This is a genomic window from Clostridium sp. 1001283B150225_161107_B6, assembly GCF_015556325.1.
Lineage (GTDB): Bacteria > Bacillota > Clostridia > Lachnospirales > Lachnospiraceae > Enterocloster.
The window spans coordinates 518,653-576,323 of the sequence record NZ_JADNMD010000003.1 but is presented as its reverse complement, the minus strand read 5'-3'; the positions used below and the strand labels follow the sequence as shown (position 1 = coordinate 576,323).

At 49.9% G+C, this 57,671-nt stretch carries 59 protein-coding genes and 2 tRNA genes (1 of these 61 running past the window's edge); 50 read left to right on the top strand and 11 right to left on the bottom strand.

The features are described from left to right. The 19 genes from I2H39_RS11170 to I2H39_RS11080 all read left to right on the top strand — a co-directional run. A protein-coding gene (locus I2H39_RS11170) for a V-type ATPase subunit (protein WP_195626465.1) crosses the window boundary here: on the top strand, positions 1-32 show its 3' portion. 988 nt of this gene lie to the left of the window's left edge; 32 of the gene's 1,020 nt are visible here — the last part of the coding sequence; its start codon lies off the left edge, out of view; it ends in the stop codon at positions 30-32. Positions 33-49: 17 nt separating this feature from the next. After that, a complete protein-coding gene (locus tag I2H39_RS11165; RefSeq protein ID WP_195626464.1) occupies positions 50-1,990 on the top strand; it encodes a V-type ATPase 116kDa subunit family protein in 1,941 nt (646 codons plus the stop codon). Positions 1,991-2,021: 31 nt separating this feature from the next. Beyond that, on the top strand, positions 2,022-2,456 hold the full coding sequence (locus I2H39_RS11160) for an ATP synthase subunit C (RefSeq protein WP_138311339.1): 435 nt from the start codon (positions 2,022-2,024) through the stop codon (positions 2,454-2,456). A 4-nt stretch (positions 2,457-2,460) separates the two neighbouring features. Then, on the top strand, positions 2,461-2,769 hold the full coding sequence (locus I2H39_RS11155; RefSeq protein WP_138311338.1) for a V-type ATP synthase subunit F: 309 nt from the start codon (positions 2,461-2,463) through the stop codon (positions 2,767-2,769). Positions 2,770-2,795: 26 nt separating this feature from the next. Then, on the top strand, positions 2,796-3,389 hold the full coding sequence (locus I2H39_RS11150; RefSeq protein WP_195626463.1) for a V-type ATP synthase subunit E: 594 nt from the start codon (positions 2,796-2,798) through the stop codon (positions 3,387-3,389). Beyond that, complete coding sequence (locus tag I2H39_RS11145; RefSeq protein WP_138311336.1) at positions 3,382-5,148, top strand: V-type ATP synthase subunit A; 1,767 nt, start codon at positions 3,382-3,384, stop codon at positions 5,146-5,148. The genes I2H39_RS11150 and I2H39_RS11145 overlap by 8 nt, the downstream gene beginning before the upstream one ends. 11 nt (positions 5,149-5,159) lie before the next feature. Beyond that, positions 5,160-6,551, top strand: coding sequence for a V-type ATP synthase subunit B (locus I2H39_RS11140; protein ID WP_138311335.1), 1,392 nt, complete (start codon positions 5,160-5,162; stop codon positions 6,549-6,551). Positions 6,552-6,556: 5 nt separating this feature from the next. Next, positions 6,557-7,177 carry a V-type ATP synthase subunit D gene (locus I2H39_RS11135; protein ID WP_138311334.1) on the top strand — a complete coding sequence of 207 codons (621 nt, stop codon included), beginning with the start codon at positions 6,557-6,559 and terminating at the stop codon, positions 7,175-7,177. A 9-nt stretch (positions 7,178-7,186) separates the two neighbouring features. Beyond that, a complete protein-coding gene (locus I2H39_RS11130; protein ID WP_138311333.1) occupies positions 7,187-7,567 on the top strand; it encodes a MazG family protein in 381 nt (126 codons plus the stop codon). Positions 7,568-7,667: 100 nt separating this feature from the next. Next, a complete protein-coding gene (locus I2H39_RS11125; RefSeq protein ID WP_002566401.1) occupies positions 7,668-7,943 on the top strand; it encodes an HU family DNA-binding protein in 276 nt (91 codons plus the stop codon). 3 nt (positions 7,944-7,946) lie between these two features. Continuing rightward, on the top strand, positions 7,947-8,186 hold the full coding sequence (locus tag I2H39_RS11120) for an RNA-binding S4 domain-containing protein (protein ID WP_002566400.1): 240 nt from the start codon (positions 7,947-7,949) through the stop codon (positions 8,184-8,186). Positions 8,187-8,297: 111 nt separating this feature from the next. After that, complete coding sequence (yabP, locus tag I2H39_RS11115; RefSeq protein ID WP_002566399.1) at positions 8,298-8,585, top strand: sporulation protein YabP; 288 nt, start codon at positions 8,298-8,300, stop codon at positions 8,583-8,585. 10 nt (positions 8,586-8,595) lie between these two features. Further along, complete coding sequence (yabQ, locus tag I2H39_RS11110; protein ID WP_138311332.1) at positions 8,596-8,976, top strand: spore cortex biosynthesis protein YabQ; 381 nt, start codon at positions 8,596-8,598, stop codon at positions 8,974-8,976. Between the two features lie 4 nt (positions 8,977-8,980). Further along, a complete protein-coding gene (locus I2H39_RS11105) occupies positions 8,981-9,298 on the top strand; it encodes a septum formation initiator family protein (RefSeq protein WP_138311370.1) in 318 nt (105 codons plus the stop codon). 144 nt (positions 9,299-9,442) lie between these two features. Continuing rightward, positions 9,443-10,861, top strand: coding sequence for a SpoIIE family protein phosphatase (locus tag I2H39_RS11100; protein ID WP_138311331.1), 1,419 nt, complete (start codon positions 9,443-9,445; stop codon positions 10,859-10,861). Between the two features lie 90 nt (positions 10,862-10,951). After that, the gene (gene tilS, locus I2H39_RS11095; RefSeq protein WP_195626462.1) at positions 10,952-12,376 is read left to right on the top strand and encodes a tRNA lysidine(34) synthetase TilS; all 1,425 of its coding nucleotides are present in this window, start codon (positions 10,952-10,954) and stop codon (positions 12,374-12,376) included. 20 nt (positions 12,377-12,396) lie between these two features. Beyond that, on the top strand, positions 12,397-12,930 hold the full coding sequence (gene hpt, locus I2H39_RS11090) for a hypoxanthine phosphoribosyltransferase (protein ID WP_002566394.1): 534 nt from the start codon (positions 12,397-12,399) through the stop codon (positions 12,928-12,930). Positions 12,931-12,952: 22 nt separating this feature from the next. Further along, positions 12,953-14,767, top strand: a complete 1,815-nt coding sequence (gene ftsH / locus I2H39_RS11085) for an ATP-dependent zinc metalloprotease FtsH (protein WP_195626461.1) — start codon at positions 12,953-12,955, stop codon at positions 14,765-14,767. 472 nt (positions 14,768-15,239) lie between these two features. After that, positions 15,240-17,297, top strand: a complete 2,058-nt coding sequence (locus I2H39_RS11080) for a glycoside hydrolase family 13 protein (protein ID WP_207746796.1) — start codon at positions 15,240-15,242, stop codon at positions 17,295-17,297. Between the two features lie 211 nt (positions 17,298-17,508). On the opposite strand, the gene I2H39_RS11075 is transcribed toward I2H39_RS11080, so the two are convergent. Continuing rightward, positions 17,509-17,592: transfer RNA gene (locus I2H39_RS11075), tRNA-Leu, on the bottom strand. 103 nt (positions 17,593-17,695) lie between these two features. Continuing rightward, positions 17,696-17,777, bottom strand: a tRNA-Tyr gene (locus I2H39_RS11070). A 400-nt stretch (positions 17,778-18,177) separates the two neighbouring features. On the opposite strand from I2H39_RS11070, the gene I2H39_RS11065 reads away from it, so the two are divergent. From I2H39_RS11065 to I2H39_RS11045, 5 genes are read left to right on the top strand one after another with little or no spacing between them, the layout of a single operon-like run. After that, the gene (locus tag I2H39_RS11065) at positions 18,178-19,230 is read left to right on the top strand and encodes a LacI family DNA-binding transcriptional regulator (RefSeq protein WP_195626459.1); all 1,053 of its coding nucleotides are present in this window, start codon (positions 18,178-18,180) and stop codon (positions 19,228-19,230) included. A 6-nt stretch (positions 19,231-19,236) separates the two neighbouring features. After that, the gene (locus I2H39_RS11060; RefSeq protein ID WP_195626458.1) at positions 19,237-19,968 is read left to right on the top strand and encodes a 6-phosphogluconolactonase; all 732 of its coding nucleotides are present in this window, start codon (positions 19,237-19,239) and stop codon (positions 19,966-19,968) included. 21 nt (positions 19,969-19,989) lie between these two features. Further along, positions 19,990-21,312 carry an extracellular solute-binding protein gene (locus tag I2H39_RS11055; protein WP_195626457.1) on the top strand — a complete coding sequence of 441 codons (1,323 nt, stop codon included), beginning with the start codon at positions 19,990-19,992 and terminating at the stop codon, positions 21,310-21,312. Positions 21,313-21,369: 57 nt separating this feature from the next. Beyond that, positions 21,370-22,263 carry a sugar ABC transporter permease gene (locus I2H39_RS11050; protein ID WP_195626456.1) on the top strand — a complete coding sequence of 298 codons (894 nt, stop codon included), beginning with the start codon at positions 21,370-21,372 and terminating at the stop codon, positions 22,261-22,263. After that, positions 22,260-23,093 (top strand): carbohydrate ABC transporter permease, encoded by an 834-nt coding sequence (locus tag I2H39_RS11045; RefSeq protein WP_195626455.1) that lies wholly within the window; start codon positions 22,260-22,262, stop codon positions 23,091-23,093. Before I2H39_RS11050 ends, I2H39_RS11045 begins: the two co-directional genes overlap by 4 nt. Positions 23,094-23,108: 15 nt before the next feature. On the opposite strand, the gene I2H39_RS11040 is transcribed toward I2H39_RS11045, so the two are convergent. Further along, positions 23,109-23,504 (bottom strand): DUF2752 domain-containing protein, encoded by a 396-nt coding sequence (locus tag I2H39_RS11040; protein ID WP_195626454.1) that lies wholly within the window; start codon positions 23,502-23,504, stop codon positions 23,109-23,111. Further along, the gene (locus I2H39_RS11035) at positions 23,497-23,841 is read right to left on the bottom strand and encodes a DUF4234 domain-containing protein (protein ID WP_138311697.1); all 345 of its coding nucleotides are present in this window, start codon (positions 23,839-23,841) and stop codon (positions 23,497-23,499) included. Before I2H39_RS11035 ends, I2H39_RS11040 begins: the two co-directional genes overlap by 8 nt. Positions 23,842-24,096: 255 nt before the next feature. Here I2H39_RS11035 and I2H39_RS11030 point away from each other — a divergent pair, with 255 nt between their 5' ends. The 7 genes from I2H39_RS11030 (at position 24,097) to I2H39_RS11000 (ending at position 33,789) form a co-directional block, all read left to right on the top strand. Continuing rightward, positions 24,097-26,145 (top strand): DHH family phosphoesterase, encoded by a 2,049-nt coding sequence (locus I2H39_RS11030; protein WP_138311698.1) that lies wholly within the window; start codon positions 24,097-24,099, stop codon positions 26,143-26,145. A gap of 44 nt (positions 26,146-26,189) precedes the next feature. Next, positions 26,190-26,636, top strand: coding sequence for a 50S ribosomal protein L9 (gene rplI / locus I2H39_RS11025; RefSeq protein ID WP_138311699.1), 447 nt, complete (start codon positions 26,190-26,192; stop codon positions 26,634-26,636). Positions 26,637-26,706: 70 nt separating this feature from the next. Next, positions 26,707-28,062 carry a replicative DNA helicase gene (gene dnaB / locus I2H39_RS11020; protein ID WP_138311700.1) on the top strand — a complete coding sequence of 452 codons (1,356 nt, stop codon included), beginning with the start codon at positions 26,707-26,709 and terminating at the stop codon, positions 28,060-28,062. Positions 28,063-28,171: 109 nt separating this feature from the next. After that, entirely contained in the window at positions 28,172-28,840 is a 669-nt protein-coding gene (locus I2H39_RS11015; RefSeq protein WP_138311701.1) for a MerR family transcriptional regulator, read from the top strand. Between the two features lie 227 nt (positions 28,841-29,067). Further along, a complete protein-coding gene (locus tag I2H39_RS11010; RefSeq protein ID WP_138311702.1) occupies positions 29,068-30,669 on the top strand; it encodes a peptidoglycan-binding protein in 1,602 nt (533 codons plus the stop codon). Positions 30,670-30,712: 43 nt separating this feature from the next. Next, entirely contained in the window at positions 30,713-31,408 is a 696-nt protein-coding gene (locus I2H39_RS11005) for a response regulator transcription factor (RefSeq protein ID WP_138311712.1), read from the top strand. A gap of 8 nt (positions 31,409-31,416) precedes the next feature. Then, positions 31,417-33,789 carry a HAMP domain-containing sensor histidine kinase gene (locus I2H39_RS11000; protein WP_138311703.1) on the top strand — a complete coding sequence of 791 codons (2,373 nt, stop codon included), beginning with the start codon at positions 31,417-31,419 and terminating at the stop codon, positions 33,787-33,789. Between the two features lie 165 nt (positions 33,790-33,954). Here the strand turns inward: I2H39_RS11000 and I2H39_RS10995 are convergent, their stop codons facing one another. The 5 genes from I2H39_RS10995 to I2H39_RS10975 all read right to left on the bottom strand — a co-directional run bounded on the left by I2H39_RS10995 (position 33,955) and on the right by I2H39_RS10975 (position 38,895). Then, positions 33,955-34,704, bottom strand: a complete 750-nt coding sequence (locus tag I2H39_RS10995; RefSeq protein ID WP_195626453.1) for a phosphotransferase — start codon at positions 34,702-34,704, stop codon at positions 33,955-33,957. Positions 34,705-34,852: 148 nt separating this feature from the next. After that, complete coding sequence (glgB, locus tag I2H39_RS10990) at positions 34,853-36,781, bottom strand: 1,4-alpha-glucan branching protein GlgB (protein ID WP_195626452.1); 1,929 nt, start codon at positions 36,779-36,781, stop codon at positions 34,853-34,855. Between the two features lies 1 nt (position 36,782). Continuing rightward, on the bottom strand, positions 36,783-38,123 hold the full coding sequence (locus tag I2H39_RS10985; protein WP_195626451.1) for an alpha-amylase family glycosyl hydrolase: 1,341 nt from the start codon (positions 38,121-38,123) through the stop codon (positions 36,783-36,785). A 68-nt stretch (positions 38,124-38,191) separates the two neighbouring features. Further along, a complete protein-coding gene (locus I2H39_RS10980; RefSeq protein WP_227147096.1) occupies positions 38,192-38,446 on the bottom strand; it encodes a YaaL family protein in 255 nt (84 codons plus the stop codon). A 95-nt stretch (positions 38,447-38,541) separates the two neighbouring features. Further along, complete coding sequence (locus I2H39_RS10975) at positions 38,542-38,895, bottom strand: metalloregulator ArsR/SmtB family transcription factor (protein WP_138311708.1); 354 nt, start codon at positions 38,893-38,895, stop codon at positions 38,542-38,544. Positions 38,896-39,197: 302 nt separating this feature from the next. Here I2H39_RS10975 and I2H39_RS10970 point away from each other — a divergent pair, with 302 nt between their 5' ends. The 14 genes from I2H39_RS10970 to I2H39_RS10905 all read left to right on the top strand — a co-directional run bounded on the left by I2H39_RS10970 (position 39,198) and on the right by I2H39_RS10905 (position 51,816). After that, entirely contained in the window at positions 39,198-39,779 is a 582-nt protein-coding gene (locus I2H39_RS10970) for a prepilin peptidase (protein ID WP_195626450.1), read from the top strand. A 41-nt stretch (positions 39,780-39,820) separates the two neighbouring features. Continuing rightward, complete coding sequence (locus I2H39_RS10965; RefSeq protein WP_330640696.1) at positions 39,821-40,840, top strand: hypothetical protein; 1,020 nt, start codon at positions 39,821-39,823, stop codon at positions 40,838-40,840. 106 nt (positions 40,841-40,946) lie between these two features. After that, on the top strand, positions 40,947-42,062 hold the full coding sequence (locus tag I2H39_RS10960; RefSeq protein WP_347563910.1) for a CpaF family protein: 1,116 nt from the start codon (positions 40,947-40,949) through the stop codon (positions 42,060-42,062). Continuing rightward, the gene (locus tag I2H39_RS10955; RefSeq protein ID WP_240305252.1) at positions 42,010-42,876 is read left to right on the top strand and encodes a type II secretion system F family protein; all 867 of its coding nucleotides are present in this window, start codon (positions 42,010-42,012) and stop codon (positions 42,874-42,876) included. Before I2H39_RS10960 ends, I2H39_RS10955 begins: the two co-directional genes overlap by 53 nt. 25 nt (positions 42,877-42,901) lie before the next feature. Further along, on the top strand, positions 42,902-44,164 hold the full coding sequence (locus tag I2H39_RS10950; protein WP_330640698.1) for a hypothetical protein: 1,263 nt from the start codon (positions 42,902-42,904) through the stop codon (positions 44,162-44,164). Positions 44,165-44,182: 18 nt separating this feature from the next. Further along, positions 44,183-44,362 (top strand): Flp1 family type IVb pilin, encoded by a 180-nt coding sequence (locus tag I2H39_RS10945; RefSeq protein ID WP_178332173.1) that lies wholly within the window; start codon positions 44,183-44,185, stop codon positions 44,360-44,362. Next, complete coding sequence (locus tag I2H39_RS10940; protein WP_195626447.1) at positions 44,362-46,362, top strand: DUF5702 domain-containing protein; 2,001 nt, start codon at positions 44,362-44,364, stop codon at positions 46,360-46,362. The genes I2H39_RS10945 and I2H39_RS10940 overlap by 1 nt, the downstream gene beginning before the upstream one ends. Before the next feature lie 239 nt (positions 46,363-46,601). Beyond that, positions 46,602-47,399, top strand: a complete 798-nt coding sequence (locus tag I2H39_RS10935) for a hypothetical protein (RefSeq protein WP_227147099.1) — start codon at positions 46,602-46,604, stop codon at positions 47,397-47,399. Between the two features lie 109 nt (positions 47,400-47,508). Further along, positions 47,509-48,033: a prepilin peptidase gene (locus I2H39_RS10930; RefSeq protein WP_195626446.1), complete on the top strand. Its 525-nt coding sequence runs from the start codon at positions 47,509-47,511 to the stop codon at positions 48,031-48,033. Next, the gene (locus tag I2H39_RS10925) at positions 48,030-48,422 is read left to right on the top strand and encodes a hypothetical protein (protein WP_195626445.1); all 393 of its coding nucleotides are present in this window, start codon (positions 48,030-48,032) and stop codon (positions 48,420-48,422) included. Before I2H39_RS10930 ends, I2H39_RS10925 begins: the two co-directional genes overlap by 4 nt. Next, positions 48,409-49,998 (top strand): DUF6382 domain-containing protein, encoded by a 1,590-nt coding sequence (locus I2H39_RS10920; protein ID WP_227147102.1) that lies wholly within the window; start codon positions 48,409-48,411, stop codon positions 49,996-49,998. The genes I2H39_RS10925 and I2H39_RS10920 overlap by 14 nt, the downstream gene beginning before the upstream one ends. Before the next feature lie 226 nt (positions 49,999-50,224). Further along, a complete protein-coding gene (locus tag I2H39_RS10915) occupies positions 50,225-50,800 on the top strand; it encodes a rhomboid family intramembrane serine protease (protein WP_330640700.1) in 576 nt (191 codons plus the stop codon). A gap of 42 nt (positions 50,801-50,842) precedes the next feature. Further along, positions 50,843-51,259 carry an HIT family protein gene (locus I2H39_RS10910; protein ID WP_138310763.1) on the top strand — a complete coding sequence of 139 codons (417 nt, stop codon included), beginning with the start codon at positions 50,843-50,845 and terminating at the stop codon, positions 51,257-51,259. Positions 51,260-51,264: 5 nt separating this feature from the next. After that, on the top strand, positions 51,265-51,816 hold the full coding sequence (locus I2H39_RS10905; protein WP_138310762.1) for an RNA polymerase sigma factor: 552 nt from the start codon (positions 51,265-51,267) through the stop codon (positions 51,814-51,816). A gap of 2 nt (positions 51,817-51,818) precedes the next feature. Here the strand turns inward: I2H39_RS10905 and I2H39_RS10900 are convergent, their stop codons facing one another. Next, positions 51,819-52,883, bottom strand: a complete 1,065-nt coding sequence (locus tag I2H39_RS10900) for an undecaprenyldiphospho-muramoylpentapeptide beta-N-acetylglucosaminyltransferase (RefSeq protein ID WP_138310761.1) — start codon at positions 52,881-52,883, stop codon at positions 51,819-51,821. Between the two features lie 137 nt (positions 52,884-53,020). Here I2H39_RS10900 and I2H39_RS10895 point away from each other — a divergent pair, with 137 nt between their 5' ends. Both I2H39_RS10895 and I2H39_RS10890 read left to right on the top strand, forming a co-directional pair. Beyond that, positions 53,021-53,827 (top strand): hypothetical protein, encoded by an 807-nt coding sequence (locus I2H39_RS10895; protein WP_330640702.1) that lies wholly within the window; start codon positions 53,021-53,023, stop codon positions 53,825-53,827. Between the two features lie 15 nt (positions 53,828-53,842). Next, a complete protein-coding gene (locus tag I2H39_RS10890; protein ID WP_138310760.1) occupies positions 53,843-54,361 on the top strand; it encodes a hypothetical protein in 519 nt (172 codons plus the stop codon). 76 nt (positions 54,362-54,437) lie between these two features. Here I2H39_RS10890 and I2H39_RS10885 read toward each other — a convergent pair whose 3' ends face one another. Continuing rightward, positions 54,438-54,680 (bottom strand): TIGR03905 family TSCPD domain-containing protein, encoded by a 243-nt coding sequence (locus I2H39_RS10885; protein ID WP_138310759.1) that lies wholly within the window; start codon positions 54,678-54,680, stop codon positions 54,438-54,440. A 144-nt stretch (positions 54,681-54,824) separates the two neighbouring features. On the opposite strand from I2H39_RS10885, the gene I2H39_RS10880 reads away from it, so the two are divergent. The 3 genes from I2H39_RS10880 to I2H39_RS10870 all read left to right on the top strand — a co-directional run bounded on the left by I2H39_RS10880 (position 54,825) and on the right by I2H39_RS10870 (position 57,561). Next, positions 54,825-55,520: a 5'-methylthioadenosine/adenosylhomocysteine nucleosidase gene (locus tag I2H39_RS10880; protein WP_138310758.1), complete on the top strand. Its 696-nt coding sequence runs from the start codon at positions 54,825-54,827 to the stop codon at positions 55,518-55,520. A gap of 121 nt (positions 55,521-55,641) precedes the next feature. Then, positions 55,642-56,574 carry a hypothetical protein gene (locus I2H39_RS10875; protein WP_227147104.1) on the top strand — a complete coding sequence of 311 codons (933 nt, stop codon included), beginning with the start codon at positions 55,642-55,644 and terminating at the stop codon, positions 56,572-56,574. A gap of 237 nt (positions 56,575-56,811) precedes the next feature. Beyond that, on the top strand, positions 56,812-57,561 hold the full coding sequence (locus I2H39_RS10870) for a hypothetical protein (protein WP_138310757.1): 750 nt from the start codon (positions 56,812-56,814) through the stop codon (positions 57,559-57,561). The last annotated feature ends 110 nt before the right edge of the window (positions 57,562-57,671 follow it).

The following is a 57,671-nucleotide window of genomic DNA, read 5'->3' as shown; positions in this document are numbered from 1 at the left end:
AGAAGATACGTTATGGGCTGGGAGCAAGTTGACTAAAGGGGGTTAAGACGTGATTGAGAAGATGAAGTTCTTAAGTATTACCGGCCCTAAGGAGGATATTGACCGGGTGGTGGACACTTATCTGTCCAGATATGAGATACACCTGGAAAATGCCCTGTCGGAGCTTAAGACAGTAAAAGACCTGAGGCCTTATATTGAGACGAATCCGTATAAGAATGTGCTGGAAAAGGCCTCGGAATTGCTGGAAAGCTATCATGAGCTGATACCGGACCAGACGGACCGAAAGATGAAGCTGGAGGAAGCGGTCGAGGTTATTAACAGCCTTGACGCCCAGCTTAAGGAGCTGACGGACCGGAAGAATACCCTGGTGCGCCAGCGGGACGAGCTGCAGGAGTCCAGGGACAGGGTGGTACCCTTTGCAGGGCTTAACTACAATGTGAAGGAGATACTTAAGTTCCGGTTCATGAAGTTCCGGTTCGGACGTATTTCCAAGGAATATTATGAAAAATTCTCATCCTATGTGTATGAGACCATAGACACGGTCATGTTTAAATGCGAGGAGGAGGGGGATTATGTGTGGGTGGTCTACTTTGTGCCGGAGAGTCTGGCCGATAAGATTGACGCCATCTATGCGTCCATGCATTTTGAACGGTGTTTTCTGCCGGACGAGTATGAGGGTACCCCTGTGGAGGCCGGACATGTGCTGGACGACCGTATAGGAAGCCTTCAGAAGGAGATAGACCAGGCGGACCGGGAAATCGTGGAGGCCATGAGCAGCAGGAAGGAGGAGTTTGCCGCTGCCTGCAGGCGCATCCGGGTATTTTCCACTAACTTTGACGTGAGGAAGATGGCTGCCGTCACCAAGCATGACACCCATAACTTCTACATTCTCTGCGGATGGATGACGGAGAAGGATGCAAAGGAGTTCCAGAAAGAAATCGAACGGGACAGCGATACCTTCTGCATCATTGAGGACGACCACAACAATATTATGAGCACGCCTCCCACAAAGATGAAGAATCCGGGACTGTTCAGACCCTTTGAGATGTATGTGGAGATGTACGGGCTGCCATCCTATAATGAGCTGGACCCCACCATACTGATTGGAATCACGTATTCCATACTGTTTGGATTCATGTTCGGGGATGCCGGGCAGGGGCTGTGCCTGCTGGTGGGAGGTTTCCTGCTGTACCGGTTCAGGAAAATACGTCTGGCCGGAATCATTTCCTGCTGCGGCGTGTTCTCCACCATATTCGGACTGCTCTTCGGAAGCATCTTCGGATTTGAGGATATTATGGATGCAGTGTGGCTCAGGCCCCAGGAAGCCATGACAAACCTGCCCTTTATCGGAAGGCTGAACACCGTATTTGTGGTGGCGGTTGCCATTGGAATGGGAATCATTCTTCTGTGCATGATTCTCAATATCATCAACAGCCTGCGTTCCCATGATGTGGAGAAGGCGTATTTTGACACCAACGGCGTGGCCGGGCTGGTATTTTACTTTGCCCTGGCAGCTGTGATTGTACTGTATATGACCGGCAATCCCCTTCCCGCCACCGTGATTTTGGTAATTATGTTCCTGATTCCCCTTCTGGTGATATTCTTTAAGGAGCCTCTGGCTGCCATGGTGGAGAAAAAGGCGCAGCGCATGGAAACCGGCCTGGGAATGTTTATCACCCAGGGGATATTTGAACTCTTTGAAGTGCTTTTGAGCTATTTTTCCAACACCCTTTCCTTTGTCCGTGTGGGCGCTTTTGCGGTGAGCCATGCAGCCATGATGCAGGTGGTCCTGATGCTGGCAGGGGCAGAGGCAGGAGGAAATACAAACTGGGCCGTGGTGGTTGGCGGCAACCTGTTTGTATGCGGTATGGAGGGCCTGATTGTGGGCATCCAGGTACTGCGTCTGGAATATTATGAGCTGTTCAGCCGTTTCTACCGCGGCAGCGGCAGGGCATTTGAACCGTATGGAAAGGCTGCCGGAGAGCAGTAAGCATATATAATACAAAAAGGAGATATGAGATATGAGTTTATTAGTTAAAATTACACTGAGCGCAGCACTTATTTTAAGCATTGCAGTACCTTTTGGAGCTTTTGCAGCAGGGGAGAAAACAAAAGGACGCTATAAGACGGCCTTGGCAGCCAATGTGTTCCTGTTCTTTGGCACCATGGTATTTGCAGCCGTGGTTATGTTCTCCGGCAATGCAGTGGCGGCCGAGGCAGGAGCCCAGGCAGCCGGTTCATCCGCAGCCGGCATGGGTTATCTGTCGGCAGCCCTGGCTACCGGACTTTCCTGCCTGGGCGGCGGCATCGCTGTTTCCGCAGCAGCCAGCGCAGCACTGGGAGCTATCAGCGAGGACAGCTCCATCCTTGGTAAATCATTAATCTTCGTAGGTCTTGCCGAAGGTGTGTGTCTCTATGGATTAATCATATCCTTTATGATTTTAGGAAAGCTGTAATCCTATGAAGATGTACCTTATCAGCGACAACATCGACACCTGGACCGGCATGCGTCTGGCAGGGGTCGAGGGGGCTGTGGTCCATAAGAGGGAAGAACTGAAGGAAGAACTGGATAAGGCCCTGGCCGACAAATCCATTGGAATCATCCTGCTGACAGAGAAATTCGGCAGGGAATTTCCGGAAATCATCGACAATGTAAAGCTGGAGCGCAAGCTTCCGCTTATTGTGGAGATTCCGGACCGCCATGGAACCGGCCGCAAGCCGGACTTTATCACCTCTTATGTGAACGAGGCAATCGGACTGAAACTGTAGTAATGATAGAAAGAGGGTGAATCAGCTTGACAACAGAGGAAAAGCTAAAGCATTTCCAGGATATCTGTATGACGGATGCCAGAGAGCGCAGCGCCAGGATGCTGGATGACTATATGAACGCCCTGGATACTGCCTTTGAGGAACATGCGGCTGACGCCAGAAGGCGGGCCGACATGCAGGTGGAGGCAGAGACAGAGAAGCTGGGACGTGAAATCAATAAACGGCTGTCCATCGGCCAGCTGGATTTAAAGAGGGAAGCCAGCCACAAGCAGGAGGAACTTAAGGATAAGCTGTTCGTGGAACTAAGGGATAAACTGGCCAACTTCATGGAGACACAGGATTACCAGCGGCTTCTGGACCGCCAGGTAAAGGCTGCCAAGGAATTTGCGGGGGACGAGGAACTGGTTATTTATATGGACCCTTCGGACGCGGATAAGCTGCAGCGCATTGCCATGCATCACAACGCCACCATCAAGGTCAGCGAATATTCCTTTAACGGAGGCACCAGGGCTGTGCTTCCGGGCAAGCATATACTTATAGACAACTCATTCCAGACTAAGTTAAACGAGGCCCGCCATGAGTTTAAATTTGACTTGACAGGAGGTAGGCAAAGTGGCTAAGACAGGTGTGATTTACGGTATAAATGGTCCTGTCGTTTCCCTGCTGGGCGACTCAGGGTTCCAGATGAATGAGATGGTGCATGTGGGCCGGGAGAAGCTGGTGGGCGAGGTCATCGGACTTACTTCAGAAAAGACCACCATCCAGGTTTATGAGGAGACCAGCGGCATTAAGCCGGGCGAAATTGTGACAGGCACAGGAGCCCCTGTGTCCGTTACGCTGGCGCCGGGAATCCTGAGCAATATATTTGACGGAATTGAGCGTCCCTTAAGCGAAATTGCCAAGGGAAGCGGATACTATATCAGCCGCGGCATATCCGTGAGCAGTCTGGATACGGATAAAAAGTGGGATACCCACATGGTGGTGAAGGAAGGGGACAGAATCATGCCCGGCACCATCATTGCGGAGGTGCCGGAGACAAGGGCCATCACCCATAAGGTTATGGCTCCGCCGGACGTGGAAGGCTATGTTCTTACAGTGGTGCCGGACGGCCAGTATACAATCGAGGAGCCCCTTCTGACCCTTCAGCTCCTGGACGGCACCGAGAGGTCCCTGACCATGACCCAGAAATGGCCCATCCGCGTGGCCAGACCGTCTGCCCGCCGTTTTCCCGCCGTAAAGCCGCTGATTACAGGACAGCGTATCCTGGATACCATGTTTCCGCTTGCAAAGGGCGGTACGGCTGCCATTCCCGGCGGTTTCGGAACAGGCAAGACCATGACCCAGCATCAGGTGGCCAAGTGGTCGGATGCAGATGTTATTATCTACATCGGCTGCGGCGAGCGGGGCAACGAGATGACCCAGGTCCTGGAAGAATTCTCAGAGCTGATTGACCCTAAGACAGGGAATCCCCTGATGGACAGGACCACCCTGATTGCCAACACGTCCAACATGCCGGTGGCTGCCCGTGAAGCCAGCCTGTATTCCGGCCTTACCCTGGCGGAATATTACAGGGATATGGGCTACCATGTGGCCATTATGGCCGATTCCACTTCCAGATGGGCGGAGGCCCTCAGGGAGTTGTCAGGCCGTCTGGAGGAAATGCCTGCAGAGGAAGGGTTCCCGGCTTACCTGGCGTCCCGTCTGTCCGCTTTCTATGAGAGGGCAGGAATGATGCAGAATCTCAATGGGACCGAGGGCTCCGTGACCATCATCGGCGCCGTGTCCCCCCAGGGAGGCGATTTCTCCGAGCCCGTGACTATGAACACCAAGCGTTTTGTGCGCTGCTTCTGGGGACTGGATAAATCCCTGGCTTACGCCAGACATTTCCCGGCCATCCACTGGCTTACCAGCTATTCGGAGTATATAAACGACCTGTCGTCCTGGTACATGGACAATGTGGATAAGCGGTTTGTGGACGACCGGAACCGCCTGATGGCGCTGCTGGTGCAGGAGAGCAGCCTGATGGAAATTGTAAAGCTGATTGGCGCCGACGTACTGCCGGACGACCAGAAGCTGGTGCTTGAAATCGCAAAGGTCATCCGCCTGGGATTCCTGCAGCAGAATGCATTCCATAAGGATGATACATCCGTGCCTTTAACCAAGCAGTTTAAGATGATGGAAGTCATTCTTTACCTGTATAAAAAATCCCGCTCCCTTGTTTCCATGGGCATGCCTGTGTCCGTGCTGAAGGAGGAGAACATATTCGACAAAATCATATCCATCAAATACGATGTGCCCAATGACCATCTGGAAATGTTCGATGATTACATGAAGATGATTGATGATTTCTATGACAGGGTTGTGGAACGAAACGCATAAGGGAGGTCCATATGGCAATTGAATATTTAGGTTTAAGTGAAATCAATGGCCCTCTGGTGGTCCTGGAGGGCGTTCAGAATGCGGCTTATGATGAAATCGTGGAGATGACCGTGGCCGGGAATCTCCACAAGATAGGCCGAATTATTGAGATATACGGGGATAAGGCCATCATCCAGGTGTTTGAGGGCACGGACGGCATGGCCCTGCGCAACACCCATACAAGGCTTACGGGCCATCCCATGGAGATAGAAGTTTCCGAAGAGATGTTGGGTCGTACCTTTAACGGTATCGGCCAGCCCATTGACGGCCTGGGGGATATCATATCCGATGTAAAGCTGGATATCAACGGCAAGCCCCTTAATCCGGTGACACGCGAATACCCAAGAAACTATATCCGTACGGGAATCTCCGCCATTGACGGGCTTACCACCCTGATTCGCGGACAGAAGCTTCCCATCTTTTCAGGAAACGGTCTTCCCCATGACCAGCTGGCTGCCCAGATTGTGCAGCAGGCGTCCCTGGGAGAGAATTCAGATGAGGAATTTGCCATTGTGTTCGGCGCCATGGGCGTGAAATACGATGTGGCTGATTTCTTCCGCCGCACCTTTGAGGAGAGCGGTGTGTCCGAGCATGTGGCCATGTTTATCAACCTGGCCAATGACCCTGTGGTGGAACGTCTCATCACCCCTAAAATCGCGCTGACCCTGGCCGAGTACCTGGCTTTTGAGAAGGGTATGCACATACTGGTTATATTGACGGACATGACTTCCTACGCAGAGGCCATGCGTGAGGTTTCCTCATCCAAGGGCGAGATTCCGTCCAGAAAGGGTTTCCCGGGCTATCTCTACAGCGACCTGGCCTCCCTCTATGAGAGAGCCGGCATTGTGGCCGGAAGACCTGGCTCCGTGACCCAGATTCCCATTCTCACCATGCCCAACGACGATATCACCCATCCCATCCCTGACCTGACGGGATATATCACCGAGGGCCAGATTGTTCTGGACCGGCAGCTAAACGGACAGAACATCTATCCGCCCATCAATGTGCTGCCGTCCCTGTCCAGGCTTATGAAGGACGGAATCGGCGAGGGCTATACCAGGGCCGACCACCAGGACGTGGCCAACCAGCTTTTCTCCTGTTATGCCAAGGTGGGGGACGCCAGGGCCCTGGCATCGGTTATCGGCGAAGATGAACTTTCACCCATTGACAAGAAATACCTGGAGTTCGGCAAGGCTTTTGAGGAGCATTTCATAGGCCAGGCCCCCCATGAGAACCGAACCATCCTGGACACCCTGGATATTGGCTGGAAGCTTCTGGGAATGCTGCCCAGGGAGGAGCTGGACCGTATCGACACCAAGGTGCTTGACCAGTATTATAAACCTGCGGACACCATGAAGGAGTGATGTAAATGGATCCAAATACATTTCCCACCAAAGGCAACCTCATAGCGGCAAAGAATTCACTGGGCCTGGCCTATATGGGCTACGGGCTTATGGATAAAAAGAGGAACATCCTGATTCGGGAGCTGATGGAGCTGATTGACGAGGCAAAGGGAATCCAGTCCGAAATCGACAGTACCTTCCGGGAAGCCTATGCGGCCCTCCAGAAGGCCAATATTGAGCTGGGCATCAATTATGTCCAGGAGATAGGCGTATCCGTGCCGGTGGACGACCGGGTGAAAATCAAGGCCAGAAGCATTATGGGAACCGAGATCCCCCTGGTCCAGCATGAAGCCCGTCCCCTGGCCCTGACCTATGGTTTCTACAACACCACGGAGTCCCTGGACGAGGCCAGATACCATTTTGAGAAGGTAAAGGAGCTGACCATAAAGCTTTCCATGGTGGAGAACTCCGCCTACCGGCTGGCCAACTCCATCAAAAAGACCCAGAAACGGGCCAATGCCCTTAAGAACATCACCATTCCTCATTATGAGGACCTGAGCAAGTCCATTTCCAATGCGCTGGAGGAAAAGGAGCGGGAGGAATTTACCCGCCTCAAGGTAATCAAGCGCAATAAGGAGAAGGTATAGGAGGTTTTTATGTATACATTTGATGAGCTTGTGGGAATAATAGCAAAGCTGCGGTCGCCTGAGGGCTGTCCCTGGGACAGGGCACAGACCTTTGAGAGCCTGAAGAAATGCCTGGCTGACGAGACAGAGGAAGTATTCCAGGCCATAGACAACCAGGACATGGAAAACCTGTGCGAGGAACTGGGGGACGTGCTGCTCCAGGTTATCCTGAACAGCCGGATTGCAGAGGAGGAGGGCAGGTTTACCATTGACGATGTAATCGACGGTTTATGCCGGAAAATGGTCCGAAGACACCCCCACGTATTTGGCGATGTAAAGGTGAATTCCGTGGAGGAAGGGACCGCCCTCTGGAATCAGATAAAAATGCAGGAAAAAGCCAAAAAACCTTGACAAATCATAGTAAAACAGATATAAATGATTAAGTACACTATGACTTTAAAAAGTAACGATTCCGGGGCCTTTCCCGGACAATATCTAGGAGGAAAAATTGATGAACAAGACAGAATTGATTGCAGCAGTTGCTGAGAAGGCAGAGCTTTCCAAGAAGGACGCAGAGAAGGCAGTTAAGGCTTTCACTGACGCTGTATCTGAAGAGCTGGTTAAAGGCGGAAAAGTACAGTTAGTGGGCTTCGGAACCTTTGAAGTATCTGAGAGAGCTGCAAGAGAGGGAAGAAATCCCAAGACTGGTAAGACGATGACCATCGAGGCTTCCAAGACTCCGAAGTTCAAAGCTGGCAAGGCATTAAAGGATGAGGTTAATAAATAATCCATGAGATTGGACAAGTTTCTGAAAGTTTCCCGCCTTATCAAGCGCAGGACCGTTGCCAATGAGGCATGCGACGCAGGCCGTGTGCTGGTGAATGATAAGCCGGCAAAGGCGTCTGTCAGTGTGAAGACAGGTGATATCATCGAGATTCAGTTCGGAGCCAAGGCCGTTAAGGTGGAGGTTCTGGACGTACAGGAAACTGTGAAGAAGGATGAGGCCAAGGAACTTTACCGTTATATTTAGTAACAGTTACATCGGATGATTTAGCAGTTACAATATTTAAGATAAGTGGCATAGAATGGCCAACCTCCCCATATATTTAACATAGGTTAGATATACGGGGAGGTTTTTTGCATGGAAGAAAAGATTGGAAGCAATCGTCAGCATAAGCTTATATTACAGAACAGAGGCAAGGGAAACATCACAGGCATATGCGATGTGGTTTCCTTTGATGAAAATGCAGTTGTCCTGGACACGGATATGGGGCTGCTGACCATCAAGGGAAAGGAGCTTCACGTAAGCCGCCTTACCCTGGAAAAGGGAGAGGTGGACATAGAGGGAACCATAGACAGCATGGTCTACAGTTCCAACGAAGCCCTCAGAAAGTCCGGGGAATCCCTGTTCACCCGCCTGTTTAAGTAGGGGAGGCATTATGAGCAGCAGGATTCAGTATGAGGCCTGGCTGATGGTGCTCAGCCTGGTCACTGGCGGTTGGCTCATGCTGGCCTATGACACCCTCAGGGTGTTCCGCCTGGTTATCCGGCACGGCCCCTTCTGGACCGGGGTGGAAGATTTTTTGTATTGGCTCTATGCCGGGCTTGTGACCTTCATTCTCCTCTATGAGCAGAATGACGGCGTATTCAGGGCCTATGTCATAGGAGGGGTATTTGCAGGCATGATTCTGTATGACCGATTTATCAGCAGAATTTTCTTTAAGTGCTTGAAAAAGGCAGGCAAATGCCTTAGAATGATTATGAACAGGCACAGACAGAAGGCTGTCTGCAGCCCGGAAAAAGACGGAGCTGGTGATTGAGCAGATGAAATCCTACGGCAAATCAAGGCGTGTAAGGCGCGACAAATGGACGAACCGCATGGCCATCATGGGTATTACCCTGGTAGTCATGTTTTTGGCTGTGGCAATCAATATAAAGGGCGCTGACCTTAAGAAGTCGGACCTGGAGTACAGCATCCGGGAACAGAACCTGGAGCAACAGAAGGCAGAGGAAGAAAAGCGGACCGCTGAACTGCAGGAATACAAGATTTACGTCAAGACCAAGCAGTATGCAGAGGAAGTGGCCAAGGAAAAGCTGGGACTTGTAAATCCGGATGAGATTCTGCTGAAGCCCACGGAGTGACACGCAGGCCTGTGGGGTGATGCGCATTTCCTTTCGTTGATGGCGAAAACAGGCGAACGATTTTTAAAAATCCATGCATGATACGACATATATTTCCCTCCTGGGTGCGTATACTGAAAGTTACGCGGATTAGGAGGGATTTTTGTGTTTATCAGAGAGCGGGAAGTTAAGGGAAGAACGGATGTAAATTATTATACGGCCAGGAGACTGGGGGATATGGCAGAGTCCCTGAACCAGCTGGCCAAGGCATTTGACGACGGTATAGAAAAAAACGGACAGCTGACAAAGGACGATGGTCTGGCTGCCATGCAGGCCAGCGCTGCCCTGGTGTGCGAGAGCTGCAGCAGGTGCAACCTGTATGCGGACAGCGAGAAGGAGGACAGCTATTACCTGTATTATCTTTTGCGGGCGTTTGAGCAGAAGGGCCATATTGATTTTGAGGACATGCCCCAGATGTTCCAGAGCGGCTGCCGGAAAAAGGAGGATTATCTGGCCCAGCTGAACCGGAGCCTGGGGCGGGCCACCATGAATCTGTCCTGGAAGAACCGGTTCCTGGAGAGCAGGGATGCGGTCATATCCCAGTTCAGGGAGCTGTCCGTGATACTGGAGGAGTTTTCCCACCAGATTGACCGTGCCAGGGATATTACGGATGAGTATGAATACATACTGAAAAAATATTTTAAGCGTTATCATGTTGCCCTGGGCAACCTTTTGCTGCTGGAGTATGAGAACGGGCAGAAGGAAGCATTTCTCACGGTCAGGACCACCAACGGCCGCTGCATCACTTCCAAGGATGCAGCCCTGATTATGGGGGAGGTTATGGGTGGGACAAGGTGGAGCCCTGCCAAGGACAGCCGCAGCATTATTACCAAACAGTATGAAACCGTGCGTTTTCTGGAGGAAGGCGGGTACCGCATGCTCTATGGCGCTTCCAGAATTCCAAAGAAGGGGGAGAAGTATTCCGGGGATAATTATACCTTCTGCGAGAGTCCCGGAAACCAGGTGGTTATGAGCCTTTCAGACGGCATGGGAAGCGGGGAGGCAGCGTCCAGGGAGAGCAAGCAGGTGGTGGAATTGACGGAGCAGCTGCTGGAAACCGGATTTTCACCAAGGGCTGCCCTTAAGCTGGTGAATACAGTACTTTTGCTGGCAGGACCGGAACAGCATCCGGCTACCCTGGACCTCAGCTGCATCGACCTGCACACCGGAGTGCTGGAGGCCATGAAACTGGGGGCTGTGCCAACCTTCATCATCGGGGAAGAGGGCGTGGAAATCATGGAGGCAGGGGAAGTCCCCATGGGAATACTCAATGGAGTGGAACCAGTGCTCATGTCCAGGAAGCTGTGGGAGGGCGACCGGATTGTCATGGTCAGCGACGGGGTGCTGGATGCGCTGCCGGGGGACGACAAGGAACAGGCTATGCAGCAGTATCTGGAGAGTGTGGAGGAGATGGGACCCCAGGAACTGGCGGACCAGGTTCTGGATTTTGCAGTGTCTTTTATTCCGGCACCAAGGGACGATATGACGGTCCTGGCAGCCGGAATCTGGAAAAGACGCTCATAATTTACAACCACAGGCTTGCAAGGAGGGACATTTGCGGGTATATTATAAGAAATAGACAGAGACAAACATGATTGGACACAGGAGAGACAGGTGGAAGGACTGGAGCACAGGGTCAGGGAGACCATAGAACAATATCATATGCTGGAGCCGGGGGACCGGGTCATTGCAGCAGTTTCAGGAGGGGCAGATTCCGTCTGCCTCTTAGCGTTGTTATGCGCATTCAGGGAACCGTGGCAAATGGGGCTCAGGGCCCTTCATGTCCATCACGGGCTCAGGGGGGAGGAAGCGGACCGGGATGCGGATTTTGTCATGTCATTGTGTGAAGGGTTTCATGTCCCCTGTCATATCCTAAAGGTAGATGTGCGCGGCTTTGCGGCTGCAAAGGGCATGTCTGAGGAGGAGGCGGGCCGTTATCTGCGCTATGAGGCTCTGGAGAAAGAGGCTGCGGGATGGGAAGGGGAGGACCGGACCGGGCCGGACGGCGGTCCGGCTGACGGCAGTCCGGCTGACAGCAGTTTCCGCCCTGTAAAAATTGCTGTGGCCCACCACAGCGGGGACCAGGTGGAGACTATCCTTCACAATCTTTTCCGGGGGAGCGGTCTTTCCGGACTGCGTGGAATCGTCTACCGGAGGGGAAGGATTATCCGTCCCCTGCTGGACGCGGACCGGGCTTCCATCCTTAAGTGGCTGGAAAGCCGGGACCTGTCCTATGTGCAGGATTCCACCAATGATACCCTTCACTACACCCGGAACAGAATACGCAATCAGCTGCTGCCGGAGATAGAGCAGTATGTGAACCGGGGCGCCGCAGGCAATATCCTGCGTCTGGGACATCTGGCCTCCCAGGCTGATGAGTACCTGGAAAGCCAGGCAGATGCCTGGATTAAGGCCCATGTAAGGAAGGATTCCGGGGCATATATCCCGGCAGGGGCCTTTCTGGGGGAACCGGAGATTCTGCAGTCCTATGTGGTGATGTCCCTTCTCAAGGAATTGAGCGGGGCGTCCAGGGACCTGGGGCTGGTTCATGTGAGCCAGGTCATGGAGCTGGCCGGGCGGGCCGTTGGAAAGCAGGTGGATTTGCCCTACGGACTGGCTGCCATAAGGGAGTACGAGGGAATCTGGATGGGCAGGGGAGACCCTGTGGCAAAAGGTGAATGGGGCGACCTGCCTATCGTGGACATGGAGGTTTTTTCTCTGAAAAAAGGGATGGAATTTCCTAAAAATATGTATACGAAATGGTTTGACTGTGATAAAATAAAGGGTACGCCCGTGGTAAGAACCAGGCGTCCGGGGGACTATATTGTTCTGGCGGACAAAAGCCACAAGGCGCTTAATCGTTTTATGATTGATGAGAAGATACCCAGACAGATGCGGGATAAGATACCCCTTCTGGCAGATGGCAGCCATGTGATGTGGATTATAGGCTACCGCATCAGCGAGTATTACAAGATAGGACCGGATACAATCCGGGTGTTGCAGGCAGAGGCAGGCCAGACTGGAGAGAGAAAAGAATAGGCGAAACGGAGGATAAGGCAATGGCTGACAGGATTCGTGTTTTATTGACGGAAGAGGAAGTCGATAAAAGGATTAACGAAGTAGCGGCAAAAATCAGCGAGGATTATGCAGGAAAGCAGGTCCACATGATTTGCATATTAAAGGGCGGGGTATTCTTTACCTGCGAGCTGGCAAAGAGGATGACGGTTCCGGTGTCCCTGGACTTTATGTCCGTGTCCAGCTACGGCGGCGGCACTGTGTCCAGCGGCGTGGTCAGGATTGTAAAGGACCTGGATGAGTCCCTGGAAGGCAAGGATGTACTGATTGTGGAAGATATTATAGACTCTGGCCGTACATTGGCATATCTGATTGAGGTGTTGAAACAGAGAGGTCCAAAGAGCATCCATCTGTGCACACTTCTTGATAAGCCGGAGCGCAGGGTGAAGAAGCAGGTGAAGGTGGACTATACCTGCTTTACGATACCGGATGAATTTGTAGTGGGATATGGACTGGATTATGACCAGAAATACCGTAACCTGCCTTACATCGGAGTAGTAGAATTGGATGCAGAATAAGAAGGTCTAAGGAGGCAATTCGGTGAGACAGCAGCAGACATTTAGAGGATTTATATTTATACTCCTGATGCTGATTTTAATCGCCACCGCAGTGAGATTCCCTTACGCAAGGCAGGCGGATAAGGTTACAAATCAGGATTTTATCAAGATACTGGAGGATGGCCAGGCAGCAGACGTGAGCATCCACCAGAATCCGCAGACTCCCACGGGAGAAGTGGTGCTGACCCTTATGGACGGTCAGGTAAAGCGGCTTTATGTTTCAGATGTTAAGGACGCCCAAACGTTACTGGAAGCCCATGACATGGCTTATACGACCATGGATGTGCCCCAGGAGAACTATCTGGTGACCATCATTCTTCCCTTTATGCTGTCTATCGTGGTGGTAGTCATCATCATTATGGTCATGAACCGGAGCGCAGGAGGCGGAGGCGCCAACGCCAGGATGATGAATTTCGGCAAGAGCAGGGCCAGGATGAGCCGGGACAGCAAGGTTAATTTTTCCAATGTGGCCGGTCTGGTGGAAGAAAAGGAAGAACTGGAAGAGGTGGTGGATTTCCTTAAGAATCCGCAGAAGTATACCAGCGTGGGGGCCAGGATTCCAAAGGGCCTTCTTCTGGTGGGGCCTCCCGGAACAGGTAAGACATTGCTTGCCAAGGCGGTTGCCGGCGAGGCAGGCGTTCCGTTTTTCTCCATTTCGGGTTCTGATTTCGTGGAGATGTTCGTAGGCGTGGGCGCCTCCCGCGTCCGCGATTTGTTCGAGGAAGCCAAGAAGAATTCTCCCTGTATCGTGTTCATTGATGAGATTGACGCAGTGGCCCGCCGCAGAGGTACGGGCATGGGCGGCGGCCATGATGAAAGGGAGCAGACGCTGAACCAGCTGCTGGTTGAAATGGACGGCTTTGGCGTCAATGAAGGCATCATCGTCATGGCGGCTACCAACCGCGTGGATATCCTGGACCCGGCTATTCTGCGTCCGGGCCGTTTCGACAGAAAGGTGGCGGTGGGCCGGCCCGATGTGAAGGGCCGTGAGGAAATCCTTAAGGTTCATTCCAAGGAAAAGCCCCTCAGCGAGGATGTGGATTTACACCGGGTAGCCCAGACCACGTCAGGCTTCACAGGAGCTGACCTGGAAAACCTGATGAATGAGGCGGCCATTATATCCGCCAGGGATAACCGCAGGTTTATCAAGCAGAGCGATATAGACCGGGCCTTTGTAAAGGTGGGAATCGGCGCGGAGAAGAGAAGCAAGGTAATATCTGAGAAGGATAAGAAGATAACAGCCTACCACGAAGCGGGCCACGCCATCCTGTTCCATGTGCTTCCGGATGTGGGACCGGTGCACACCGTGTCCATCATCCCCACTGGAATCGGCGCAGCCGGCTATACCATGCCCCTGCCTGAAAAGGATGAGATGTTTAACACCAGGGGCCGTATGATGCAGAATATTATGGTGGATTTAGGCGGCCGGATTGCGGAGGAGCTGATATTTGACGATATCACCACCGGTGCATCCCAGGATATCAAGCAGGCCACCCAGATTGCCAGGGCCATGGTGACCCAGTACGGTATGTCTGAGAAGGTGGGCATGATTCAGTACGGCGGGGATGAGAATGAGGTATTCATCGGCCGGGACCTGGCCCACACCAAATCCTACGGCAATGAGGTGGCTGACACCATTGACAGCGAGGTTAAGCGAATCATTGACGAGTGCTATCAGAAGGCAAAGGACATCATCAGAGAGTATGACTACGTCCTCCATGCCTGCGCTGATTTGCTGATTGAGAAAGAGAAAATCAGCCAGACTGAGTTTGAGGCGCTGTTTACACCGGCGCAGTAGTATGGCCGGCCCGGGTTTTTAGGGCTGCAGATGAAGAAAAACAGCATTGGGAGGGGGAGAAAAGTGAAAAATCCCCCTCCCTTGTCTATATTGCTCATAAATGGCCTGGAAAATATTGCATCTTTGTGCACACTTTTTTTCATTCCTATGCTATTATAATAGACGTAACCCCCCCCCCAATACATTATATAGTTTTTGCTACACCCCATAAGAAACGAAATACCTTCTCCTGAAAAGCCTGGCTACCCCGCCAGGCTTTTCACTTTGTGAGAAAACCATGGAAAAGGCGTAATGTTATCAAGATTTTTCTGATATTATTTTTCTTGTATATTTGAGAAAATTCAGATACAATAAAGGAACAGGATTATATAAGTATGAGCAAATTAGGAAAAGGATATAAAACGTGGAAAATAATATAAAGGGACGTATTAACAGGGATGCCCTTTTTTCCTCTGAGACAGAGGATTACCGCATGCCAATGGAACCGGACGCAGATGACGATGTGCTGCTTCGCATGCGGACAGCTAAGGGCAATGTGGAACATGTATATTACGTGGAGGATAAAGCCGAGGTGGAAATGACCAAGGCTATGTCCGATGATTTGTTTGATTATTATGAATATGAAATCACAGTAGGCACCGACCAGGTGCTTTATCACTTTAAAGTGGTATCTGAGCAGGATGTCTGTCTTTATAACCGACTGGGACCCACACAGGACGGTCAGCCATGTTTTGATTTTAAGATTACACCGGGTTTCCATACGCCGGAGTGGGCAAAGGGGGCGGTCATGTACCAGATATTCGTGGACCGTTTCTGCAATGGAGATGAGACAAACGATGTGGAATCATATGAGTATGTCTATATCGGCCGTCCGGTCCAGAAGGTAACGGAATGGGACCGGTACCCAGCCACCATGGATGTGGGTTACTTCTACGGAGGCGACCTTCAGGGAATATGGGATAAGCTGGATTACATCAAAGGACTGGGCGTGGAGGCCATATATCTGAATCCGGTATTTGTATCTCCCTCCAACCATAAGTACGACTGTCAGGATTATGAGCATATTGACCCGCATTTTACAAAAATTGTAAAGGATGGGGGGAATCTGGTCAGGCCGGATGCCGCGGATAACAAGGAGGCTGACCGGTATGTGCTGCGCAGCGCGGGCAAGGAGAATCTGGAGGCCAGCGATGCATTCTTTGCCCTGTTTGTGGAGGAAGTCCATAAACGGGGAATGCGGGTGATTCTGGACGGGGTATTCAATCACTGCGGCTCCTTTAACAAGTGGCTGGACGCCGAGGGAATCTATGAGCATTCCGGGGATTATGAGGCAGGCGCCTATGAGAGCAAGGCAAGCCCGTACCACAGCTTTTTCCAGTTCCATGACGACAGCGACGCTGCCTGGCCTTATAACCGGACATACGACGGATGGTGGGGGCACGATACCCTGCCCAAGTTAAACTATGAGAATTCCGAGAAGCTGGTGGAATATATACTGAATGTGGCCAGAAAGTGGGTTTCGCCGCCCTATTCCATTGACGGCTGGCGCCTGGACGTGGCTGCTGATTTAGGACACACCGCAGAGTATAACCACGAATTCTGGCGCAGGTTCCGTCAGGCTGTGAAGGAGGCGAATCCGGAGGCCCTGATTCTGGCGGAGCACTACGGTGACCCGGCTTCCTGGCTGGAGGGCGACCAGTGGGATTCCATCATGAATTACGATGCCTTTATGGAACCGGTCACATGGTTCCTCACCGGCATGGAGAAGCACAGTGACAGTTATAACGGAGGCATATGGGGAGACGGGGAAGCATTTTTCAACGCCATGGGATACCATATGAGCCGTATGCAGACCAACACGGTGATGACGGCCATGAACCAGCTGTCCAACCATGACCATTCCCGTTTCCTTACCAGGACCAATCAGATGGTAGGCCGTATCCAGACTGCCGGACCGGAGAAGGCGGGGCAGAACATAAAGCCCTGTGTGTTCCGGGAAGCAGTGGTGATTCAGATGACCTGGCCGGGAGCCCCCACCCTTTACTATGGGGATGAGGCGGGCGTCTGCGGGTGGACGGACCCTGACAGCAGGCGCACTTATCCATGGGGAAAAGAGGACCTGGAGCTCATTGAGTTCCACCGCTATATGACCGGCATACACCGCAATATCCCTGTATTCAGAAAGGGTGCGGTTAAGCCGCTTCTGGCCGGATACCAGAAGATTGCATACGGGCGCATGTATGGGAAATATCAGGCTGTGGCGGTGATATCCAACTGTCCGGACAGCCAGACCATGGACATTCCGGTATGGCAGCTGGGCATTACCGACGACATGGTGCTGGGCAGGCCCATACTGACCACCGAGACAGGATATAATGCAGGCGTCATATTCTACCGTGTAAAGGACGGAACTCTGAAGCTGAACATGCCGCCTTACAGTGCAGCCGTGTTCGTATCACAGCCGGATGAGTTTTATCCTGTGGTGGGGTCCCGGTTCGCGGATGACGCGGCAGCGGCTGTGGAGAAGTAGGCGGGAAACGCACAGACAGATGATGTAAGACACATGGATTTTGAATAGGAAAGAGCACCTTCCGGAGGCGGGGATTGTTCCGCGGGCGGAGAGGTGCTCTTTTTAGAGTGAGAAATTATGGTGGATTTGTAAATGTATGGATATGTGAAAAAAGAGAGTGATGTAAAAACAGTGAAGATTCTCAACTGCTTTTACATCACTCTCTTTATAATGCGGGTGGCCGGACTTGAACCGGCACGGTATCGCTACCGAGGGATTTTAAGTCCCTTGTGTCTGCCTATTCCACCACACCCGCATAAAGTACTAGCAGGTACTCTCTGGCACGTGCCATGGCTGAAAACCAGGACCTTTACATGCACTGCACTGATGTCCTTAAGCTATATTAAACGGCACGCTAGTGGGCGAAGGTGGATTCGAACCACCGAAGCTATTAGCAGCAGATTTACAGTCTGTCCCCTTTGGCCACTCGGGAATTCGCCCAGATATTGCTTTGATAAGCAGTGACTATAATACCACAGACTTTCAAAAAAATCAAGTATTTTGTAAACATTTATTACCCTACATTTCCCACATTTTCCTCTTGTATATGTCATGACCTTATTAACTGGATTTATCGTGTGCATGTGCTGCTGGATTTGCAGATAACCATTTTCTTTATAGTAAATAAAAAAAGTTTTTCTGCTGTTGTCGGCTATCATATAGAAAAAATTTCTGTAAAAGTCTGAATAAAACAAGAAAATAAAAATTATGATATAAAAAACCGGAAAAAACATAGAAAAATGTGAAGAATGCCCAAATAGCCCCCCATTGACAGTAAAAACGGCCCATGCTAATATGAACTCATAGATAACGTTTTCTATATTATATTTGAGGGGCCCCAATGAATAAGAAAACAACCATTAAGGACATTGCAAAAAAGGCAAATGTATCAATTGCTACCGTATCCAGGGTACTGAGGCGTACAGATTATCCTGTCAGCCAGGATGTAAAAAAAAGGGTTTTTGATGCTGCGGATGAATTGGAATACAAACCAAATATGTTCAGCAGGATGCTGCGCGGAGATACCAGCATTGAGATAGGCATTATTGTTCCGTCAATCAATAATCCATTTTATGCAGCACAGGTAGCAGCGTCAGAGGAAGAATGTTTATCCCGTAATTTTATTCCCATAATATGCAACTCCAATTCTAATCCGGGACTGGAGAGCTGGTATTTAGAAATGCTGGAAGAAAGGCAGGCGGCAGGTATATTGCTGACAACAATCCAGAATGAAGAGACTTTTGTCAAACGGATTGAACGGCTGAACATGCCTGTACTTCTGGTGGACCAGGGAATTGAGAATTATAGCGGGGACCGTGTGCTGTTTAACTTCTTTAAGGCTGGTTATATGGCGGCAGAGTATTTGATTGAATGCGGACATAAGGACCTGGCTTTGGCGTCAGGACCAATTACAAGACATAACAGAAGAGAGATACTGAGGGGCTTTAAGCAGGCGCTGCTGGACTATGATATTGTTTTTAATAAGCGCCGGATTGTGAATTATGATTCCAAATATGACATTTATAATATTGGAGATGACCAGGGAGCTATCCAGATTATTGATAAAATGTTTGAGGAGGAATATCTTCCGGAGGGAATAGTTGCAATTAATGATTCTCTGGCAATTAAAATGATAAATGAACTGCATAACCGGGGAATCCATGTTCCCAATGACATTTCCATTGTTGGTATGGATGATATTTTTGTCAGTAAGATGGTTACGCCAAGGCTTACGACTATTCATGAACCGGCAGAAGAAATGGGTAAACGGTCTGCCAAATATCTGATTGATAAAATCGAGGGTAAGTCCGGGAATATAGTTAATATCACAATGCAGCCCACTCTGGTTGAAAGGAATTCGGTAAGGAAGGTTCATAGTAAAATCAGGAGGTAAGGAAAGATGGCAGTATATATTCTTGACAATTCCGAGGAATTGGGAGAGAAGGCAGCTGAATTAATTGCCGAAAAGTTAAATGAAGCCATAGAAAGAAAGGGTCAGGCAAGAATTATTTTATCCACAGGTGCATCACAGTTTGAGACACTTAAGTATTTGGTGGAGAAGGACATTGACTGGGAAAGGGTCACCATGTTCCATTTGGATGAGTATCTGGAATTGCCGGAAACACATAAGGCAAGCTTCAGGCGCTATTTGAAAGAGCGTTTTACCAGCAAGGTACCGGTCAAGGTGCATTTTGTGAATACGGAAGGGGAAGTGGATGAGAATCTGAAGGAACTGACCAAAGAGATTCGTAAGGACATCATTGATATAGGCGTTATTGGCATTGGTGAAAATGGCCATATTGCATTTAATGACCCTCCGGCTGATTTTGAGACACAGGAAGCATACAGAATCGTATCCCTGGAGGAACGTTGCAGAAAACAGCAGTTGAATGAAGGATGGTTTCAGACACTTGATGATGTCCCATTCAAAGCAGTATCTATGACTCCTTATCAAATCATGCAGTGTGAGACAATTATATCCAGTGTACCAGGGGCCCGAAAGGCGGAGGCTGTCAGGAATACACTAAAGTCGGAGGAGGTTACCAACATGGTTCCGGCTACTTTGCTCAGGACACACAAGGACTGGCATTTGTTTTTGGATAAAGAATCATCATCGCTTATTGATAGTTAGTGCAGAGGGAGGAGAATTGAAATGAAAAAAATAATATCTGTTCTATTGGCAGGCGTTCTGGCTGTTAATCTGGGTGCGTGTTCTTCTGCGGCTTCCAAGGCATCGAAGGAAGCAGAATCCGCTGCCCCGGCAGGAACCACGGTGCAGGAAAGTGGTGGAAAGCGCACGCTGCGTATAGCAGGTGAGTCCTGGCAGGTCACAAAACTCTTTCTGAATGAAGCAGCTGAGGCATTTATGAAAGACCATCCGGACGTGACCGTTGAGGTACAGACGTATGCAGACCCTACTGTTGTATCCAATTACAGTATTAATTGGCAAAAAGGAGATACTCCATGTGACCTTGTGGTCATAGACGGTGCTTCCTTTGCGGAACAGTTTGTTACTAAGGACCTTATATATGACTTTGACCAGGACCTTAAGTTTTTTGATGCATATTCCAGGGATAAATTCATTCCGGCGGCCCTGGAGATGGCAAAACTCCATGATAAGCAGTATGTAATACCTGTTATACAGGAAGTGACGGCGATTAACATAAATAAGGCGATGTTTAAAGATGCAGGTCTTGTGGATGAAAACGGAGAGGTTCTGGCACCGGAGACATGGGACGATGTATATGAATTTGCAAAGAAGCTGACAAAGATAGAGAATGGTGTTGTCACGCAGCAGGGATGTACTATTCAGTGGAGTAAGGATATACATGGAACTGTACTAGGAATTCTTCAGGCATCCTGCGGGGGTCTGTATCAGGATGACGGCATTACGGTTAACTTCCAGTCCCAGGAATTTAAGGATATACTGGCAATCTGGCAGAAAGGAGTTAAGGAGGGGGTATTCTCCACGGAGACATTTGCTGACTATGATGCGGGTAAGAACAGTTACAAAGCGGGTAAGGTTGCCATGCTTCTGCAGTCAGGTTCCAACTGGGTAGAGGCGATTCCCACGATTGGAGAGGAAAATGCATCGGTTGTTCCTATACCGGGCGGAGAAGAAAATGGTTCGGTTGGCTATGTAAATGGGGTTATTATTCCCAAGTGTTCTCCAAGTGCTGATTTGGCAGTGCAGTTTGTCCAGGAACAGCTGCTGGGCGAATATACACAGACCAGTACAGTGAATCAGTATGGTAAGATTCCTGTTATCACAGAGTATTATAACAAGACGGAATCGCCTAACTGGCAGAATATAAAAGGGTCCATTGAAAAGGCAGTTACCTATCCTCCTTACAAAGATTTGGGAGAATTTGTAATAAAGTGCCAGGAGATTTTCCAGGCCAGCCTTGTGGATGGGACAGATGTGAATACCACTGCTGAGGAGCTTCAAAATATGGTAAATAAGTTGGATAAGTAATTTGCAAAGGTGCTATGCAAATCATGTGTAGCACCTTTCTTGGCAAGGAGGCAGAAAATGAAGAGGACGTGGAACGCAAAGAAACAAAAGGCATTTTGGGGTATATTGTTTGTCCTGCCCAGTTTTTTGATTATAGCTGTATTTGTTGCATATCCCCTGTGCTATACAGCGTATCTCAGCATGTCTGAATATGACTTTATGTATGATTTGACTCCCTCTTTTGTAGGAATTAAGAATTATGTGTCACTGTTTTCTGACCCTGATTTCATTGTATCAATGAAGAACACAGCTGTATTTGCTTCTTTGGATTTTATTCTGCTGATGGTATTGTCGCTGATTATAGCATTGCTAATTTTCTTCTGTAAAAAAGGAACGGGTATTTTCAGGACAGCAGTATTTACGCCTATTGTAGTTCCTGCATCGCTGGCATGTATCATATTTGGCTGGCTGTTCAGTGAAAATTTCGGATATATCAATTACTTTCTGGTGAAAATTGGACTGCCTCAGTTCACCCGAGCCTGGCTGACCTCCAGGGATACAGCCATGGGCACTACTATTGCAGCTAATCTATGGTACAATATAGGATTTATTACTATTTTATTTTTGGCCGGACTTCAGTCCATATCCACAGACATACTGGAGGCGGCAGTGGTTGACGGCGCTACCGGTTTAAAGAAGATTTTTTATATTGTTCTGCCAAATTTGAGGGAAAGCTTTGTCATTACTGGTATATGGGGAATCGTTACCGCATTGAAGGTTTTTGTGGAACCCATGGTTATGACCGGAGGAGGTCCGGGCAATGCCACCAGGACATTGTATATGTATATATATAATACAGCATTTAAGTATTTTGATATGGGTTATGCGTCGGCTATGGCTTTTGTCCTCAGCGGATTGATTCTCCTGTTTTCACTGATTAATATGATGATTTCGAAAGGAGAAAAGGAATGAAGGCAATGAAAAATATACCAAGGCTGATTATGTTTGCAGTGCTGACCCTCATTGCAATAGTTTTCGTGATTCCTATTTTCTATAGTGTTTTTAATTCTTTTAAGAGCCAGAAGGAAATTTTATCTACCACCATGACATTTTTTCCGGGCAGCCCTTCTCTGGAAAATTATTCATATGTTTTCCAGCACGGCTCACAGTATTTGGGATATTACGTAAATAGTTTGAAGATTACATTTGTTGGGGTAATCCTGACTGTTGTCCTGAGCGCTATGAGCGGATATGCCTTTGCAAGACTTCCTTTTAAAGGAAGCGGAGCGGTGATGGCCTTTATACTGTTTGTCATTACCTTTCCTTTGGCAGCCCTTTTAATTCCAATTTATATCATGGAATATAATGTAGGACTCTTAAATACGACCATGGGATTAGTGCTTCCCAATGTAATGAATGTGCTGCCTTTTTCAATTTTTATTATGCGGGGAATCTTTCTGGGACTTCCTGTTGAACTGGAAGAGGCGGCCAGGATGGACGGCTGCAGTGTTTTTCGGATTTGGAAAGACGTTATGGCTCCATTGGCTAAGAACGGAATGGTTATTGTACTGGTATTTTCCTTTTATAATATATGGGGGGAGTATACCATGGGAAAGACGCTGGCTACCCAGGACAGCGCAATGCCAATTGCAGTAGCTTTGACACTGCTTAAGGGTGACAGCTGGAATTTTGGAGTGCTGGGCGCAGTCATAACAATGACTATCATACCGCCTGTAATCATTTTCATCATATTTCAGAAACAACTGGTGGACGGCATTGCCATGGGGGCTGTAAAGGGATGAGCCGCAGCATGATGTTTAAGGCCGCAGCCCCTCAAACCCCGGAAGATTCCGCACCACCCCAAACACAAGCAGCACCCCAACCATCACATAAAACACACAGGTCTGCACCTGCGTGGGGCGGGTGTTTCCGGTCCTTACATACCGCACAGCCATCCGGAGAGCCATGACCAGTCCCGGAGGAAGCAGGAGAAAGACGGCAGCATTTGCCTTAAAAGCAGATGCAAAGTCCAGACTGAGAATGGACAGGCACATACGGCTTACGCCGCAGCCGGGACAGTACAGTCCGGTGACCGTATGGAACAGGCAGGGAACCAGGGGATGTCCGGCCAGAATACAGATAAATGCATAAAACAGGCCGGCTCCCAGGAGCCCGCCTGTTTTTATGCATAATGTCCGAAGACGTTTACGCATTAGGGAGATACTTGTTCAGCTCATTCTGAAGCAGGGCGTAAGCCACGATGCCCAGTCCGAACAGGCTGAGAAGCAGATAGACCACCGGTGCGCTTCCCCTTGGCTCACCATGCTGGTCATGGAGTATCTCAACTGCATTGCCCATCTGGTACATCCAGTAAAGGGCGTAAATCCCACAGGTAATCAGTGAGAACAGGAAAACCAGTCCACCGCTTGTACCCTGCCTGCCGGAAAGCGCATTGGTATCGTCGTTCAATACAATCATCCAATAGATGCCGTAAATCCCGCAGGTAACCAGGCTCAGCAAGATGCATACTACAATGTTGCGCTGTTTCATACGTATATCCTCCTTGGTGTGGTATAGTCAGGTAATACAGCTTAGATTCTATCATAGGCATGGTTCTTTATCAACAAAAAGCGTTACAATGTTCATCTTTTTGCCTTCTTTTTACGCTTGTTATGCCTTGGGCTCCATGGGAAATTGCTGGCACATTGCTGGCAAAATCTCATTTTTATGGACGAATGAGGCCGGATATGTTATACTAACTAAGATAGGCGTATTCCGATTTCTGGATACGAATGGAGGCAGACTATGAAAGATAAAGGAAGGACGCGGGGGATTTTCAAGGTCTACCTGCAGTGGCCGCTCTTTTTGTCGGTCCTTTTAATCGTACTGACTGCTGTGGTGGCAGCGGTATCCATAAAAGCCGGCATTATAGTATCGGTCTTTACCATTGTCTATATAGGGATTGCCCTTTGGCTGTATTTTTCAAGAAAAAGAGGCATACTTGCCGGGCTTATTGCATTTTCTTCCGCTTATGACCAGAGCAGGCAGAACCTGCTGGAAGAGATGCTGATGCCCTATGCGGTGGCAGACGGCGCCGGACATCTGTTGTGGATGAACCGGGAGTTTGCGGCAATCCTGGAAGAAGACAAGAATTCATATAAGAATATTACGGCCATGTTTCCTGAGATTACAAAGGAAATGCTGGCTACCGGCGGGGAGGTTGTGAGTCTTCACAGTTCCCTGGGAGATAGGAAGTTCCGGATTGATTTAAAGCAGGTCATGGTGGACAGCCTGGATGCGGCAGTGACTGCGGGAGGGCTGGAAGGCCAGGGCTCATCCGTCACGGCCATCTATCTGCTGGATGAGACTCAGACGCTTAAGTACATGCAGCAGATTAACGACCAGAAGCTGGTGGCGGGACTGATTTACCTGGATAACTATGACGAGGCTCTGGAAAGCGTGGAGGAAGTCCGGCGCTCCCTTCTGACCGCCCTCATAGACCGTAAGATAAGCAAATATATTTCCGGCATGAACGGCATTGTAAAGAAGATTGAGAAGGATAAGTATTTCTTTGCCATCAAGCAGCAGTACATGGCCAGGATACAGGAGGAACGTTTTTCCATCCTGGAGGATGTAAAGACAGTGAACATAGGCAACGACATGTCCGTGACCTTAAGTATCGGTATCGGCATGAACGGCGACAGCTACAGCCAGAATTATGAATATGCCAGGACTTCCATTGACATGGCCCTGGGACGGGGCGGTGACCAGGCGGTGGTCAAGGACTCGGATAAGATTCAGTATTACGGCGGCAAGGCCCAGCAGATGGAGAAGACCACCAGGGTGAAGGCCAGGGTAAAGGCCCATGCCCTCAGGGAGCTGATGGAGAACAAGGACCGGCTCCTTATTATGGGACACCGTCTGGCGGACATTGATTCCTTTGGTGCAGCGGTGGGTATATACCGCATTGCCATGTCCATGAACAAGAAGGCCAATATTGTGGTCAATGAAGTGACCTCGTCAGTGCGCCCTATGATGGAGCGCTTTATGGGAAATGCAGAATATCCTGAGGACATGCTGCTCACAGGTCCCAGGGCAGCTGAGCTGGTGGACCAGGGAACCATGCTGGTCATCGTGGATGTGAACCGGCCCAGCATTACGGATGAACCGGCCCTTCTGGAGATGGTGAAGACCATTGTGGTCTTAGACCATCACAGGACCAGCAGTGAAATCATAGATAACGCAGTGCTTTCCTATGTAGAGCCATATGCCTCGTCTACCTGCGAAATGGTGGCTGAGGTATTGCAATATATTGCGGACGGTATTAAAATCAAATCTGCTGAGGCAGACGCCATGTATGCCGGTATTGTCATTGACACCCAGAACTTTACCAATCAGACCGGTGTCAGGACATTTGAGGCAGCGGCATTTCTGAGGAGAAGCGGCGCTGACATAACCAGGGTGCGCAAGCTTTTCAGGGAGAATATGAAGGATTATCAGGCAAAGGCGGACGCAGTCAGAAAGGCCGAGGTGTTTATGGATGCTTTCGCCATCAGCGAATGCTCAGCCGAAGGACTGGAGAGTCCCACCATTATCGGGGCCCAGGCAGCCAACGAGCTTCTGGAAATCCGCGGTATGAAGGCTTCGGTAGTGCTTACGGATTATAACGGAACCATATATTTCAGCGCCAGGTCCATTGACGAGGTCAATGTCCAGGTCATGATGGAGAAGCTGGGAGGCGGTGGACACCGCACCATAGCAGGCGCCCAGATGAAGGGCGTGACCGTGGAAGAGGCAAAGGAGCGGCTGAAGGACGTTATCCGCCAGATGCTGGAGGAAGGCGAGGTATCCTGATAAGGGATGCGGACAGACACAGAAACAGAAAGGAAGTATGAGACATGCAGGTAGTATTACTGGAAGACGTAAAGTCATTAGGAAAAAAAGGTCAGATTGTGAATGTGAATGACGGCTATGCCAGGAACTTCATACTGCCCAAGAAGCTTGGGGCGGAAGCTAATTCCAAGAATCTGAATGATTTAAAGCTTAAGAAGGCAAACGATGACAGGATTGCGGCAGAGCAGCTGGCAGCAGCCAGGGAGCTGGGAGCAAAGCTGGACGCTTCCTCCGTGACACTGACCATCAAGGCAGGAGAGGGCGGAAGGGCCTTTGGCTCCGTATCCTCCAAGGAAATCGGCAAAGCCATTGGGGACCAGCTGGGAATTGACATTGACAAGAAAAAGATTGTGCTGAATGACCCCATCAAGTCCATTGGCAGCTTTGAGGTACCGATTAAGCTTCATAAGGATGTGACGGCCAGATTGGCTGTCAAGGTAGTGGAAGCATAAAATCATAGCGCAGACAGAGGACCCGCCTAATCAGGCGGGTCTCATAGATTCAGATACAGGAGACGAGAATATGGAAGAAGCCCTGATTAAGCGGGTGCTGCCCCATAGTCTGGAGGCGGAACAGTCGGTCATTGGTTCCATGCTTATGGACAGGGAGGCAGTGATTGCCGCATCGGAGATTGTTACGGGAAGTGATTTTTACCAGCAGCAGTACGGCATTATGTTCGACGCCATGGTGGAGCTGTTTAATGAAGGCAAGCCCGTGGACCTGGTAACACTCCAGGACCGTCTGAAGGAAAAGGATGTGCCTCCCGAGGTGAGCAGCCTGGATTTTGTCCGGGATATCGTGACCATGGTGCCTACATCTGCCAACGTAAGGTCCTATGCCACCATTGTAAGCGAGAAGGCAGTGCTGCGCAGGCTGATTAAGACCACGGAGGAGATTGCCAATACCTGTTACGCGGGAAAGGAGCCCCTGGAGAACATACTGGCAGACACGGAGAAATCTGTCTTTAACCTGCTGCAGAACCGGGGGGGACAGGATTTTGTGCCCATCAAACAGGTAGCCATCAACGTGCTGGAGAAGATTGAAGACGCCTATAAGAACCAGGGAACCGTTACAGGTATTCCGTCCGGCTTCATTGATTTGGATTATAAGCTTTCCGGTTTCCAGCCTTCGGATTTCATTCTGATAGCAGCCCGCCCTTCCATGGGCAAGACGGCCTTTGTTTTGAACGTGGTGGATTTTGTGGCGGTCCGCAAGAGCCTGCCCTGCATGGTGTTCAGCCTGGAGATGTCCAAGGAGCAGCTGGTGAACCGTATGCTTTCCATGGAGTCCAATGTGGATTCCCAGAAGCTGAGGACCGGCTCCCTGACGGATTCTGACTGGGACGCAGTGGTGGAGGGCATTGGCGTTATAGGAAATTCCAAGCTGATAATCGATGACACCCCGGGTATTTCCATATCAGAACTTCGCTCCAAGTGCAGGAAGATGAAGCTGGAGTACGGGCTCAGCGTTGTAATCATCGACTACCTGCAGCTCATGAGCGGCAGCAAGAAGGGCGGAGGCGACAACCGCCAGCAGGAGATTTCCGATATCTCCCGTTCCCTGAAGGCCCTTGCCAGGGAACTCCATGCCCCGGTCATTGCCCTGTCCCAGCTCTCACGGGCCTGTGAGACCAGGCAGGACCACAGGCCCATGCTTTCCGACCTTCGTGAGTCCGGTGCCATTGAGCAGGATGCCGATGTGGTTATGTTCCTGTACCGTGACGATTATTATAATAAGGATACGGAGCATCCCAACGAGGCGGAAGTAATCATAGCCAAACAGCGTAACGGCCCCATCGGAACCGTTACATTGATATGGAAGCCGGAGTACACCAAGTTCGTCAACGCTGCCAGACCTCAGGGCGGCGGACAGGATTAGAGGGTATTTGAACATAAAATTTTCACCGCCTGTCATAATATCCATTCTCAATGCATACACTAATACTAAGGCAGGAAATGCCTGTTAACTTGTGAAGGAGAGAATGGCTATGGATGAAGTACATTATCTGATATCGGACGCGTCCAAAAAGGTCGATGTGGAGGCCCATGTATTAAGGTACTGGGAAGAGGAGCTGGAACTTGATATTCCCCGTAACGAGATGGGGCACCGGTACTATACGGATTTACATATCCGCCTGTTCAAGCAGGTCAAGAACCTGAAGGAGAAGGGGTATCAGCTGAAGGCAATCAAGCATGCGCTGAACCAGGTCCTGAAAAAGGACGGCAAGGCCCAGGGCGAGCTGTCCGATGAAATCCTGGAGCGCGACATGAATGCGGCTCTTAAGGAATTTAAGGAGGAGGACAGCGGAACCTCCCTCAGTACGGTGAAGGGCGACGGCGTGTCCGTGGTCGCCATGGAAGAAAAGATGGAACAGTTCCAGCAGATTATGAACCTGATTATCGGACGTGCCCTGGAAGTGAACAATGAGAAGCTGAGCCAGGATATCAGCTGTCTGGTCAATGAGAAGATGGGCAAGGAACTGGAATTCCTGTTCCAGGCTTCGGACCAGAAGGAGGAGGAACGCTTCCGCCAGCTGGACGAGACATTGAGAAGCTACCAGAAAGGCGGACAGGCAGAGGCGGCAGCGGCCAAGGTTCCCTTTTTTAAGCGGCGCAGATTCGGGCGGAGCGGAAAAAAGCTCAGGGACGGAAAGTAAATGCAGATACAGCAGGAGAAGGCGTCTGCACCAAGGGGTGGGTACCGTGGTGCAGGCGCCTTTTTCTGCTGTTTTGCCTTTTTTTATAAACTGGGAAGGGTTATTTTATAGTACTTTCAATTTTCTTACGACCTTAATTTTTGTATCGCTATTCCTTAAGAAATGTGTTAGAATGAATTTGATTTGAGCTTTTTGACATAAGAAGAAGCAGGAAGGATATGTTCTTCATGAATTCAAAATACAGAAAATATGTTACATATACAGCAGCCGTGGGTGTGCTGACCCTCAGCGTTATACTGGGGGGCTGCGCCAAGGAATCGTCATCAGAGGTGGGGGATGCCACCCCTTCGGAGGTCAATATTATACAGGCCGTACCTGAGACCATTGCCCAGCTGGGCCTGGACGGACAGGTGCTGCCGGGACTGAATGACATTGACCTGCCGGATGCGGAGCCGGCACCTGAGTACCTGAGGATTGGGGTGCGCCATGAAATCATCAAGAGACTGCAGCAGCGCCTGATGGACCTGGGATTTATGGACAATGATGAGCCTACGGACTATTTCGGTGAGATGACCCAGCAGGCGGTAAAGCATTTCCAGAGACAGAACGAGCTGCCTACGGACGGTATCGTGGGCAATGTGACCTGGGATGCCATCATGTCCCCGGACGCCAAGTACTATGCGGTGTCCAAGGGAACCCAGGGCGATGACATCGAACGTATCCAGCACCGCCTCTATGAGCTGGGATACCTGGCAACGGCTGATTTGGTTACAGGCAACTTCGGCGACTCCACAGAGGCAGCCGTGTTAAAGCTCCAGGAGGTCAACGGACTGGAGCAGGACGGAAAGGTGGGCCAGAGGACCATCAACCTTCTGTACAGTGATGAGATTAAACCTAACTTCCTCTCTTACGGCGAGAAGAGCGATGTGGTCCTGGCCTGCCAGGAGCGCCTTAAGGAGCTGGGGTATCTGACCACCACTCCGGACGGGGCTTACGGTGAGGACACGGTTGTGGCTGTCAAGCAGTTCCAGGCCAGGAACGACCAGGTGGTGGACGGCTATCTGGGACCATCCACCAGGATTGCGTTAAACAGCCCTGACGCCAGGGCCAACGGCCTGATGCTGGGCGAGCGCGGCGATGCGGTCACCAAGGTGCAGCAGCTTCTTAACAAGCATGGATATCTTGTTTCCGGCAATGTGACCGGTTATTACGGCGAGGCCACGGAGAATGCAGTCAGAAACTTCCAGTCCCGCAACGGACTGACATCAGACGGCCTGGTGGGCCTACAGACCATGGCTAAGCTGACCAGCGATAATGTAAGGCGGCCGGCAGCAAATTCCAGCGGTTCCGGCACCACCGCAAGGCCTAATAATTCCGGAAACAGCGGAAACGCCGGAAACAACGGCGGTTCCGGCAATGCGGGCAAGCCTTCCGGCAATACCACGCCGCCTGTGAGCATACCGGCAAGCGGAGGCGCATCCGCCCTTATATCCGTTGCCTCATCGAAACTGGGGTCGCCGTATGTATGGGGAGCTAAGGGACCCAATGCGTTTGACTGTTCCGGCTTTGTATACTGGTGTCTCAACCAGGTGGGCGTGAACCAGAGCTACCTGACTTCTTCCGGCTGGAGGAATGTGGGCCGATACACAAAGATTACAAACTTTAACGACATCCAGGCCGGCGATATTGTGGTGGTAAGGGGCCATGTAGGTATTGCGGCAGGAGGGGGCACTGTCATTGACGCTTCTTCCAGTAACGGACGGGTGGTGCACAGAAGCCTGAGCCAGTGGTGGGCCAACAACTTCATCTGTGCATGGAGGATTTTCTAACAAACATAATGGCAGTGGAATATAAAAAGGAGGGCGTTTGGTGATGCAGACCATACTGGTATGTGATGATGACAAGCAGATTGTGGAGGCCATTGATATCTATCTGACAGGGGAGGGATTTAAGGTAATCAAAGCCTATGACGGCTATGAGGCACTGGAGTATCTGGATAATAATGAAGTGGATTTACTCATTGTGGATGTGATGATGCCGGGACTGGACGGCATCCGCACCACCTTGAAGGTCAGGGAGAACAGCAGTATCCCCATTATCATTCTCTCCGCAAAGTCCGAGGATGCGGATAAGATTCTGGGACTTAATATCGGGGCTGACGATTATATCACAAAGCCCTTTAATCCCCTGGAGCTGGTGGCCAGGGTCAAGTCCCAGCTGCGCCGTTATACCCAGCTTGGGAACCTGAACCAGCAGGCGGACGGACAGATTTATAAGTGCGGCGGACTTCAGATTAATGATGACAATAAAGAGGTAACCGTGGACGGCGATGCCATCAAGCTGACGCCCATTGAGTATAATATCCTGCTGCTGCTGGTGAAGAATGCCGGCAAGGTGTTCTCCATTGATGAGATTTATGAGCAGATATGGAATGAGGAGGCCATTGGGGCGGATAATACCGTGGCAGTACACATCCGCCATATCCGTGAGAAGATAGAGATTAACCCGAGGGAGCCAAAGTACCTGAAGGTGGTATGGGGTGTAGGCTATAAGATCGAAAAGCAGTAGGTGGTTGTATGACAGATGAGAAGAGGAAATTCAGACGGAGAAAACAGATACTGACCCTGTTCCACATTATCTTTGTGGCCATGTCCGTGTTTGGAATCAGCGCCATGTACCTTAATTCCAATTACGGAAAAGGTGTAAAGTGGATATACGAGGATGCATATGAGGATTCTCCCCAGTTTGACAAGCAGCTGACAGAGGATATCGACCGCATATTTACCTATGTGGGTTATAAGGATATGTTCGAGACCAACGGTAAGCTGGATATGCATAAGGTCATCGTAAGGGTCAGCAATGGCCCTGGGGAGCAGGGGACGGAGTGGACCCTGGACCGGATTGTGCGCTATATCAAGACCAGGGGTTATTATCTGGATGAGAATTTCCAATTGGCCGGATCGCCCATTTCCATGGATGATGACGAGGAAGAGATAACCGTTGACTTCCAGAGCTATAACCCGGATTTTGTGGATGCGGATGCGGGCGAGGCGCCCCGGATGACCATGGAGGATTTAGCCCTGGACATACTGGTCCATCTGAGTGAATATTATACCATATATTATAATTACATAGAAAACGACACGAACCTGAACTTCCGTATCGAGTACAAGAGTGATAAGGGTGATATCAAGGTGTCCACCAATGTGCCGGATAAGACCATGGAGGAGATAGTGGGTACGGGAAAGTATCTCTACGTGCCGGGAAATACCATCCGCATGGATACCAATATGGCCACGGTTCCTGCCAATGCAGCCACACTCCTGGAGATATGGAATCCCTATAAGAACGATAAGAACTATATGGTCCTGTCCGTGGATACAAGCTATCCCAACACGGATGCATACTCCATAGAGGCCAAGGCATATAAAGAGGCCAGAAACGAGTTCATCATGGGCATGGGCAGCGTTATACTGGGCAGCCTGGGATGTGTGGTCACACTGGCTATGCTGATGCTTATGTCAGGCCATACCACGGACGGAAGCACGGAGATACGCCTGTTCCCCATTGATGAGATACACACGGAGCTCTGTCTGATTTTGTGGGCCGCTGCAACAGCGGTGTTCATCCATATAGGAAGATATGTGGGAATCCGCCTGTTCAGCCTGTTTGCTCCCAATGAACAATGGAATTACTGGAATAAGATGATTAAACTGGTCATTGTGTACGGGAGCGTTGTATTGTGCGGTTTTGATTTGCTGCGCAGGTATAAGGCCAGGACCTTGTGGAGCAACAGCCTTGCAAAAAGGGCGCTGGAGGCATCCAGGGACTATGTGGGAAGGGTCAGCTATGCAGTGGGGACCGGGTTCTGCTACCTGCTGTTTCTGGGATTTAACGCTGGCATGCTGTGGGGATTGATTTTCCTCTTTTTCTATAAGGGCGATAAACTGAGCTACCAGATTATGTTCTACGTATTTGTGGTTCTGTATCTGGGTTTGGATGGGTGGATATACCACCTGCTGTTTAAGAAGTCAGTGCAGAGGGATGTTCTGGACATGGCGGTCAGCAGCATCTCCCAGGGGGATACCAGCTATCAGATTGATACTGCCCGTCTGTCCGGCAAGGAACGGCAGATGGCAGAGCATCTCAACAATATCAGCAGCGGTTTGGATTCAGCAATCCAGGAGCAGGTTAAGAGCGAGCGGCTGAAGGCGAGCCTGATAACCAATGTGTCCCATGACATTAAGACTCCTCTCACATCCATCATCAATTACGTGGACCTGCTGAAGCGGGAGAAAATACAGGACCCCAAGATTGCGGCCTACCTGGAAGTGCTGGACCAGAAGTCCCAGCGGTTAAAGACCCTGACAGAGGACCTGGTGGAGGCATCCAAGGCCAGCTCAGGCAATATGAAGCTGGATATATCGGATATTGACCTGGTGGAGCTGGTGCAGCAGACCAATGGTGAATTTGAAGAGCGGTTTGCCCTGCGCAGGCTGGAGCTGGTTTCCAACATACCTGATGAGGTGCTTATCATCCAGGCCGACGGACGCCGCCTGTGGCGCGTCCTGGAAAACCTCTATACCAATGCGGTGAAATATGCCATGGAACACAGCCGGGTCTATGTGGATGTGCTGGACGAGGACGGCAAGGCCATATTTACCATTAAGAATGTTTCTGAATCATCGCTGAACATCAGCCCGGATGAGCTGACCGAGCGTTTTGTCAGAGGGGATGTGTCCAGAGCCACGGAGGGAAGCGGCCTGGGATTGTCCATATCCAAGGATTTGACCCAGCTTCAGGGCGGCGAATTCCAGGTCATCATAGACGGGGACCTGTTTAAGGCCGTGGTGTCATTCCCGGTCAAGAGGGCTGAATACAAGTCGGAGAAGCCGTCCGTGGACACAGAGGACATGTCCCAGGAGTTTGATTTTGAAGAGGAAGTATAATTTGAATGAAGAATTCTGATAAATATTTCACGAAGAAATTGTAAAATATTTGAAAATATTGCAGAATAAACCGTGTTTGTTGGTTATTATGACCATGATGATTTTAAGAAAAAGGACGCCGGAAGATATCTTCCGGCGCCTCTTTTTTCCATGTGCAGGCGGATTTTACTGATAATCAAATACGTTAATCCAGCTTTCCAGCAGTTCCTTTTCCTCGGGACGTTTGTAAGCCAGCTGGGAAGCTGCCACGATGGGAAGCCAGCCCTGTACATAACGCTTTTCTGTGCCCGTTTTTTCACAGAACAGGTCCATGTACATATCAGCTATCTTCTTATCCTTCAGGCTCAGGAGCAGATACGTTCTGGCCACATCGGCACTTGCGTTGCCCTGGGAAGCATGTACCCAGTCAACCAGATACCACTTGCCGTCGTCGCCTACAATGATGTTGGATGGGCAGAAATCACCGTGGCACAGCTTGGTGTGCTTTGGCATGCCGTCCAGCCTTGTAAGCAGCTCGTAGCGCAGGTTTTCATCCAGCTGTTCTTCGGATTTAAGGGCGCGGATGGTCTTTTCCTTCAGCTTGTTTAACAGCGGGCAGGCCTGTGCAAAAATCAGCAGGTGTAAATCAACCATCTGCTCCAGGTACTCCCCTGTCTTATCAGGATTTTCTTCCATCAGCTGCTGAAGGGTTTTGCCCTCCACAAATTCCCTGGTAATAGACCATTTGCCATCGATTACAGATACCCCCAGAACCTTAGGAACATTCAGGGCCTCAATGGTTTCCACACGTGCGTTGCACAGGGCTTCATTCAGAACCTCGGCTTTTGGGAAGCCTTCGCAGAATTCCTTGATGGCAGTGCTTCCGTCACGGTAAACGGATTTTGTTTCGCTACTGGAAATTAATTGTTTTGCCATAATTATACTCTCCTTCCACACATTATAAACGGTGCTGCGACAGGTAATCCATCGCACTGCCTTTATTCTACTACAACATGACTGAAAAGTACATACCCAATTTGATAAATTTTTAACGTACTTTTAGGCCCTAAAAAGATAATATTTCTTAAAAACGGAAGATGGCAGTACCGTATGCAGGAAGAGGATAGGAGAAGGAGTAGGGCTGTCCGTCGCATTCGCTTTTTGAGGATGAGAAGCAGGGGGCTTCCGCTGCCTTGTAAGCGCCGTGGTTGTCCAGAAGCAGGGTATACCTGCCGCGCTTGGGAACACCCACCCGGTAATCCGGTCTTTCCACCGGCGTAAAGCTGATAATGAACAGCAGGTTTTTCTTTCCTGTCTCATCCCTGCGGATAAAGCTGAAAATGCTCCTGTCGCCGTCGTTGGCATTAATCCACTGGAAGCCGTTCCAGTCATTGTCCTGGCGGTAAAGGGAGGGATACCTTTTGTACAGATGGAGCAGGTCCTTTACATAGCTCTGAAGCTCCCTGTGGTCATCCTCATCCGTGAGATACCAGTCCAGGGAAACCTTTTCATCCCATTCATGAAGCTGGCCGAAATCCTGTCCCATGAACAGGAGCTTCTTTCCCGGATGGCCCATCATAAAGGTGTAGCCGGCCTTCAGGTTGGAGAACTTGTCCCTGCCAAGGCCGGGCATCTTATTAATCATGGAGCATTTCAGATGCACTACTTCATCATGGGAAAGGACCAGGATATAGTTCTCGCTGGTAAAATAAGTGAGTCCGAAGGTCATGCGGTGGTGGTTATATTTGCGGAAATATGGGTCCAGCTTCATGTATTCCAGGAAATCGTGCATCCATCCCATGTTCCACTTGAAGGTAAAGCCCAGTCCGTCCTGTTCGGGATGCTCCGTCACCTTTGGCCATGCAGTGGATTCCTCGGCAATGACAAGGGCGCCGTGGTTGCGGCCCTGGACCACTGTGTTCAGGTGCTTAAAGAATTCAATGGCTTCCAGGTTCTGGTTGCCTCCGTTTTTGTTGGGAACCCACTGGCCTTCCTGGCGTCCGTAATCCAGGTACAGCATGGATGCAACTGCATCCACCCTGAGTCCGTCCACATGGTACTGTTCCACCCAGTAAAGCGCATTGCTGATGAGGAAATCCTTAACCTCATTCTTACCGTAATCAAACACCTTGGTGCCCCAGTCCGGGTGTTCCCCCTTTCTGGGATCCGCATACTCAAAGAGTGGTTCGCCGTCAAAATCAGCCAGGCCATGGGCATCCTTGGGGAAGTGGGCCGGAACCCAGTCCAGAATGACGCCTATGCCGTTTTTATGCAGGTAGTTTACAAAATACATGAATTCAGCCGGCGTGCCATAGCGGGAAGTGGGGGCAAAGTATCCTGTCACCTGATATCCCCAGGAGCCGTCAAATGGATGCTCTGCAATCCCCATCAGCTCCACATGGGTATACCCCATCTCCTTTACATAGGCTGCCAGCTCATGGGCTGCCTCTGTATATGTATAATATCCGTCCTTTTCCGGCCTGTCCCGTTTGCGCCAGGAACCCAGGTGCACCTCATAGATGCACATGGGCAGCTTCTGCACATCGGCTTTGGTCCGCTTCTCAATCCATGCGCTGTCCGTCCAGGAAAAGCCCTGGATATCAGCTGTGACAGAGGCTGTGCCGGGACGGTATTCCGCACTGAAGGCAAAGGGGTCCGCCTTATAGAGAATCTTGCCGGACTGGGTGGTGATGGCGAATTTGTAAAGCTCTCCCAGCTTCATGCCCGGACTGAAAATCTCCCAGATGCCGGATTCGGAGATTCGCTCCATGGCATTGGCCTCCGGATTCCAGTTGTTGAAGTCACCAACCAGATGGACCTCCTTTGCATGAGGGGCCCAGACAGCGAAGTAGATGCCCTCCTTTCCCTTGTATGTCCTGGGATGTGCTCCTAATTTCTGATAAATATCGTAATGTGTGCCGGCTCCGAACAGATAGCAGTCCAAATCAGATATAAAACCTGTGGAAGAAGCCTTTTTCTTTGAAGATGCTGCAGTGCGTTTTTTAGCTACCATATCAGTTCTCTCCCTTGACTTTCAGGACAGCTCCCCAGTTGCCCTTTAATTTTATGTGGACCTTCCCATCAGAAATGGGGAGGAGGTCTCCGGGTTCCAGAAGATTGACTGCTTCACCGGCCTGAATCGGAACAGGGATAACCAGTTCGGCCGGGTCATCGTCATTGTTTACCGCTGCAATGATGACAGAATCCTCACCATGCCTGGCAAATGCATACTGGCGGTTGGTCAGCAGCAGTTCCTGGTAGCGGCCTGTGTGCAGCGCCTCCTGCTGGTCGTGTATCTGTCCCAGCTGTGCAATCAGGTCCGTAAGCTCACAGTGCAGCTCACCTTCCTGGTCCATGGAGACAGCAGGACGCAGCGCTTCATCGCTGGTGTTGGTGCGTTTTCCTTCAATACCCCATTCGCCACCGTAATAGATGGATGGAATGCCGGGCAGTGTAAAGAGGCACAGGTATATGGGGAACAGGTGCTCCTTCAGTTTTAGTTTAGTGGCAATCCTGTCCTCGTCATGATTGTCCACAAAGGTGTAGAGCTGGCGTCCAATGGCCTCCAGCCTTCTTACGTTGTGGGCAATCTCAAAGAAGTTGTGGTCATTAAAGCCGGAGTAAAGGCTTTTGTGCAGTTCATAATTGGTGACGGAGTGAAGCATCTCACTGCATGCCCACCGGCTGTAATCCCCATGAATCACCTCGCCCATGAGCCAGAAATCTTCTTTCATGGTTTCTGTCTGGCTGCGCATTTCCTTCATGAAGTTAAAGTCCAGCACATTGGCACAGTCCAGGCGTATTCCGTCAATGTCAAATGTATCAATCCAGAACCGGATGACATCAAAGAGATAGGACCTTACATCCGGGTTGAAGAGGTTCAGGCAGGGCAGCTCAAAATGTCCCTGCCAGGCTTCGTATCCAAAGGAATCGCCGCAGGGGCTCTGCCAGTCAAAGTTAACACCCTTGTACCAGTCCCTGTAAGGGGAATCCCAGCGTTTTTCCTGTATATCCTTAAAGGCGAAAAATTCGCGTCCCGTGTGATTGAACACGCCGTCCACAACCACTTTGACGCCTGCCTGGTGGCATTGGTCCACAAATTTCCGGAAGGAATCATTATCTCCCAAACGCCGGTCCACCAGTTTATAATCCCTGGTATCGTATCCATGGCTGGTGGATTCAAAAAGCGGGCCTATGTAGATGGCGTTGCAGCCCAGGGACCGGATATGGGGTATCCACTTGTCTAATTCTTCAAAACGGTTGGTTACTTCGGTTACATCATTGTGTTTGGGGGCTCTCGTCATTCCCAGGGGATACATGTGATAAAACACACCCCGCTCATACCAGGTACTCATGTTGTTTTCCTCGCAATCTTTATGTAGTCATATTTTACAGCGCCCGGAGGGGGATAGTACGGTGAGTACTAATCCTCCTGGCTTTTAAATTTTCGCAGCAGGAACTGGTAGCGCAGCTGTGCCGCGTTCAGTTCGTAGATATAGCAGTCTATCAGGGTGGGGTCCACGGCCTGCTCAAAGTGGTTCCTGGCGGCATCGATGGCGCATTTGGTGCGCTCGATTTCCACGCGCAGGCGGATGAGCTCAGGTCTGGGACGCCGCGCCCTGGTCACGGTGGCCCTGGCGGCAGCTGTCTCCCTGACTGCTTTCATGATGTCAAACATATGCTTCATCTCCCAGATATTGATAGAAATAGTATATCTGGAAAACGGCATCTTATGCATGTGCGGTCAATGGAATTCAATTTTAATACAGGCTGTCAGTACAGGAATTCCTCCAGTCTGTAGCCCAGCTCCATCAGCCGCCGGTTGGATTCCCTGAGGGTAAGGTAGTAAAAATTGGCCGTTCCTTCCTGACGTACACCTACAATGCCCGCATCCTTTAATATTTTGAGATGATGGGAAATGGCCGGGCGGGAAAGACTGGTCCGCCTGGTGATTTCATTTACATTGAGGCCGTAGTGCTCGAACTGGATGGGACCCGGGTTCTGCCTGCTGTCAAGGGCTTCCTCTGTCAGTACCTCTATGATGGACAGACGCATCTCATCGCCCAGGGCAATGAACAGCGGCATACAGGCATGAAAACGTTTCTGTAATTCCTGGGCAGTTGTCATCTGCCGTTTCCTCCTTTGGTTTAAAAATTTGAACCAAATTTATTTTACCATGTATAGGATGGAAGGTCAAGGAAATCGGGGGTGAAATACATAAAATCCACTAAAATCCACCCTTGACATTTGCTGGAAAATCCTTCATAATGGAACAACATTCAACACAGTCTATTTCATGACAGTCTTATTTATTTCAATGGTTTTATTTACGTCAGCAGTATTTGCATTGCCTGGTTCAGGCAGAAATTTCCTCAGAAAGACAACCGGTTAAAGAGAGAGGGGGGAGTGTATTCAGTTTACATTGTTTTATGTCCTGTACACTGTATGGTATTCTGGCCTATTGCGCCCTTATGGATGTCAGGCATTACAGGATACCTAACAGGGCCCTGGCGGCCGCGGCCGCGGCAGGGCTGGCAGCTTCAGCAGGAGCCGGTATATACGGGGCGGGAGGTGCCGGCTTATGGGCGGGAGATACCGGCTTATGGGCGGGGAGTACCGGACTTTGGACAGCAGCGGTGATGATTGCAGCTTTTATGGTACGGATAATGCTGGCTGCGGCAGCCGGTTTCCCATTTTTCCTGTTTCGGATGGTTGGAGCCGGGGATATTAAGTTCATGGCTGTTATGGCGGGCTGTTTTGGCCTGGAACGGGGATTTTGGTCCATAGCAATTGGTTTGTGTCTGGGAGCTGTTCTGGCTCTTGGAAGGATGCTGCGGGATGGCGGCATCTGTCGGAGATTCTTGTATTTGACTGCCTATATCAGGCGTTTGATTCAGAGTAAAGAAATTGAGGCGTATTACTGTCCGGAGCGGGATGGGTATCAGTGCGTCATTCCATTGGGAGCATGCTTTTTTGCAGGGATGCTGATTACTGTGTTGTGGAAGGGATGAGTGTGGGGTGAACAGGTGCGTATGCACCGGACGGAAATGAGGTGAGAAACAAATATATGGTAAAGATTCTGGCAGTCTATGACGCCGACCCCGCCTTTGGGGAACGGCTTGCAGATTATGTGAACCAGAAAGAAAAGATTCCGTTTACGGCCATGGCATTTTCCAGCCTGGACAGGCTCAGGGAATATGGGGAGGAACATTCCATAGAAATATTGCTGGTAGACGAGTGTTCCAGAGCTTTGGTGGGTGATGTGAAGGCAGAGCAGGTCATGGTGCTGTGCGACGGGGAGCTGGTGGAAGGAATGGAGGCATTCCCCTCTATCTACAAGTACCAGTCCGGGGACTGTATTATGCGGGAGGTGCTGGCCTCCTACTGCAGCCGTCCGGTGGAGCCCACGCTGGCCCTTCTGGGGGCCAGGGCCCTGGTCATGGGGGTATATTCCCCTGTGAACCGGTGCTTTAAGTCCTCCCTGGCCCTGACAATAGGGCAGGTGGCGGCAAAGAAGGAGGCGGTGCTGTATCTGAACCTGGAGGATTATTCTGGTTTTTCCAGGCTGATAAACAGCGGGTACAAGGCCGGTTTATCGGATGTGCTGTATTTGTACCGGCAGGGAGGATATAACTGGATGAGGTTAAAGTCCATGATTAGCAATTGGGGAAATATGGATTACATACCGCCGGTGCGGTATGCGGAGGACTTAAGCCAGGTGTCGCCGGAGGATATGGCGCAGCTCATAGACAGGATTGCAAGAGAAAGCGGTTATGACAGGCTGGTAGTGGACGTGGGCCAGATGGGAAGGGGAGCCCTGCCTGTTCTCTCCATATGTGATGTGGTCTATATGCCGGTCAGGGAGGACTGCATCTCGGCCGCCAAGCTAGAGGAGTTTGAGGAGTACCTGGAGGAGGCGGACGATACAGGAGTCAGGGACAGGATTCAGAAGCTGAAGCTGCCCAGGCATACGGGAATCGGAAAGCGGGACGGCTATCTGGAGCAGCTGATATGGGGGGAGATGGGAGATTATGTGAGGCAGCTTTTAAATGGGAGACAGCCGGAACAGTAAGAGATGGAAAAGGAGCAGTGAGGAGGAGACGCAGGCCATGGAAGAGGGGAAGCGCACGGGAAAGAGAGACCGTGAAGGCGTCCGGTGGATCATTAGGGAGCGTATCATGGAAGAACTGCAGGAAAGGCACCATATGGATGATGGGGAACTGCTGGAAATGATTGACAGGGCTATAGAGGACACGGGACAGGAAATGTTTCTGCCGTTAAAAGAACGGCTCTGGCTGAGGGGCAGCCTCTTTGACAGCTTCCGCCGCCTGGATATCCTGCAGGAACTGATTGACGACAGCTCGGTATCGGAAATCATGGTAAATGGGGCGGGAAAGATATTTATGGAGAAAAACGGAAGGATGGAATTGTGGAACAGGAATTTTGAAAAACCAGAACAGCTGGAAGATATCATACAGCAGATTGTAAGCCGGGTCAACCGTGTGGTGAATGTATCGTCGCCCATGGTGGATGCCAGGCTGGAGGACGGTTCCAGGGTTCACGTGGTGCTTCCTCCGGTTGCCCTGGATGGTCCGGTTGTGACCATAAGGAAATTCCCGGACCCGATTACCATGGAAAAGCTCATTCGCTTCGGAGCCATAAGCGCGGAGGCAGCGGGTTTTCTGGAACAGCTGGTGGAGGATGGGTGCAACATGTTCATAAGCGGAGGAACCAATTCCGGGAAAACCACGTTTTTAAATGCATTGTCTTCCTTCATACCCTCCGGCGAGCGGGTGATTACCATTGAAGATTCTGCTGAACTGCAGATTACACAGGTTCCTAATCTGGTGCGTCTGGAGACAAGGAACGCCAATACGGAGGGGGAAGGGGAAATTACCATGAGCCAGCTGATTAGGGCAGCCCTGCGCATGAACCCCAACCGCATTGTGGTAGGTGAGGTAAGGGGAAGAGAGGCCCTGGACATGCTGCAGGCCATGAACACAGGCCATCCCGGCAGCCTTTCCACGGGGCATGGGAACAGCCCGCGGGACATGATAAGCAGGCTGGAAACCATGGTGCTGATGGCGGCGGACCTTCCGCTGGCAGCCATCAGAAACCAGATAGTGTCAGCGCTGGACATCATGGTTCATCTGGGACGGCTGAAAGATGGGAAGAGAAGGGTTATATCCATTATGAGAATAGGAGGTTTGCAGAATGGAGAGGTGGAACTGGAACCATTGTTTGAATACGACGGGAAGGAGGACCGGCTTCGTCAGAAACAGGCCTGGGCTTAGAAGGAACCTGGTCAGGCAGGATATTGCCAGGAGTAAACCGGAAAAGAGGGCGCCCAGAGCCCGGCCTCCTGACAGGGAGGACTATGGTGTATACCGGCTTACGGCCAGAGAGTGGCTGGTATACGGGGCCTGGGGAGTGGGGACCTGCGGGCTGGTAAGCTATGTATTTTACCGCAGTGCGGTGATGTTTCTGTTTCTGATGCCTTTTGGGGCCTGTTATCCTTTATACCGGAGAAAGGATTTGAAGAAGGAGAGGGCCAGGCGTCTGGAACTGCAGTTCAAAGAGGGAATACAGGTGCTTTCGTCCTTTCTCAGTGCAGGGTATTCATTGGAAAATGGACTTGTATTGAGCATAAAGGAGCTGGAAGTGCTGTATGGAAGAAGGGAGATGATTACAGAGGAGTTCCGGCTTTTGTCTGACGGAATCCGGATGAACCGTCCGGCAGAAGAGCTGTTCATGGATTTTGGCCATCGCAGCGGGCTGGAGGATGTGGACAATTTTGCCCAGGTTCTTTCTGCGGCGAAACGAAGCGGAGGCGAGCTGGTGGAAATCATCCGCCAGACAGCGGGAATCATCCGGGATAAGGTACAGGTAAAGGAGGAAATACACACCATGCTGGCCTCCAGGGTATTTGAACAGAAAATCATGAATCTGATACCGTTTCTGATTGTGCTCTACATTGACCTTACATCACCGGGATATTTCAGTGTGATGTACAGAACCTGGATGGGACGGGGGGTGATGACCATGTGTCTGGCTGCTTATGCGGGTGCGCTGGTCCTGGCCGGAAAGATACTGGATATTGAGGTGTGAAGGGCAGATGAGGCGGAGGATAAAAATGAGAAAACGGCCTGGGACAAAACTTTATGCCTGGATTGGGAAAAAACAGATGATATGCCTGGCAGCCGGCCTGTTTATGGGAGTGTCCGCCCACCTGTGGCAGCGGGCGGACAGTGCGCTTCTGGAAGGCAGCATTCTGCCCAGGGGAAGCTACGGACAGGGGGACAGGACATACAGCCTGATGGTGGAGGGCCTTGGGGAGAAGGATATGCCCGTTGATATGGTCCTGTCGGAACGGGTATATACCAAACAGGAGGCACGTAATGCGTACGAGGCTGTGATGGACCAGCTGCCGCAGCTTATTCTGGGAAATAATCCCACCCTTGAGGACGTAAGACAGAACCTGAACCTGCTTACATATCTGGAAGGCTACGGAATAAGACTCCGGTGGGAATCGGATGAACCGGAGCTGCTGGATTCCTTTGGCGAATTGCATGTAAAGGAGATAATGCAGAGGGGAATTGGGGAGCAGGGAATCCGGATTAACCTGCGTGTGCGCATGACAGAGGGAAACTGGCCGGAAGAATACGGACTGTCCGTATGCGTGAAGCCGCCGCTGCTGACAGAGGAGGAACAGAAGGAGACGGCATTTGCCGAGTTTTTGAGACAGGAGGATGAAAAACAGTCCTCCGCCGCTTATATGAAGCTTCCGTCAGAATATATGGGAAGGAGCCTGAAATACAGTCTGAGGGAAGAACCGGTTTTCCTTCATGTGATGGGATTGGGGGCAGCCGGAGCCATTTTATTCTTCTTCAGGGACCGGGCAGAGCAGCGGAACAGGGAAGAGGCGAGAAAGCGCCAGCTGGCGCTGGATTATCCGGAGGTATTGTCCAGGCTGACTATTTTTCTTGGGGCAGGCATGAGCATCCGGACGGCCTGGGATAAGATTGCACTGGAATATAACATGATGGCAGAACAGGGAAGGCGCAGGAAACGGCATGTATATGAAGAAATGTATGAAACCAGCTGCCAGATGAAGGGGGGAGTGCCGGAGGGAAAGGCGTTTGAGGAATTTGGACGGCGCTGCGCAATTCAGTCTTATATGAAGTTAGGCAGTCTGTTGGAGCAGAACCGCAAAAACGGTTCGAAGAATCTCAGGAATCTTCTGTGTGCGGAGACAGCAGATGCATTTGAACAGAGAAAGCACCAGGCCAGACGCCTGGGGGAGGAAGCGGGAACAAAACTGCTGCTTCCGCTGTTCATACTCCTGTCAGTGGTCATGGTTATGATAGCTGTCCCGGCGCTGATGGAATTCAAATAAAATACAAGGAGGAAGGCGATGGAGTTAGGAAAGGAATTAAGGGAATTCTGGGAGGATGAGCATGGGGTGGGGGTGATTGAGCTGGTGCTGGTATTGGTGGTGCTCATTGGCCTGGTCATTATATTTAAGAAGCAGATAACCACCCTGCTTCAGAATATATTTAAGGAGATAAACAGCCAGTCAAAAGAGGTGTATTAATGTGCAGAAAAGGTGAGATTACGGTATTTCTGGCAATGATACTGTTCAGTGTCTGCGCACTGCTGTGTGTGGTGGTGGAATCGGCCCGCACAGCAGGAGCCAGGTGCTATCTGCGGATGGCAGTAAATTCATCCGCAGATTCCCTTATGGCCCAGTATCACAGGGAACTGTGGGACCATTACCGGATATTGGGGCTTGAGTATGACAGGGCAGAGACACTGGAGCAGGAGTTCGGGGAATTTCTAAGGCCCTATATGGAAGCCGATAACTGGTATCCCATGAAGGCGGACCGGATTACGATAACAGATATAACAGGCCTTACCCAGGGGGATGGGAGGTATTTTGAGCAGGAAATACTGGATTACATGAAGTATGGGCTGATTGATGCGGATTGGGACGAGCTGGATGAAGCCGGCGCAGGAGAGCTGTTGTCGGCCTGGAAGGAGGGAAACAGCGTTAACCGCATATCAGAACTGTATTCCGCCCATTCCAGGGAAGCTGTAAAACTGGAAAAGGCCCTGGAGGCAATCAACAAAACACTTCTGACCCAGAAGGAACGGTGGGAACAGGGTAAAACATGCCTGGAACAGCTGGATGGAGGCGGGTTTATTTCCCAGGCCAATAAAATGATACGGGAGCTGGAACGGCTTCCGGGTCAGATAAAATCTTACGGAAAAAGAGCCGATGAGCTGTATGAAAAACTGGCCGGAAGCAGGGAACGGTTTTGGGAGGAAGCCGGCGCCCTGAGCGGGGATGTAAAGGCTGCCCTGGAGGATGAAATCAGCCAGTATGAGTCATATGCTGCCCGGGACGGACAGCGCCGAAAAGAGGTTGAAGCGCTGACAAATCTGAGCCAGGACCGGATTCAGTGGGTTGGGAATGTAATTGACATGGCGGAGGAGGTAATGGAGTATATCAGCAGCTGGGAGCCGGAGGATGAGGACGACGAATTAGATGAGGCGGCACTGTGGATGCCGGTAAGGGAACACTGGTCCCGGTACGGCATGCTCTCGCTGGGAGTGGAATTTGGAGTCCGGGATAAGGAAAAGGAAGGCTTTCTGGAACAGGTGGGCAACATGGCGGGAAAGGGAATGCTGGAGCTGGTATTGCCGGAAGGAACCGTTGTTTCAGGAACAGTCCTCAGGCTTTCCGGCACGCCGTCTGCACAAAGGAAGGCTGAAGGCGCAGGCGGGAAGGAAAAGGGTCAGGGGGATGGTTTTAAAAGCACCGGCTTTTTAACCGGGGTCAGTACGCTGGTGCAGCGTCTGGTGATAGGGGAATATGACATCCGTTTTTTTCAGGGGTTTGAACAGGAGATGCAGAAAGGGGAATTTTACCAGCTGGAGTATATCATTCATGGAAAGGACAGAGACAAGGATAATCTGAGCAATGTGGCCGCTCGCCTGACTGCTCTCAGGGAGGGACTGAACCTGGTGCATATCCTTTCAGATTCCGGCAAGCGCCAGGAGGCGCGGAGCCTGGCCCTGACCATAGTGGGGGGAACAGGGATACTGCCTCTTGTATCAGTGGTGGCGTTCTTTATCATGGCGGTATGGGCCCTTGCAGAGGCGCTGCTGGATGTAAGGCACCTGCTGGAGGGGAAAAGGGTACCGGTTTTTAAGACGGCATCTGACTGGAAATTGGATTTGGCCGGACTGTTGGAGATGGGGAAAGAGGGGAGCCTGATTGATAGGGAAGAAGGCGGAAATGGGAAAGGCATTGATTACAAAGGCTATCTGCGGATACTTATATTCGGCAGTTATGATACGGATTTGGTTTACCGGATGATGGATGTGATGCAGCTTGTGACAGCAGGTAAACAGCCGGGATTTTCTATGGAAAACTGTGCCTGCACAGTGGATGTGGAAGCGTTGGTCAGTGGAAAACATGTATTTTTTTCTAATGGATTGTGGAAAAGTCAGGGAAAGGAAGGTGGGTACACGTATGACACGCAAATGGCAGTAGCGGGAAGTTACCTGGAAGCCTATAAAGACCCGTAAAAGCCGATGGAAATGACAAGTACCGGTTTATCAGGAATAGGGAAAGGAGGTTCATGATGATGTCCTTTTTTCTGGTGCAGAATATAAAATTAAAATCGTATGGTCCAGATAGCAAAACAATAAATAATAAAACAACAAATAATAAAACAGCAGATAAAAATACAACCGCACCTCTCCAAGTACGTAGAAGCTGTCGCCTGCTCCATGAAAAAAGGGCATTATCATGGAGCTCCTGCCAGATGCAGGGAAGCCTTTCAGTAGAGGCGGCCCTCAGTCTGTCCCTTTTCCTGTTTTTGTGCTTCTGCCTCATCATGCCCATGAAGATGCTGGACCGTCAGAGACAGATTCAGGCTGTGATGGAATCCGTGGGAGAGGAACTGAGCCAGTATGCCTATGTGGAATACTGTTTCCGTACCGCGGGAGAAGGCAGAGCGGAAGTGGATGTGGGGAGGTGGGAGGATACGGATTCCTCTGTCCTGGCTGCAGCTTATGCTTCTGCCAGGATACTGGGAAGCGTTAACAGGGAGTGGATAGAGGCTGTATCGTTTGCAGGAACGGATATAGGAACGGACGAGATGGTCCATATAGTGATGAATTACAGGATGCGGCTTCCCTTTTCCGTATTGGGAATCAACAGTATTCCCGTGAAGCAGGTGTGCAGCCGCAGAATGTGGAATGGGTCGGATGGCGGACGTTTTGGAGGTGGAGACGGAAATGGTGGTGAAGAGGAGGATGAGACAGTATATATTGGTAAGAATTCCACCCGCTACCATCGCTTAAGGACCTGCCACTATCTTTATAATAATTTAAAGGCAGTGGATGTGAGGGGTGCGGGGGAGCTGCGGAATGAGTCAGGAGGAAGGTATTCGCCCTGCAGGACCTGCGGCTCAGGAAGCAGCGGTACGGTATACGTCATGCCCTATGGTACAAGCTATCATATGTCTAAGAGCTGCCGGTCCATTATTGCGTATGTTCAGGCAGTACCATTGCCGCAGGTGGAATATTTGGGGGAGTGTTCGTACTGCAGAGGAAAATAATATGGCTGCAGAAGAAAATAATATAGTTGCAGAGAAAAAAATATGGCTGCACAGAAAAATAGTATAAGGCCGGGGGTGCGTTTGGTTGGGGATACTGGGTGGTGATTGGATGGAGCAGCTTGCGGCAGGACATGAAGTGGCAGGAGTAATGCTGCGCTGCGGTTTTTTGCTGACACTGGTGGCCGGAGCATGGCAGGACATGAGAAACCGCAAAATAAAGGTCAGTCTGATTGCGATGTCCGGAACCGGAGGCGCTGTTTTACGCGTTCTGTATATTGTACTGGATACAGCTGTCACATATCAGGGAGGAGGACGCCAACAGCTATTTGGTTTGGCGATGGGACGGCTTATGGATACTGTCCTGGCAATGGCGGTAGGGGGAGGATTGCTTTTCCTTTCCCGGATGACGAAAGAGGCTGTGGGGAAAGGCGATGGATGGTTCTTCCTGGTATCGGGTATTTATCTGGGGGCAATGAAAAACCTGGCGCTATTGGCAGGCGGTTTGGGCACTTGTTTTTTACTGTCCACAGTTTTGATGCTTAAGGGAATCATACAGGGAACAGATATGGGGAAGCTGCGCATTCCTTTTCTTCCATTCCTGGTTCCCGCAGGAATCGGGGTGATGTTCATATGAAGGGAGAAACACTGAATGGGAGCCTTACAGTTGAGGCAGCATGGATTATGGCCATGGTATTGCTGTCCATATCGCTGATGCTCCAGCATGGGGGACGTATTCATGATGAAACCAAGGCTGCCATGGGCCTCCATGAGGCAGTGGAAAGGGGACGCCATGGAAGTGTGCAGGAACTGGAGTCTACCGTATCTGCTGCCCGGAATCATCTGGGCCGCCTGATGTCCTTTCCTGACTGCAGTCTGACAGTAAAGGAAAAAGGACGGAGGATATATGGAAAAGGCAGCGGTGGAACATGGGAAAAGGAGATTGATGCGGGGGTATTCCGCCCGGAGACATTCCTGCGCAGGATTACTTTAATTGAAGGGCTGGTCAGGGATGATGGAAATTAGCTACAGGAGGGAAGCAAAACGGAATTATCTGGTAGCAGGGCCGACAGGGAATGAACCTGGCTATGAGGCGGGATATGAAGCCAGAATGCTGGCCCACAATGAGATTCGGGGACTGCTGAGAATGTATATAACATATCAGGATGGACGTCCCTCATATTGCTATGACATTACATCCAGGCAGCCCCTAAGCCGGCTGCTGGATACCCGTTTTATAACCAGGGACGAGATATGCCAGCTGTTGATTCAGATTCATGGGGCATTAAACGGTATGGAAGAGTACCTTTTGGATGCTGGCGGGGTCCTGATGGAGCCGGAATATATTTATGTGGAACCGGAGCTGTTCCAGACCGGTTTGTGTCTGGTGCCCGGTGTTCAGGGGGATTTTCAGGACAAGCTGAGCCGGCTCCTGCAATATATTCTGAAAAGGATAAACCACAAAGACCGGGAGAGCGTAGTCCTGGCTTATGGACTATATCAGGAAAGCCTTAAAGAAAACTGCGGAATGGAGGATTTGCTGGGCCTGATTGCAGCAGAGCGGAGAAAGGGGAAAGACAGGGCGCTATTTAAGGAGACTCCGGAGGATTCTGCGGGGATGGGAGAATTCCGGGAGCAGGTGTGTTGGGAGAAGGTAGAGAAGGAGGAAAAGGGGACAGGCAGAGGACAGAAGGAACCGCAGGGGGAGGAGGCTGGCGGAGGGCGGAAGAAAACACAGGGGGAGGAAGCAGGCAGAGGACGGAAGGAGACGCGGGGGAAGGAGGCTGGCAGAGGACGGAAGGAGACCCAGGGGAAGGAGACTGGCAGAGGGCGGAAAGAAAGAGGCACCATGGAGCAGCATGGAACGCTGAATAGTGAACTGGATAAGAGTGCAGGCGGAAAACGTTTCATGCGCCAGATAATCCTATGGCTGGCAGCCGTGATATTCCCTCCATTGGCGCTGTGGCTGTTCAAAGGGAGGACAGCGGTCTTTGATAATTGGTTTCTGTTTGCGGCAATGGACGGAGGCCTATTGCTTGCGTTGCCGGCATTTAATATATGCAGGCTGTTGATTGCCTCAAGGGCTGTAAAGGGAAAAGAGACAGAATCAGGAGAAGAACAGGACCCGTGGAGAATTTTGTATGAGGATGAAGAGGAGGAAGACGGGGAGTTCGGTAATCAGCCGTTTCAGATATACCGGAATGAGGATGAGAATCAGGATGAAAATAAAAATTTACAAAATAAAACGGAAAGAAATACCGGTGAATGCTTTCAGACCGCCCTTTTATCAGAACGGCCGGCAGAAGGGGAGGACGTCCGGCGTTTATCTGCCCTGAATGGTTCGGATGAGGATATTACCATATCCTATTACCCCTTTGTAATTGGCAAGCATAAGGATTTGGCCGATTACGTACTCATGAAGGATACAGTGAGCCGTTTTCATATAAGATTAGATGAAGAGAATGGGCATTATAGTGTAACAGACCTTAATTCCACCAATGGTACCAGGGTCAGAGGCCGTCTGCTGGAGGCAAATGAGACAACACAGCTGGAGCCGGGGGACCAGATATTTATGGCCGACCATGGATATATGTTTCACTGACAGAACGGAGCGGCCCGGCATTCTCCTTCCACTTAAAAAATCCAATTGCAGGAGCATGGTCACAGAAATACTAAATAGCAAGAGGAGGGGCATAAAAAATAACTTTATTGCGTCAAAGCCACTTAACAAGTCCTTTAAAGTATGTTAAGATTATATATCATTGAGGATGTGAGGAATAAGGATGGTTACAGGCATAAACAGGAACAGGCCATATGTTAATATTGCGTTGGTAGCAGTCAACGCATTGGTATTCCTGTATCTGGAAGCCATCGGCTCCACTGAGGATGGGGTATTCATGGTAAGGCATGGGGCTGTATTTGCACCCTTTGTTATCCTTGGTGGAGAGTACTACAGGCTGTTTACTGCCATGTTCCTGCACTTTGGAGTCAGCCATCTGGCAAATAATATGCTGGTTCTGCTGGTGCTGGGCGAGAAGATGGAAAAGGCGCTTGGTCATATCAAATATTTGATATTTTATCTTGCCAGCGGTGTTGCTGCCAACGGCATCTCCCTGGCTGTCCAGGTACGGACAGGGGCGGCCAGTGTGTCTGCGGGAGCTTCAGGCGCAATCTTCGGTGTGGTAGGCGGTCTGGTCTATGTGATTGCCATTCATCATGGTCAGTTGGACGGACTAACCAACAGGCAGCTGGGTTTCATGGTTCTGCTGACGCTTTATCATGGGTTCACTTCAGCAGGGGTGGACAATGTGGCCCACATAGGAGGCCTGATTTCCGGCTTCATTTTAGGTATCCTGCTTTATCGGAGAAAACGTGCTGCCGGTATTTCCGGTATGGCTGGATAGAATGCAGGCTGTGTTAACCGCAGCGGAAGGAGGATTTTCAGAATGACAGATGACAATTGTATTTTTTGTAAAATAGCGGGCGGGGTGATTCCGTCAACCACTCTGTATGAGGATGAAGAGTTTCGCGTGATTCTGGATTTGGGACCGGCGTCCAGAGGACATGCCCTTATTCTTCCAAAACAGCATTTTGCAGATGTATGCGCACTGGATGGGGATACAGCCGCCAAGGTACTTCCTCTGGGTGCCAAGATTGGCTCTGCGATGAAGAAATCTCTTGGATGTGCGGGATTCAATCTGGTTCAGAATAATGGAGAAGCAGCCGGGCAGACTGTGTTCCATTTCCACATGCATGTGATTCCAAGATATGAAGGAGGTCCGGCCATGGTCAGTTGGGCTCCGGGAAAGGCTTCGCCGGAAGAATTGGCAGAGGTTGCGGATAAAATCAAAGGCTGTCTGTAATTGCAATGAAGATTGAGAAGATGGATTCAGAAGATAAGAAACTGTTTGAGGAAATGTATCTGGAATATGAGGTATACCTGAGAAGGATAGCTTATGTGAACGATATTCCTGTGGATTATATTGAGGATGTGGTACAGGATACATTTGTCTCATATGCCCGCTATAAATATTCCCTGGATATGGCCGAGGAAAGTAAAAGGGCGCTGCTGATACGTATTCTAAAAAGCCGGTGTATGGATTTCCACCGCAAGATGAAGTACAGGAGCTATGGGGAATTGGACGAAGAGGCATATAACAGTGAAGAGTATCCGGCTCACGATAAGGCTGCCAATCTGCCGGATTATGTAGTCAGCAAAGAGAGATGCGAGGCGATTATTAAGGAAATCGAGAGGATGCCTGAAAACTGGCGTCAGGTCGCGACGCTCAGATTGATAGAGGGACGGCCGACAAGGGAAGTATGCGCTATGTTGGATATTACAGAAAAGGCATGCTATTCCAGAGTCAGCCGTATCAGGAAGTACCTAGAAGAACTGCTAAAAAGAGATAATTGGCCCTAAGGTTATTTCACACATGATTCAATGAGAGATACAACTGTTTTAACAGCATTGTTCAGACTGCTTTGTTCCATGGCCTGAATATAGGTATTGCGGTTTAAATATAAATCGTTAATCGCATTAAACAAAGAGTCATCAGACAATGCTTCCTCTTCCAGAACCTTGCTGAATCCTTGTTTTGCAAAGGAATTGGCATTGAGAATCTGGTCTCCGCGGCTTGCCGCTGCTGACAGGGGGATGAGCAGGTTCGGTTTGCGCAGTGCCAGAAGTTCGCAGATGGAATTGGCTCCAGCCCTTGATATGACAAGGTCGGCTGCCGCAAACAGATGCTTTAGGGGAGCGTCAACGTATTCATACTGTACATATCCGTCTGTTCCAATCCGGTTCTCATCCAGATTGCCTTTGCCGCAGATATGTATTACCTGATAGCTGGGCAGAAGACGGGGAAGGATGTTGCGGACTGCTGTGTTAACGGCTACAGAGCCCAGACTTCCGCCTATGACAAGAAGTACTGGCTTGTGGGCGGACAGATGGGCATAAGTGAGCCCGGACAGCCGGTCGCCCTGGAGCAGTTCCTCACGGATAGGAGAGCCTGTAAGCACAGCTTTGTCAGATGGAAGGTACTTAAGGGTTTCCGGGAAATTACAGCAGACTTTGCAGGCGGAGGGAATGCATATTTTGTTGGCCAGGCCTGGCGTCATATCGGATTCATGTATGATGACAGGAATTTTGTAATGCTTGGCAGCAAGAACCACGGGAACTGCAACAAAGCCGCCCTTGGAAAAAACTACATCCGGTTTATGGCGTTTTAAGAGCCGTCTGGCCTCCGTGTAACCCTTGACAACGCGGAATGGGTCGGAAAAATTCTTGATATCAAAGTATCTGCGCAGCTTGCCAGAGGATATGCCATCATAGGGAATGCCTGCATTTTCAATCAGCTTGCGTTCCATACCCTGGTATGAACCGATATAGCGGATTTCGTAACCAGCCTCCTTCAGTGAAGGGAGCAGGGCCAGATTGGGGGTAACGTGTCCGGCAGTACCGCCGCCGGTTAAAATGATTTTTTTCATAAAAACCTCCTAAAGAATACGATATGCTGGGGAATCCGGCATTCATAAACGTCTACTATTATAGTAAGCATTAAACGCAAAAAGTCAACCCTAAAGGCAAAGGGAACTTTAGGAGATTTGGTAAACAGAGGTGTCACGTGGGAGATTATAAAAGAGCTTCAGAACAGGACAATTCTATGGACTGCCCGATTTGGGGAACGGATGATATATCAGATGAAGAACTGTTAAAAGAATTTGAAGCAGTCAAGCATATGGCCGTCCCCCTTCCCATTCCGTCCCCATCACCAGACGAATTTGAGAAAATCTGGACAAGGATACAGGAAGAAAGGGCTGAGTCAAAGAATGTACCGGAATCCAACCAACCAGAGCACCCTAAGGTTATCAGACCGAGGTTTGGCTGGAAGCGGTTGGCTGCGGTTGGTTTAATTGCCTGTCTTGTGGCAGGGAGTGGATGTATGGTGGCTATGGGGACGAAGTCGTATTTTTATCGGGAGAAGGAGTTGGGGGATGGACAGGGTATTTTTGTAAATGATTCATTTAAGGCTGAGGTCAATGGGGAGGATGAGGCTTATGAGGTTATTGGGGAGGAGCTGAATATCAAACCACTTAAATTGGGTTATATACCACCGGATATGGATTTTTTAGGTTTATATATAGAAAATGGAATAGCATATATGAAATTTAATTATAAGCAAGAAAATGTTTTTCTAATACAGTCAAAGTACGATAAGAAAGTTTCATATAACTATAAAGGTGATTCCCAATATAAATTAAATATTTATAATAAATGGATTGGAGAAAATTTAGATATCCATAGAGAAATGTTATCTAACGAAAAATTAAGATATGATACATCAGTAATATTAGATGGTTCATATTACTCTATTTCAGGTGTTATCGATGAATCAGCGTTTCTACAAATTGTGGAGAGATTAACATTTTAAAAAGGAGATGTACAAATGAAAAAGTATATAGTTACAATTTTGAGCAGTATTCTTATTTTGTCTATGACGACATTAACTGTTTATGCTAAACCATATAACCCAAATGACTATACCTCGGTTAATGAGGTTTCTGAATTATTACCAAAGTCTATACGACAAAGTAAGGTTTCTGAATTTGCTAAAGCAAGGGGCGATTTTTTTATGAGAGCTGATTTAGCAATTTCTGATGAAGGTAATGGGGATATTGGTGCAGTAGCTATTGGATTTTTAGCCATACCAGTAGATGAGGCATACATTACAGTTTATTTGGATAGATGGGATGAAACATCCGAACGCTGGAGACAGGTAACATATTATGACGCTGAATATTATGCAAAAGATTATCCTGAAGGATTGGATACCCCTACAGTAAACATTACATTTAAAGGTCAGGAAAAGGGTTATTATTATCGATTAAGAGGGGTATTCTCAGCTGTTTATAATGATAAATTTGAAGGTTTTAGCCCAGTTACAGCAGGAATTTTCATTGATTAGTAAGATACGAATTGTGATAAGTAATATACTAAAAAGGAAAGGAGAACTATATTTATTCTCCTTTCCTTTAACACTTTTACCGCCCTTTAAACTGCTTCAACGCCCTAGCCAACTGGTCCGGGCAAGACGTAGGTCTTGGCCCGCACTGGATTCCGTCCAGCCTGCGGATGGCCTCATCCACGTCCATGCCCTCGATGAGGCGGGACAGGCCCTGTGTATTGCCGGAGCAGCCGCCTATGAATTGGACATTGGTCAGTTTATTATCTTTCACTTCAAAGGATATCTCCCTGGAACAGACCCCTTGTGTTTTATATCTCATGTGTAGTGCCTCCTGTAATAAATTCATGTATATCCGATTATGCCTTATGCAAAAGATAATGTCAAGTGAGAACAAGCTTTGAACTTGAAAATCTGCGGGCTTCCTATATAATAGAAGAATAGTACAAGACAGAAGGAGGTAATTATGCTAGGAATTATTGGAGCCATGGACGAGGAAGTGGCTATGATTAAGGCGCAGTTGACAGATGTGCAGGTGGAGACAAGGGCTGCCATGGACTTTTATAAAGGAAAACTGGAGGGGAAGGAGGTAGTGGTGGTCCGCTCCGGCATCGGCAAGGTTAATGCAGCTATGTGTACTCAGATTCTGGCTGATATATACGGCGTAACGGGTGTGGTGAATACGGGAATTGCAGGTTCCCTGAAGGCTGAGATTGATATTGGGGACATAGTACTTTCCAGCGATGCGCTTCAGCATGACATGGATGCTACCGGATTTGGCTATGAGCCGGGACAGATACCCAGGGTAGAGACACTGGCCTTTAAGGCAGACGAGGGTCTTATACATCTGGCAGAGGGCTGCTGCGCCAGGGTAAATCCGGACATCCGCACCTTCGTGGGGCGCGTAGTGACCGGAGACCAGTTTGTCTCTGATAAAAACAAGAAAAAGTGGCTGGTAGATACGTTTGGAGGATATTGTACGGAAATGGAGGGGGCTGCCATTGCCCAGGCCTGCTATCTTAACTCTATCCCGTTCCTTATTGTGAGGGCCATCTCTGACAAGGCGGATGACAGCGCCACAGTGGATTATCCTGCTTTTGAAGCTAAGGCCATTGTCCACAGCGTAAATCTGCTTACTGAGCTTGTACGTTCCTTTTCTTAAATAAGGATTGATTGAAAATCAGATTGATATATAGCAGACACACATATAAAGATTCGCTAATAATTAGACCTCTGGATATGACGAAATTCAGAGGTCTGTTTTATAAGAGAGGGAGGTTGGTATGGGCAAGAAAAGGAAATGGATGATATTTGGAGGAACAGCAGTTGCTGTCATGGCAGCGTTTCTCTGCATTGCGGCCTTTTTCCTATATAAAGGGGTGACGCATTTCTTTGACAAGGAGACAGCGGCGGACCATTACCTGGAACAGATGGTGTCAGCGGCATCCCAGGGGGACCGGGAGGCCATGCGCTCCCTGTATTTGCCGGGAGCAGTGCCCGAAGAATATATGGAAAAAGAAATACAGGAAAATATGGATATATGGGGCGCAAGACAGATGGCCTCTTTTAAAAAGAGGGGATTAAATGTCCGGACCAGTACTGTAAAGGGTGTAAAGACCAAAACTGTGGAATGTACCTACAGGGTGAAGGCAGAGGACGGCCAGCTGTTTACAGCCGGCCTTAAGAGAATGGAGACATCGGACGGGAGCCGGGGAATCATCAGCTTTACCGTCAGGGACAGCGCATCCTTGGCGCCCCAGGGCACCCTGCGCACCATCGGTCATTGGAATGTATTTCAGTGGGGATTGTTCCTTCTGTCCCTGGCCATGATTTCCGCTACGATTATGACAGCCGTCATATGTTACAGGCAGAATCCGCGGTACAGGTGGGGATGGATTATATTGATACTCATAGCCTATCTCTCCATGGGGTTTTCTATCATACGTACGCCCGCCAGGCGGGAGTTTAAGGTCAACTGGGCGGCAGCTACGGTGAGGCTCAGCCGCTATGTCACATATGAAAACGGCAGCAGGGAGTTCCGCCTGTTTCTACCGGCAGGAATGGCTGTTTACTGGATTATGAAAAAACGGCTGGACCAGGAATCCAATCAGAAAGAGCATGGGGACCAGGAATCCGGCCGGGAAAAGCATGGAGAATGGGAATCCGGCCGGGAAAAGCATACGGATGCAGAAGGAAAATCCTGGCGTATACCTTAACTGTCTAAAGAAAAATCTCACCACTCAGAATCGTTTTTTAGGAGAATTTGGCGAACGATTCTAGGGACTCTCAACTTCCCAAATCAAAATCCGTTGCTATAATAGACTTTACCGGGAAACGCCTGACTGCAGGGGCGCTTCCCAAACCAGGCAGCGGCTGCAGCCAGCAGCCAGGGCCAAAACAATAATATTATATAGAAACGGGATGGAATCCGGGAAGAAAGGGGAGCTTTTACTATGATGAGCTTTTTACAAACAGGAAAGGCACTATACGTGCTGGCAGCAATCTGCCTGGCAGGGGTATTTACCAGGTTGATGGCAGGAAGCTTCTACAAACGATTAATTAAAGAAAGCACCAACATGGCATTGACTAAGAACAAATATCTGCGCGGTTTGAAACAGAATGCAGAGGATACATATCGTATGAATCAGGGAATGAACAACACACGTGTATATCTGGAACGCCAGATGTACAGCCTGCGGACCTTTGGGATGTCCGTCAAGGGACTGGACAACCTGTCGGGGCAGCTGACACTTCTCTGCTTCCTGGCAGGCGGCGGAGCAGCATTTCTCTCTTATTGGTTTAGAAGTGATAATTATTATATTGTATTGTACGGCACCACAGGCATCCTGGCCGGCATGTTCACCATGCTGGTGGATTACGGAGTAAACCTGGAATCCAGGAGACAGCAGCTTCTGACCTGCCTCCAGGACTATCTGGAAAATGTGATGTGGCCGCGAATGAACCGGGAAGGCGCAGCAGAGCATGTGCCGGCCGTTACAGCTGAGGAGGACCGCAGGGAACCGGCTAATCTGCGCTCCATAGGAAGAGACCGCCGTTCAAATAGTAATAATAGAAGGGGGCTGGAGCAGACTGCTGCCAGCAGGGAAAAACAGGAAGAGAAGTCAAAGGATAATTGGCTTCAGGATTTAAATCCGGAACAAAAAAGAATGTTGGGGGAATTGCTGAAAGAATTCATTTCCTAAATAGGCTGACGCCCAGGAATTTGCTTCCAGGGTCAGAAAGAAATGGTATTATAAGGGAAATTATGTTATAATTTAAGAGATAAGCGGCTTTACCGCAGCACTGATAGAAT

Excerpts from the sequence above, each read along its gene's own strand:
- I2H39_RS10885 (WP_138310759.1), bottom strand. The coding sequence starts at position 54,680 with ATGAGATATAAAACACAAGGGGTCTGTTCCAGGGAGATATCCTTTGAA.
- yabQ (WP_138311332.1), top strand. The coding sequence starts at position 8,596 with ATGAGCAGCAGGATTCAGTATGAGGCCTGGCTGATGGTGCTCAGCCTG.
- I2H39_RS11030 (WP_138311698.1), top strand. The coding sequence starts at position 24,097 with ATGAAAGATAAAGGAAGGACGCGGGGGATTTTCAAGGTCTACCTGCAG.
- I2H39_RS11045 (WP_195626455.1), top strand. The coding sequence starts at position 22,260 with ATGAAGGCAATGAAAAATATACCAAGGCTGATTATGTTTGCAGTGCTG.
- dnaB (WP_138311700.1), top strand. The coding sequence starts at position 26,707 with ATGGAAGAAGCCCTGATTAAGCGGGTGCTGCCCCATAGTCTGGAGGCG.
- I2H39_RS10995 (WP_195626453.1), bottom strand. The coding sequence starts at position 34,704 with ATGGCAAAACAATTAATTTCCAGTAGCGAAACAAAATCCGTTTACCGT.
- I2H39_RS11140 (WP_138311335.1), top strand. The coding sequence starts at position 5,160 with ATGGCAATTGAATATTTAGGTTTAAGTGAAATCAATGGCCCTCTGGTG.
- I2H39_RS11125 (WP_002566401.1), top strand. The coding sequence starts at position 7,668 with ATGAACAAGACAGAATTGATTGCAGCAGTTGCTGAGAAGGCAGAGCTT.
- I2H39_RS11155 (WP_138311338.1), top strand. The coding sequence starts at position 2,461 with ATGAAGATGTACCTTATCAGCGACAACATCGACACCTGGACCGGCATG.
- I2H39_RS10945 (WP_178332173.1), top strand. The coding sequence starts at position 44,183 with ATGGAGTTAGGAAAGGAATTAAGGGAATTCTGGGAGGATGAGCATGGG.
- I2H39_RS10900 (WP_138310761.1), bottom strand. The coding sequence starts at position 52,883 with ATGAAAAAAATCATTTTAACCGGCGGCGGTACTGCCGGACACGTTACC.
- I2H39_RS11120 (WP_002566400.1), top strand. The coding sequence starts at position 7,947 with ATGAGATTGGACAAGTTTCTGAAAGTTTCCCGCCTTATCAAGCGCAGG.
- glgB (WP_195626452.1), bottom strand. The coding sequence starts at position 36,781 with ATGGTAGCTAAAAAACGCACTGCAGCATCTTCAAAGAAAAAGGCTTCT.
- I2H39_RS10880 (WP_138310758.1), top strand. The coding sequence starts at position 54,825 with ATGCTAGGAATTATTGGAGCCATGGACGAGGAAGTGGCTATGATTAAG.
- I2H39_RS10930 (WP_195626446.1), top strand. The coding sequence starts at position 47,509 with ATGGAGCAGCTTGCGGCAGGACATGAAGTGGCAGGAGTAATGCTGCGC.
- I2H39_RS10905 (WP_138310762.1), top strand. The coding sequence starts at position 51,265 with ATGAAGATTGAGAAGATGGATTCAGAAGATAAGAAACTGTTTGAGGAA.
- rplI (WP_138311699.1), top strand. The coding sequence starts at position 26,190 with ATGCAGGTAGTATTACTGGAAGACGTAAAGTCATTAGGAAAAAAAGGT.
- I2H39_RS10875 (WP_227147104.1), top strand. The coding sequence starts at position 55,642 with ATGGGCAAGAAAAGGAAATGGATGATATTTGGAGGAACAGCAGTTGCT.
- I2H39_RS11050 (WP_195626456.1), top strand. The coding sequence starts at position 21,370 with ATGAAGAGGACGTGGAACGCAAAGAAACAAAAGGCATTTTGGGGTATA.
- I2H39_RS10960 (WP_347563910.1), top strand. The coding sequence starts at position 40,947 with ATGGAAGAACTGCAGGAAAGGCACCATATGGATGATGGGGAACTGCTG.
- I2H39_RS11130 (WP_138311333.1), top strand. The coding sequence starts at position 7,187 with ATGTATACATTTGATGAGCTTGTGGGAATAATAGCAAAGCTGCGGTCG.
- I2H39_RS10940 (WP_195626447.1), top strand. The coding sequence starts at position 44,362 with ATGTGCAGAAAAGGTGAGATTACGGTATTTCTGGCAATGATACTGTTC.
- I2H39_RS11000 (WP_138311703.1), top strand. The coding sequence starts at position 31,417 with ATGACAGATGAGAAGAGGAAATTCAGACGGAGAAAACAGATACTGACC.
- hpt (WP_002566394.1), top strand. The coding sequence starts at position 12,397 with ATGGCTGACAGGATTCGTGTTTTATTGACGGAAGAGGAAGTCGATAAA.
- I2H39_RS11010 (WP_138311702.1), top strand. The coding sequence starts at position 29,068 with ATGAATTCAAAATACAGAAAATATGTTACATATACAGCAGCCGTGGGT.
- I2H39_RS10870 (WP_138310757.1), top strand. The coding sequence starts at position 56,812 with ATGATGAGCTTTTTACAAACAGGAAAGGCACTATACGTGCTGGCAGCA.
- I2H39_RS11035 (WP_138311697.1), bottom strand. The coding sequence starts at position 23,841 with ATGAAACAGCGCAACATTGTAGTATGCATCTTGCTGAGCCTGGTTACC.
- I2H39_RS10890 (WP_138310760.1), top strand. The coding sequence starts at position 53,843 with ATGAAAAAGTATATAGTTACAATTTTGAGCAGTATTCTTATTTTGTCT.
- I2H39_RS10920 (WP_227147102.1), top strand. The coding sequence starts at position 48,409 with ATGATGGAAATTAGCTACAGGAGGGAAGCAAAACGGAATTATCTGGTA.
- I2H39_RS10925 (WP_195626445.1), top strand. The coding sequence starts at position 48,030 with ATGAAGGGAGAAACACTGAATGGGAGCCTTACAGTTGAGGCAGCATGG.
- I2H39_RS10970 (WP_195626450.1), top strand. The coding sequence starts at position 39,198 with ATGTCCTGTACACTGTATGGTATTCTGGCCTATTGCGCCCTTATGGAT.
- I2H39_RS11160 (WP_138311339.1), top strand. The coding sequence starts at position 2,022 with ATGAGTTTATTAGTTAAAATTACACTGAGCGCAGCACTTATTTTAAGC.
- I2H39_RS10950 (WP_330640698.1), top strand. The coding sequence starts at position 42,902 with ATGAGAAAACGGCCTGGGACAAAACTTTATGCCTGGATTGGGAAAAAA.
- I2H39_RS10975 (WP_138311708.1), bottom strand. The coding sequence starts at position 38,895 with ATGACAACTGCCCAGGAATTACAGAAACGTTTTCATGCCTGTATGCCG.
- I2H39_RS11105 (WP_138311370.1), top strand. The coding sequence starts at position 8,981 with ATGAAATCCTACGGCAAATCAAGGCGTGTAAGGCGCGACAAATGGACG.
- I2H39_RS10980 (WP_227147096.1), bottom strand. The coding sequence starts at position 38,446 with ATGTTTGACATCATGAAAGCAGTCAGGGAGACAGCTGCCGCCAGGGCC.
- I2H39_RS10910 (WP_138310763.1), top strand. The coding sequence starts at position 50,843 with ATGACAGATGACAATTGTATTTTTTGTAAAATAGCGGGCGGGGTGATT.
- I2H39_RS11135 (WP_138311334.1), top strand. The coding sequence starts at position 6,557 with ATGGATCCAAATACATTTCCCACCAAAGGCAACCTCATAGCGGCAAAG.
- I2H39_RS10935 (WP_227147099.1), top strand. The coding sequence starts at position 46,602 with ATGCAGGGAAGCCTTTCAGTAGAGGCGGCCCTCAGTCTGTCCCTTTTC.
- I2H39_RS11055 (WP_195626457.1), top strand. The coding sequence starts at position 19,990 with ATGAAAAAAATAATATCTGTTCTATTGGCAGGCGTTCTGGCTGTTAAT.
- I2H39_RS11060 (WP_195626458.1), top strand. The coding sequence starts at position 19,237 with ATGGCAGTATATATTCTTGACAATTCCGAGGAATTGGGAGAGAAGGCA.
- I2H39_RS11005 (WP_138311712.1), top strand. The coding sequence starts at position 30,713 with ATGCAGACCATACTGGTATGTGATGATGACAAGCAGATTGTGGAGGCC.
- I2H39_RS11080 (WP_207746796.1), top strand. The coding sequence starts at position 15,240 with ATGCCAATGGAACCGGACGCAGATGACGATGTGCTGCTTCGCATGCGG.
- yabP (WP_002566399.1), top strand. The coding sequence starts at position 8,298 with ATGGAAGAAAAGATTGGAAGCAATCGTCAGCATAAGCTTATATTACAG.
- I2H39_RS11040 (WP_195626454.1), bottom strand. The coding sequence starts at position 23,504 with ATGCGTAAACGTCTTCGGACATTATGCATAAAAACAGGCGGGCTCCTG.
- I2H39_RS11015 (WP_138311701.1), top strand. The coding sequence starts at position 28,172 with ATGGATGAAGTACATTATCTGATATCGGACGCGTCCAAAAAGGTCGAT.
- I2H39_RS10985 (WP_195626451.1), bottom strand. The coding sequence starts at position 38,123 with ATGAGTACCTGGTATGAGCGGGGTGTGTTTTATCACATGTATCCCCTG.
- I2H39_RS11065 (WP_195626459.1), top strand. The coding sequence starts at position 18,178 with ATGAATAAGAAAACAACCATTAAGGACATTGCAAAAAAGGCAAATGTA.